This window comes from Shewanella sp. MF05960, assembly GCF_050849305.1.
Taxonomy (GTDB): Bacteria; Pseudomonadota; Gammaproteobacteria; order Enterobacterales; family Shewanellaceae; genus Shewanella.
In genome coordinates this window covers 1-57,671 of record NZ_JBOZPS010000007.1, presented here as the reverse complement: position 1 = coordinate 57,671, position 57,671 = coordinate 1, and the positions used below count along the sequence as shown (strand labels likewise).

The following is a 57,671-nucleotide window of genomic DNA, read 5'->3' as shown; positions in this document are numbered from 1 at the left end:
AACTCGATTAATGAAAAACCTTGTTGTCTTAATTTCATATTACCTCACTTTTTTAAATGTTCTTATAATAGATAAAAATGCTAATACGCCTATAACTTACATAATATTAGCAGCTTATTAAACTTTTTACGTCAGCGATAGCTTTTTTACTGTTCCGCCGATAAAAATATCACACGCCCAGTTTGTAACTGGTAACTTAAACTCGATTGATTAGGTGAGACGTAGCGACACACCTGCTCTGTTTTTTGATACACAACGGTTAACGATAATTCAGTGGTGCTTGTTGCCAGCAATTGCTGCCAAAGCTGTTTACAACCCTTATCATCATCGGTATCAACAATAGGCCAACCCTTAGGTGATATTTGAATCCAATTGTTTGTGCCGATTAAATCCGCTTCTGTAGAATCTAATTGCCCAAAAGCGCTAGTCTGTCCAGTTTTTGACGATTCAACGCCTGCATTGCCCTTCGTACCATTAAGCACATTTGGTGCCACATCGTACCAGGATAATAACATTTTTTTAGGCCGACCCGAAGCTAACCACTGACTTCGTACCATAGCTAAGACATTCAAAAGCCGATTATGTTCAAAAGCTAAACCTTGGCTGGTTAAATTGGGGGCAGTGTTAACATAACGCGCGCCCAGTATCACCAATACAATCAGTAACACTACGATGGCGACTATTTTACCATACACGCTGAGTAAATCATCATCGGCCTTTTGTTGACTTAACATAGTGTTATCCAATGAAGTGTGAACATGTTGAGTTTACCCACCTTTCACTACTTTTAGCATATCCCACATTGGTAAATAGATACCTAGCGCAAGGATCAGCACAATACCGGCAACAAAACCAATTAAAATAGGCTCTAATTTTGCGGTAAGGTTTTTTAAATCGTAATCAACTTCGCCCTCATAAAAATCTGCCGCATCGTTTAATAGCTGATCTATTTGGCCAGTTTCTTCACCCACCGCAACCATTTGCAATACTAATGGAGTAAACAGATGGCTGGAATTTGACACTCTTAACATCGACTCGCCAGATTCAATGCCACGGCGCATCCCGACAATTTTGTCATGCATGTAGGCGTTATCAACTGCATCGGCAACCAAACTTAGCGCTTGTGTCATTGGCACACCAGCGCTAAGCATCATTGAAAAACTTCGGCAATAGCGTGACAAAGTTGAGCGCTCAATAATTGAACCCACTATCGGAATGTGTAACTTCCACAAATCCCACTGTTTTTCGCCCTTTTCGGTATGATGCCAATAACGTATACCAATAAAGGTCCCGATTAATACCACCAACATCAATGGCCAATAATTCACAAACAGGTTTGAGGTGGCGATGAGTATTTTAGTGGCCCAGGGTAAATCCGCGCCAAAGCGCGAAAACATATCGGCAAATTTAGGGATAACCATAATATTAAGAATAACCATCGCAATCGTAATCGCTATCAGCACAAAAAGAGGATAACGCATCGCCGCTTTAATACGTCGACGTGTTTCTTGTTCGCGCTCGATGTAATGCGACAATTGAATAAAAGCATCTTCCAATTTACCGGTGTTTTCACCCACGTGGATCATCGATACAAATAAAGAATCAAATACATCAGGGTGCTGGTTCATCGATGACGATAACGGCCGACCTGATGTTAACTGCTCTGATATGTCACCTAGAGCATTTTTCATTCGCTGCGAGTGAGTGGTTTCAGACAACCCTGCAATCGCGCGTAAAATAGGAATGCCAGAACGCGTCAGCGAATACATTTGACGACTAAATATTTGTAATTCTTCTAACGATACCTTGCTCTGAAATAATGCCACAGAAAACGATTGCTTAGGCTTAACTTCAGTGAGTTCTAACGGGATAATGCCTCGAGACAGCAATATATCGGCTGCGGCACTTTCACTCGCTGACTCAAGCAAAGCTGTCACCGCTTTACCTTGTGCATCACGACCACGATATTGATAAGTAGGCATAATTACGCCCCAACGCCAGGCGGATTAACTAAATCTGCTGACAATGCCATGTTTGATTCAGTGACATCTTCGACTAACTTCGCCACCTCTTCTAATGTGGTCGTCCCTTGAAATAAATACTCCATTGCCGAATGGGCTAACGGAATAAAGTTCGGGCTACGCAAAGCAGCTCGAGCAAAATCTTGTGGATTACCGGTGCGCATAGCATCAATCATATTTTCATCGAGTTCTAAAATCTCAAAAATACCAATCCGACCTCGATACCCTGAGCCATTACACGTTTGACAACCACTACCCACTTTAAAGGTCGCACTGTTAATATCTTGCTTAGTCACACTCAACAACCAGCTGCGCTCTGCTGCCGTAGGTTGATAATCTACCGCACAGTTGTGGCACACTTTGCGCACTAATCGCTGCGCAATAATGACTCGTAAGGCACTTGCAACTAAGTAACTTGCCGCCCCCATATCAAGCAGTCGCAAAGCACTGGTTACCGCATCATTGGTGTGCAAGGTTGATAACACAAAGTGACCCGTTAATGCGCCTCGCAAACCGATTTCAACGGTTTCTTGGTCACGCATTTCGCCCACCATGATGATATCGGGATCTTGGCGCAAAGTGGTACGCAGTACATTCGAAAAATTTAAGCCGATTTTGTGGTTTACTTGCACCTGGTTAATACGCGGTAACTGATACTCTACCGGGTCTTCAACGGTAATGATTTTTCTATCTGGCGTGTTTAACTCACTTAAAATACCGTACAAGGTCGTGGTTTTACCGCTACCCGTTGGTCCGGTGACTAATAACATGCCGTGAGGACGTTTAATTTGTTTACGAATACGTGCCACAATGTGTGGTGGCATGCCGGTTTCGTCTAGAGTGCGAAGCCCCGTGGTTTGATCTAGCAAACGCATTACCACAGATTCACCATGATAAATGGGCATGGTAGACATACGCACATCGATTTTATGACCTTTAATTTCGATATGAAAGCGACCATCTTGTGGCATACGCTTTTCTGAAATATCTAGACCCGCCATTAGCTTAAGGCGAAGCACTAATGCCGAGGCAATATTCACTTCGCTTAGTGTATTCTCATGCAATTGGCCATCAATACGCTGACGAATACGCAACACTTTTTCGCCAGGTTCAATATGGATATCCGATGCCCGCATTTGCACTGCATCTTCAAAAATCGACTGCAATAACTTAACCACTGTAGTTTCGTTATCGGCATCGCCCTCAGTTAAACTACTAAGGTCGAACATGTCGTCGGCGGCATATTCTTCTTCAAGCTTGCCGGCAATTTCAGCAATTTGTCCTGTGCGGCGATATAAGTTATCGAATGCATCTAACAGCTGTTGCTCGGGGGCAACCGCCAGCATTAATTGCTTAGGTGCGACCAACAATTCTAAATTATCGATGGCTTGTAAATCGGCAGGATCGCTCATTGCAATCAATACATGATCAGCGCCGCTTTCAACCACTAGAGCACGATAACGACGAGCTTGTACCTCAGGCAGAATGTTAACCACTTCTGCGGCGATAGGCCTGCGGCTGATGTCTAAGTAAGGTAAATTCAACTGCTGCGACAAAAACTGCAATAATTGATCTTCACTAATACTCTTTAAATCAATTAGTGTGCGGCCGAGTTTTTTACCGCTATTACGCTGCTCTGTCAGTGCTTGTTGCAATTGTGCTTCGGTAATAATCAGCTCTTGCACCAGAAGATCACCTAAGCGCATCTTTAACTTTGGTTTCATCGGTTTTCTCCTAGCTGAGCTAATCGGGTTTCAATAAAGTTCATGGCTGACGTCGATAATCCTTCATAGCTTAATGCTGAACGATAAGCTTGAGCCGCTGGAATATATTTTGTTTGAGAGTCTAAAGCATAACCTAGCCCCATCCACCAGCGGGCCTGAGTAGATTCGGCTTGCAACAAATTCCGGTATGCTTGCTCTGCTAATATAAAATTTTGGCTACTTTGCGCTAACTCGGTTTGTGCCACCCATTTGTCGCGGGCCCAGCTTGAATTATCGGGGATTGCCGCCAAAGTAGTATTGGCACTATCAAAGGCTTTCACTTCAACTTGAATCCGCGCCAGAATCACATAAAACTCCCACTCTTGCGGGAACATACTAATCCCACTTTCTAATAAACGCATGGCGGTAGTGGTATTGTTTTGAGCGTAATAAATAGCCACCAGCTGCTTGCGGGCTTTATGTAAACTTGGCTGCAAAATAATGGCTTCTAAATAAAAACTGGCTGCGTCATCTACATTTTGCGATTTTTCAGCATCAACCGCCTTGCGATATTGTAATTGCGCCATTTGAGTTTTTGTTAACACAACCTCTTTAACCGTCATGTTATTTGAGGCCGCAGTGGAATCGACTGTAGCTTGCTTAGCACTTATATTGGCTTTTGCAACGACTGGCTTATCGCGAGATACAACATCTGAAGTCCTATTTTTTGCGACTACCAGTGATGATTCTTTAACCTCTTCATCTACATCTTTTGCGGTTAACTCTGAGGTACTGATTGCAGGCTCGTCGGCTTGCTTTAAAAGAGTCGGCTCATTTGAGGCTAACGCCACTGATGTGACAGGTGCAGTAACCACCGATTCGGAAGCTAGTGCAATAGGCTCGCTTTCACTCTCTGTTAACGCGGTGCCACTTACGATTTTGACTGCGTCATTATCAAGATGATTAACTACCGTAGCCGATACCGCAGTGCCACTGCTGGTTTGAGTGGAATCGGCAACGTCTGGTTGCTGTTCATTTGTCAGTTTAATAGACGCGTCTGCAGCGTTATCATCTGCATTATTAAGCCTTATGTCTGTTGTGCTTACCTCAGCCAATTGTGGCTCAACTGATGAGTCAGCTTGTTGGTACATTGACACACCAAACCATGCCGCAGGGATTAATAGCAGTAAACAAACACCCGCAGCGATTAATGGCGAGCGTGATTTTTCAGTTGGATAATATTGAACTTGCGGACGAACAAACTCCCCCTTCGGTTGGGAAGATGCTGAGTCTGATTGTGTTGAATCGGGTTTTTCACGCTGCTCTAAATCTCGCAGCATTTTTATTATCACACTCATTAATGCTCACTTATCCGTGTCAACCACTCACCGCCTATATCCATGAATCCCAGCATTAGCATCAACGCGAGTAATAACATAATCACTAGCATACTAGAGCGTGAAAAACCTGAGCGGTCGGTTAAATTAATATCTTCAGTGTCACGTATTGCGGCTCGGCAATGCTTGGTCGACACACGTTGACTCCCTTCACCATAACAAAGCAGTAAACTTTTATGGGTCAATATATTTACCAAGCGTGGGATGCCGCGAGCGGCTTTGGCTAACAATTTAATGTCGCTTACTGCAAATAAATCGGGGCCTTGATAACCTGCAATACTTAGCCGATATTGAATATAAGCGCGTATTTCATCCCAACTTAATGGTCGTAAATGGTAGCTAAATGTGATCCGCTGACGCAATTGTCTAAATTTAGCTTGTGCGAGCCGCTCATCTAACTCGGGCTGACCAAATAACACCACCTGCAGTAACTTACGACTTTCGGTTTCTAAGTTTGTAAATAACCGTAATGCTTCAATACTGTCGTCGGGTAAAGCCTGGGCTTCATCTAGCACGAGCACGACATGGAAGCCTTGATGATTTAATTCGAGTAATCGCTCATGGATCAAACGCGTTAATTGTTGCTGATCGAGTTTATTCGGTAGTGCTAATCCTAACTCTGCCGCCACCGCAAAACGTAATTCTTTTGGGGTTAGGTAAGGGTTAGGCAAATAAGCGCAGTGATATTGATCAGGCAAATCATTCAATAATTTCCGGCAAACTAATGTTTTCCCCGTTCCCACTTCACCGGTGACTTTGATAAATCCTTCACCGGTTTCTAACGCTGTTTGCAACACTTGCAAGGCTTCTACATGGGGAGCTAAACCAAAAAAGAATCCCGTATTGGGCGTCAGCGTAAAAGGCAGCTGCGCCATGCCAAAGTGTTGCAAATACATAACTATTTACGTTCCATCATTACTTAGAAGGATACCAACGTTCAATCAAATCTTGCGAACGCTTGAGTTCATCTTTCCAGGTGTCTAAACCCACCACTGTTGGCTTAAGTAAAATAATTAACTCGGTTTTTTGCTTTGATTTGCTACGACTCGTAAAGGCTTCGCCCAAAAATGGGATATCACCTAAAAATGGTACTTTCGATACGGTTTCGATGTTTTCACTCTTCATTAAGCCACCAATCACCACCACATCGCCTGATGCAGCTCTAATGACCGTATCCGACTCGCGGATCTCACTTTGCGCTAATGGTAGCTCTAACGTTGAATCGCTAATTTGAATAATTTTGGTTTGCTCTTGCACGTCAATAACCGACGGATGTACGTGTAATAGTACATTGCCATTTTCATCAATTTGCGGCGTTACATCTAAAGCAATACCAGAGAAAAAGGGTGTTAACTCAACCTCTGGCGTGGTCACGGTGGTGGTCGATGACACTGTTGTGGTCGACACGTCGGTAACAAAGTATTCGTCGTTACCCACTTTAATCACCGCTTTTTGGTTGTTGGTCGCGGTCACTCTTGGGCTTGATAGCACATCAACATCACCTTGAGTGTCGAGTAAACTAATCATGGTACTAAAATCAGTACCTGTAACGTTAAGTGAAGTTACACCACCGATCACTGAAGAAATGGTATCACTTAATCCTTGGCCCGCAGAGGTACTGAAATTAATGTTGGTACTATCCACATGCCCTAATAAATTTTCCCACTGAATACCTTGCTGATAACCATCAGACAATGTCACTTCTATTATTTTGGCTTCTAATATCACCTGGCGTTGTAAATGGCTTTCAGCTGTAGTCAAAAAAGCCCGCACTTGTCTTAACTCATTAGGAAAAGCGCGGATGGTCACTAAACCCGCCTGCGGAGTCACAACCACCTGACGCCCGCCACCGGTTTCACCAATAATTGACACTAATGTGGCTTGTAGCTCACCCCAAAAGTCAGTTTTAGTGGTGGAGCGGATAAAGGTACCGTTACTTTGTTCATTACTGCCCGAGCTGCTGTTGCTGTTAGAACTGCTAGAGCTACTAGAACTACTGTTGTTATTGCTACCGCTACTTGAGTTGTCATTATCATCTGAGATACGGCCTGAACTCACGGACGTTAACGATAAACCTTCACGTTGCATATACAGGTAATTTAATGGATATGTTTCTGTGCGCATTCCTGATGGGAAAACCCGTAAAATTCGGCCCTGGCGGCTCACTTCGTAACCGTAAATATCTTCAACGACTTGCAGAGCTTCAGACAAGGTGACCGCTTTTAGTGATAACGAAATGGTCCCTTGTACATCGGGATGCACTGCCACACTTAATGGCGTGTCTTTAACTAAGCTAGGGAAAAAAACTCGAGCATCAACATTATTTGCCGACACATCAAAGCGACGCTCTGCAGGGAGCACTTTTGCTGAGGTAAGCACATTGCTACCATTCAACTCGCGCTGCACTTCTGCAGGCATGGCGGCTGGCGGCGGAGTAACAGCTGCATTAGCTTGTGCTTGTTGCAATGACTCAGATAACGTTGACTTAACCGTTTCAGGATCCGGTCTATCTGTTGTTTGACAAGCAACCAAACACAGCGACATCAGAGGGGTAACATATTTAATTACTTTCATTTTTATTCTTATCCTATCGCTCTGTTATCGACTGAAATAGCTGAAGTTTTCTGCCATCTGACAAGGTAACGCTGTCTTGGCCTATCGAAGTTACACGTAGCCCTACACCACTAATCGTGTCACCCACTGAGAGAATATTGTTATTAATTACCGCATATGCACGCTGCCCATTGACGATACTGTTAAGCACCATGGTTTGCTGGGGAGCGATATTCGAACTCACAGCAACATAACCCTGGCCGGGCAAGGTTGGATCTCGTAACGATTGGGCTTCTGCGTGGGAAGCAAGCACTATTACGCTACTGACCATCACAGCCAGTGCGTTAACGCTAATTCTGTTTAGCAACACTGATAAAGTCCTTATTCACACTCAGTGTGTAAAGTTCTAATTGAACTAACGCATTAGGATGTGTCTCAACACGATAATCCAAGCGCTTCCAATATAATTTGTCTGGCATATTTTCCACCGCAGAGACAAACGCCAAAATGGCAAAATAATCACCTTGTAGGCTCAACTTAATACCGTGACTGTATAAATTAACGTTACTGCCCTCACCCATATTTAATAAAGGCGTGGGAGCAATGGAGGCGAACGATTTAAGGGTCACGCCTTTTACATTACCCAGTAAGTTGGCTAATACTGTCGGCATATAATCTGCTGGCACCATATCAACCATTTGTGCGTCTAACTCGGCATCAATGGCTAACATCTGCTCATTCACTAGCAATAAACGTTGCTGGTAATCTTGATTAGGATCTAGCTGCAAGCGCTCTTCATATAAAGTAATTTGTTGCCGTGATATATCATTTTCTTGGTTTAAAGTCGTCAATTGCCTTTGCATTAATTGCCGTTGTTTCCAAAGAGATTCCAAGGGTAAATACAACAACATGCCAATCACAACGACACTCGCAAGCGCAATTAAGACTCGCTCCCGTTGACTGAGCTGATTAAACTTTTCTGACCAGTGCGCCCATTGTTGCTTCATTGTGAGGGCTCCTTGTCAGCAGTTTGACTGGTTAATTTGAACATTAATGGTTGATCATCACCCCGGTCCATCGTCATCGCCGAAAAAGCATAACCCTTTAATGTCGAGGTATTTTTCAATCTATCAATCCATAATGGAATGCTTTGTGGATAGCGACCATAACCTTCAAACTCGATGCGCTGCGGAGCATTATCTTGCTGAGAAATACTGATATGGCTGAGCCATACGTTGGCATCTGCGACGGCGGCTAAATCAGTCAACATAGGCGAATAGCCTTGACTGATAAGGTTTTTACGCTGGCCGAGTTCATCTTTCAAACGTATTTTTAAATCTAGACGCTGCTCTTCCAACTCAACTTGCGCCACTAAGGCTGAATCAGGTTTTCTCGCGGCAATTTGCGCTTCTAACTGTGTTTTTTGTGCCGTTAACTGATCTTTATCATTACTCGCTTGCTGCTGAACAGCGTGTAACTGATTTTGCTGCCAAGATCCGACTCCATAAAAGGCAATGCATAGCCCAAACAAAAGCAATAAAGTCACCGCCAGGCGTGTGAAGGTTAATCGCTGCTGTTGCGGCAATAAGTCGGCAGTATATAAATTAACGCTGGTTTTTATCACGCATCACCTCGTGTTAATTCTTGTAATGCTAACTGAGCGAATAATCCACTCATACCATCATGGGTTTGTGCATGCACTTTTTGATTGAAATTGGCCCCAATTAAGTTGGCTAACGCGCTACTATCGCCATCTGCGGCAATGGTAATAGATGTTACAGGCGCTTGGCGAAGTTGGCTTTCGAAATAATCCATCGAACGTTGGATTTCAAGACTTAAGTTATCAGCAATACCTTGTTGTAATTCATCGTAAGTTGCTGAGCTGAGCTGATTAAAACCACGCACTCGACGTTGCATTAACACTTCACCCGCTTTCACTACCATGAGCAAAAGCTCTTGCTGGGGTAAATGTGCGACTAACATGTGCGCCATATTGTCGTTAGGCAGCATATGCCTTAGCACTAACTCCTCAATGCTAATACCTGCAATGGTTAAACTGCTTGCTTCACATGCCGACGCAAATTTCATGAGTAACTCACGGCTCGTCACCACGACACTGAGTTTGGCGCTTGGGATAATGCTAGACTCAAAATAGTCTAAATGAATGTTGCCTACCGGTTCTGACACCATGTCTTTAATCGCCCAAATTAATGCTTGGGCAATTTCAGTTGTTTCAACATTGGGCTTGTCGGCTTGTAAAAGTTGATAATGAGCATAAGACAAGACTAATTGCATTCGAACATGGCCAAATTGTACTTTTAGCTGTTCAAATGCCTGGTTCCAATTGTGTTTAACCACCGGAATTTTCGTAATGGTATTAGCAGATGTCCCTTTTTGAGTTTTACACACCCATAACGAGCTGTCAGAGATAAAAACACCGACCTCTCCCGTTATTTTGGATGACTTCCAAAAGGCTAATTTACTCAAAAAACCACTTTTCATTACGCGTCCCATACTCACTAACGTGATAATTATTCGAGATTATTGGTTTACTATACGATGAAAAAACTCAATAAAACCCATTCTACCCCAAAAATCCTGAACATAACGATGACTAAAACAATATCTCATTAGCGGGTTAGTGTTTTTTGCGTAATAGCTCATCTAAAATGATGAAAACTTCACCTCAAACACATTGTTAATGTTTTAATTTTGTTACATTAATAACAATATAGCATACCTAATTAAAGACCAATGAAAAAGTGAAGAAACTAAGCACTTATACTTTAATATTGAAGTATTAGCTTTTTTGACATTAGCTCTCAACTATTTGATCTAAATACTCACCCTGCGCCGCACTAACGCCTAAAATTTTCAATGTTTGCCACTCTTCAAAACATTCTACACCTTCAGCAATCACCTTTACCTCAGCACGGTATAGACCACCAATTAAGCTTCGAATAAACAGTTGATTTTCTGAACGTTGATGCACTTGCCTAACAATCGAACGGTGCAATTTTACTAAATCAAAATGGTGCTCTTGAATATAGTGCGTCCCTACGACATGTTGACCAACATGATCTACGGCTAATTTCGCCCCCATCTTTCTCAGCATGTCTAATGATTTAACGAGAGCAGGATTACTTTGATGTTTAACAATAATATCTTCTGACACCTCAAAAATAAGCCTTGAAGCCAAAGGTCGATGCTCAAGTAAGGTTGACTGAATCCAACGCACAAAAGCACGACTCACTAACGTATCGAGACTCAAATTTATACAGTAAGTCGCGGTGTTTTGAGGCATCAAATCAAACAATACTTGCGATAATATTTGCCGTTCGATTTGCGGCATTAGGCCACACTTATTAGCCATTGGAATAAACAAGGTCGCACGCACTTCATTACCCTGATTATCAAGGGCTCGGCTAAATACTTCGTAATGCAGGATACGGTTATCACTGTCGACGACCGCTTGTTGCAGGGTAAAGAAACGTTTTGCCACCAGTGCATTTTCAAGAAAGCTGCGCCACCGCACAGAACCTTTGGCAATTTCTTCATCAACAGCGCCTTTGTCATACATAAACCAGTTATTCACTCGTTGTAATTGCGCCGCGCGCAGTGCCATTTCGGCCTCTTCAACCAGCTGAACCTGCAAGTCGCCCGCTTTAAAAAATGCACTGCCTAAATGTAAAAAGTTATCCGGATTGCCTAAACCATAAAAAGGTAACGCTAAGCAGGTTTTTAGTACCCGCTGAGCCAATTGATCCGCTTCAGTAAGCGATAATTGTGGAACAACAATCACTAATTGCTGATAGCTTCTGCGGGCAAAAATACTGTCTTCGTATTGAGCTAATACCGCAGTTATGGCTTCTGTGGTTAAAGTAAACATAGCTTTAAGGCCACTTTCACCTAACTCTTCTTCCACTAAATCCATGTCGTCAAACTCAATCAACATCAATACCCCATGGGCAATCATTTTTTGATTATGACTTAATGCATCTAGGCGATTTTGAAAAAAGATGCCGTTACCGATTTGAGTTTGTTTGTCTAAAAAGGTGTCTTTGCGAATAAACTGGTCTAAACGTCCACGTTCTTTATGAGCATCATCCAGATCGCTCAATAATTTGCTGATCGCCCGATTAATCATTCGCGGCTTACCGTTTGTGGGCACTTGAGCTGCTTGAACTAAATCGCCTTCTAAAATTAATTTACTGCGTAAAGCAAGTTGTTCAATGCCGTCAAGTTCTCGAGAATACCAGCCATGCCCAAAACGAACAAAAATCCCGATGGCAATAAAACCGATAATAACAATAACCAATTCCGACCAACCAAGATTATATAAAGAAAATGGCGGTGGCATGGTGAGTGATAATCGCAAACCATTATCAAGTTGATTCTGATATAGAGTAAGGCTATTTTTGGCAACACTTAAGTTGTCGTGATGATATTCATACAATAATTTATCACCCTGACTTAAGCTGAAATCAACGGCATTATAAGCAGACAATAATGGTGGCAACCAAGTAGACAGCTGGCTATTATCTTGCCGATTACTGTGCTCAACCAGCATAATTTCGAGTTCAGTGACTTTTTGCTGCTGAAAAGTATAAGTGAGTTGTATAAAACTCATGATTGCGCACAGAAGAAACACAAAGGCGACTGCCGCTAATGAAAGTAACCAAAAACTGGTTAATTTTTTTGTAAGGATCTTGGTGAGTTTCATTTATCCGCTATCCTGCTGGATTTATTTTTATGGTCTAGCCCAATTAAATCTTTATCAGTATAACGATTGTGCTCTATAAGTTCACTAGTCGTTTAAGCGCATATAAAAAAGGGGCTTTCGCCCCTGAGTTTATCGTCGATATCGCTTAATACTTTAGACTTTATATTCACTCGGCAATGTAGTGATTTTAGCTACGCCAGAATCTATTGCCGCTTGCGACACTGCACGAGCAACAATAGGAAGTAATCTAGGATCCATGGGTTTGGGAAGTACATATTCTGCACCAAAACTTAATGAAGTCACTTTAGGGTAGGCCGCTAGCACTTCTGCAGGCACAGGCTCTTTGGCCAAATTAGCGATTGCATGCACTGCCGCTAACTTCATTTCATCGTTAATAACAGCAGCACGCACATCTAATGCGCCTCTAAAAATAAACGGGAAACACAACACGTTGTTAACTTGATTAGGGTAATCACTGCGTCCTGTCCCCATAATCAGGTCATTGCGAATAGCATGTGCTAATTCGGGTTGAATTTCAGGATCGGGATTTGAGCAAGCAAAAATTACTGGATTAGGTGCCATTAAGGCAATGTCTTCAGCCGCTAACAAATTGGCTCCTGATAACCCTAAAAACACGTCCGCATCTTTAATCACATCTTGCAGAGTACGTTTGTCAGTATTATTAGCAAACAGCGCTTTGTATTCGTTTAAATCTTCACGGCGAGTATGGATAACCCCTTGTCTGTCGAGCATATACACGTTTTCGCGCAGCGCACCACACTTAACAATCATGCTCATACAGGCAATGGCAGCAGCCCCAGCACCTAAACAAACAAATATCGCATCATCAATTTTTTTACCTTGAATTTCTAAGGCATTCAACATCCCTGCTGCGGTAACAATGGCCGTGCCATGCTGATCATCATGAAACACCGGAATACTACAACGCTTAATGAGTTCGCGTTCAATTTCAAAACACTCTGGTGCTTTGATGTCTTCTAAGTTGATGCCGCCAAACGTGTCTGCTATCGACTCAACAGTATTAATAAAGTCTTCGGTGGTCCGGTGTTTAACTTCAATATCGATAGAGTCAATATTGGCAAAACGCTTAAATAAAAGCGACTTACCTTCCATGACAGGCTTTGAGGCTAATGGGCCTAAATTGCCAAGGCCTAAAATCGCGGTACCGTTAGTAATGACCGCGACAGTGTTGCCTTTATTAGTATAGCGATAGGCATTTTCAGGGTCTGAGGCAATCTCACGTACGGGTTCGGCTACACCAGGGCTATACGCCAAAGCTAGGTCGTGACTAGATTGGGCTGGTTTCGTGAGACACACAGCCGTTTTGCCTGGAACGGGGAATTCATGATAATCGAGAGCTTGTTGACGAATATCTGACATTGTATACATCCTGAAATGCGCTATTTAGTATCATTAAAATTGTGACTAGCACTATGAACACATTGCTTATGCTAATCATCGAAAGTGTTTTAACGATACGCTATTACCGTGTTGATAGAAATCAAAAACTCAGTGACAGGATGAGTTGACCGGCCTAAACAAGCTTAGGTTTTGTTAATCAAACTAAACTAACATGAATATATATAAATCAAAGAGTTAAAAATGTAGGAAAATAACAAGATTTAGCAGAATAAACCGTTTTAACAGGCGTTATTTGTTATTTATTTTGCTTAAATAACAATAAAAAGAGTTTTAGGCATTTTTGCATTGTTTACAGCTTAAAAATAAGTTTCCACTACAGCACAATGTCATTATGCGAACGCTAAAAACAAAAAAGGCGCCAAAGGCGCCTTTATGAAGTTAATTGCAGGGCAATTACTTCTTAGCAAGCACGCTGAAACGCTTGTTGAACTTGTCAATACGACCACCAGTATCAACAACTTTCTGAGTACCAGTGTAGAATGGGTGACATGCGCCACATACGTCTAAGTGCAAGTTTTTACCAGCAGTAGAGTTTACTTTGATGATGTTACCACAAGTACAAGTTGCAGTGATTTCAGCGTAATTTGGGTGAATACCAGTTTTCATTTGGAGTACCTTAAATTGAAGGCCATGTCGCCATCACAACCCGAAGTTGGACACCACATGAAGTTAATAACAATATGTTTTAGGCGCGAGATAATACAGTGTCCGACAAGCTCAGACAAGTAGAATTTATAAACGCCCATGCTTTAGCAAACTAAGACTACCTCTGCTTACGCTCAAGCGCTTCATAGGCCAGTCGATCTTTAACTGCGTTTTGATATTGCTGTAGCACCTGGTTTGATGGGCAATCTAAGTGACTGTCGGCCATTAAGAGGTAAATTTTCTGTTTAAAGAATGCATTAGGGTTGGCATGGTATAACGCTAGCATTGCACCATAGACATTGGTGTGTAGCTGTTGATGATTACGCGTTGCCACACGCCATAAATTGTCGTCAGGGCGCTTATCAATTGAACATTGCTGCACACTTTGATTTTCTAGCACATCAGCTTTTACTACATCAACTACAACTTCAGTCACATCGGCGACATTAATACGATTACTCGTGGTGACCTCAGTGTCTATTTTGGTATGGTCGACTGAAGCGGCGGCTGCGTTCACCTGGATATGTTGTGATGCCGCTTCTGGCGCTTTTTTAGGAAGTGCGCGTGTTGGCGCTTGGGCTATCGCGCGAGTTTGGCCTTGTTGACTGGCCACTAAGTCGTCAAATGTCACTCTATCAACATCAACATTTTGGTACTTCACTAAAATATTAGCAGGCGGACAACGCAATGAGCTGTCTAGCTGCAACATACTAATTTTGTTTTGATAAAAAGCTTGTGGATTGGCCTCATACAAAGCCAGCATGGCCCCATAAATGTTAGACCCCCACTGTTTACGATATCTAACCGCAATTTTCCATAATGAGTCATCCTGCTGCTTAAGAATATTGCAGCCTTCTAATAACTCTTGAGTGGCTGCCAGCACAGGTGCTTTAGCCACAACGCGGGTGATTTCTGCAACCTGTTGTACAGACGAGGACGAAGTGGGTAACTTCATTTTTTTGATGGCAACAGGCTGGTGATTACTGGTTGGTAATACTTGATTAAATAACGGCACAGGTGAATATTGTTGCCATTTAGCATTGCGATACTCAGAGACAATTAATGCAGAGTCAGGATCACGTAGCTGTTCTTTACCCGACAAAATAAACACGTCGTTACCTTGGCGTTCTACATCGAGCTTTTCTAATACAATATTATCTTGATAAATCTGGCGTAAATAAAACGTTAGTCGAGACAAATCATGATGTTCAGTCACAACATTAACGGTTAATGTGGGTAATTGACCTTGTTCAAAGGCGGCGGTATCAATACTAATATGACTGACTTCTGCAATGGCTGCAGGAATATAACCCACAGCGAGTAATGCCATTATGGCTAGCACCTTTACGCCTTTCATCAAATCAATCCCTTACTTAAAACGGCTTCAAAACAACGCAACTGACGTTGTAAATTTACTTAATACAGTCTTTATTATTGTTTATCACTCTCGAGATAATATTGTTGAATTATTTGCACATGGGCTTATTTTTGCTTAAATAACCTGTATTAACGCAAACAACTATATAAATTAACACCCGCGGCTGCAACCAATTACTGACCAATAAGAGTAATTACTCAACACTTTGTGTACCTTAATCACAGTTACAGATTAAATAAGCTATCTCGCAGCATGTTTAGCTTCTATCACTTCAAATACTTTTTTATCGACCGCTTTATTATCGTATTGCGCCAATATTTCTGTCGACGGGCACACTAATAGCGCATCTTTAAGCAATAAATGAATTTTTTGTTTAGAAAAAGCCAACATGTTGGCCTCGAAAATCGCTAGCATTGCACCGTAAACACTGGTGTTCCATTGCTCTTTATAACGATCGGCAATACGCCACAATGTATCTGAATTATCTTTGACAATTTGGCAATTATCGGATGTTCTTGGCTGTAACACGGGTTCGCTAACAGTATTCGTCTTAACCGCTTTTACCGCATTGTTTTTAACCACAGTAACCGCGACGTGATTTGTCACATCTGCTTCTACTGGCCTAGGTGCTTTGGTTGGTTGATTACTCGAACTCGGTAACGGCTGAGCCTCAATAAATGCAGCACTCGTAAATGAAAGTGGCGCATCAAATAAAGCTAATACCGCTAATAATACCGCTTTGTTTTGCTGGTTTTCAGTAATCACTAATTGCGCATAACGGTCTGTGACGAGCTTTTTGCCATTGAGTTGCACTAAAAAACGATTAATCGGTTGTATCGATAACCTTTGTTGTTGCATGTCTCCATCAACTTGTTGGCGTATATAAAAACTAAGTTGTGATAAATCATCATTTTGTGCCACAACATTCAATTTTAATCGCGGTTGCTGGTTCAACTCTGACTGACGACTATTAATGCTAACATGATTGACTTGCGCTAACGCTTGTTGAGCATTAACACATAATCCGAATACTAAGAATAAGACCCTATAAAGTCTTTTACGCATAACACTTACCCTATCTCTTTGATGACACTTAGAGGTAAACTGATCCACAATCCCTAATAGAATTGAAAAATGTGAAACCCTATGCCCGTGTTTGTTGAAGTCGCCTTACCCGTCCCATTACGCCAAAATTTTAGTTACCGCGTAAAAGACGAACAGCAAACAACACTGCAAATTGGGTTGCGCGTTAAAGTGCCGTTTGGGCGCCAACAACTCATCGGGTTAATCACCGCAATCACCGACACTTGTGATTTAGCACCGCAACAAATTAAATCTGTTACAACAGTACTAGATGATGCCCCATTACTGCCCGACTCGCTATATAAATTAACACTTTGGGCGGCAAGGTATTACTTTACCTCGCAAGGTCAAATGCTCAGCCAGGCCCTTCCCGTCGCCCTGCGTAAAGGCCTCGATGCTACACCACAAGCCATGGTTGAATATCATTTAAGCGAACAAGGTCGCCAAGCAGACTCAAGTGTTCTTAAACGCGCTCCAGCACAAAAAAAGCTGTTCGATTTATTGCTGAAAAACCCGCTAACTCAAGATGAATTTACCACCCAACTATTAAGTAAATCTGCGCTTAAAGCATTGCAAGATAAGCAATGGATTGAACAAAAAAGTGCAGTCATTACTCACGACTTAAGCTGGCGTCAGCACCTCATCATGAACGAGTCGCCACACAAATTAAATAAACAGCAAGCCGTAGCGGTTTCTGTACTCACACAACAACAAGGGTTTCATTGCACTTTACTAGAAGGGATTACGGGATCAGGTAAAACCGAAGTCTATTTAACCTTACTCGAAACCATTTTAAAACAAGGCAAACAAGCGCTTATTTTAGTGCCCGAAATCGGCTTAACCCCACAAACTATCAATCGCTTTAAACGCCGGTTTGAAGTCAAAGTGGCGGTGATTCATTCAGGATTGACCGACAATCAACGGCTTGAAGCCTGGCGACAAGCACGCGTTGGTGAAGCGGCGATAATTATTGGCACTCGTTCGGCATTGTTCACCCCCATGGCGTTTCCTGGTCTTATTATTTTAGACGAAGAACACGACAGCAGCTTTAAGCAGCAAGAAGGTGTGCGCTACCACGCCCGAGATCTAGCCGTAATGCGCGGGCATTTAGAAGATATTCAAGTGGTGCTTGGTTCTGCTACACCCTCGCTTGAAACCTTACAAAATGCGTTGTCTGGCCGTTACCACCACCTTGAGTTAAGCGAACGCGCGGGGGCTGCACAAAAAGTCAAACAAGGCATTATCGACATTACCTCGCAGCCCTTAAAAGCCGGCATGTCAGCCTCGTTAATTAACGAGATGCGCATGCACCTTGATGCAGGCAACCAAGTATTACTGTTTTTAAACCGTCGCGGCTTTGCCCCTGCGTTGTTGTGCCACGAATGCGGCCATTTACATGAATGCGACCGTTGCGATGCTTTTTTTACTGTGCATCAAGGTTTAAACGAAATTTGCTGTCACCACTGCGGTAATCAATATGCTATCCCTAAACAATGTCACGAATGCGGTAGCACCATGTTAATGGGACATGGTTTGGGCACTGAACAACTCGAGCAAGAGTTAATTAAGCTTTTTCCTAAACATCCAGTTGTGCGTATTGATCGCGACACCACTCGGCGCAAAGGCTCCCTTGAGCAACAATTGCAAGGGATTTACATGGGAAAATATAAAATTCTTGTTGGCACCCAAATGCTGGCTAAAGGGCATCACTTTCCCGATGTAACTTTAGTGGGGTTATTGGATGTTGACGGTGCGTTATTCAGTGCCGATTTTCGGGCGCCTGAGCGTTTTGGTCAGCTATACACTCAAGTATCTGGCCGTGCTGGTCGCGCCGACAAGCCTGGCAAAGTCCTGCTGCAAACCCACCAAAGTGACAACCCTATTTTGCGCGATTTGCTGCAACGGGGTTACGGCGAATTTGCCCGAAGCCAGTTAACTGAGCGCCAACAAGCACTATTGCCACCCGCATGGCACATGGTGTTAATTAGAGCGGAAGCGCATTTAGCACAAGACGCGGACGCTTTTTTAGCTCAAATAAGTCAACTTATTCCGCAAGATAAAGATCTTGAAGTCATCGGCCCCATACCTGCACCATTAGATCGTAAAGCCGGAAAATATCGACGTCAGTTAATGTTACAAGCCAAAAGCAGGAATCGATTACAAATCGTATTTGAACATGTGTTAACTCAAATTGAACAACTACCTGAGGGTAAACGCTGCCGCTGGACCATAGATAGAGATCCGCAAGATTTAATGTAAACCACGTTATAACTGGCAATCGACTACACGAATATGGGTAATACACTTTAGATAAATTGCTATTCAAGTTTAATTAAACAAAAAAATCAATATTTCCGCTAAAGCAGATAGCAATTTCACCCCATAAACGGCTAAAATACGCGGTTCCGTCATGTCATTCATTTAACGAATTAGTGCAAGCAAACGCCCATGAAATCACATATTGAATCTTTACTAGAACAAACCCTCGAATCTTTTAAACAGCAAGGTATTGTGCCTGCTGATTTTCAAGCGCGCATTCAGGTCGATCGCACTAAAGATAAAAGTCATGGTGACTTAGCGACTAACCTTGCAATGATGCTGACCAAAGTCGCGAAGAAAAACCCACGCGAATTAGCCCAATTGATTATCGACACCTTACCTGCATCATCTCACGTTGCTAAAGTCGAAATTGCTGGCCCAGGGTTTATTAACTTTTTTATCGACGACAATGCATTAGCAAATCAGCTACAACAAGCATTAAACGATAACCACTTAGGCGTGACCTTACCGGCTAAGCAAACTATTGTTGTCGATTATTCATCACCAAACTTAGCCAAAGAAATGCACGTAGGTCACTTACGCTCAACCATTATTGGTGACAGCGTGGTCCGTGCACTTGAGTTTTTAGGCCATCACGTGATCCGTCAAAATCACGTTGGCGACTGGGGCACGCAATTCGGTATGTTATTGGCATACATGGAAGAGTTACGCGCAGCCAATGGCGAACAAGCCAAAATGGAATTGTCTGACCTAGAAAGTTTTTACCGTGCAGCCAAAGTACGCTTTGACGAATCGACAGAATTTGCCACCCGTTCACGTCAGTTAGTGGTTGCCTTGCAATCGGGCGATGAATACTGCAATAAGCTTTGGCGTGAGTTTAACGATATTTCACTCAACCACTGTCATGATGTCTATAAGCGTTTAGGTGTGAGTCTAACTCGCGCTGATGTTCACGGCGAAAGTGCTTATAACGCAGACCTTGCACAAGTGGTTAAAGATTTAGATGCCCAAGGTTTATTAAGCGAAAGTAACGGCGCTAAAGTGGTATTCCAGGAAGAGTTTCGCACCAAAGAAGGCGAGCCATTACCGGTTATCATCCAAAAAGCAGACGGCGGCTACTTATATGCCACCTCTGATTTAGCCGCCATGCGTTACCGCTCAAACGTACTTAAAGCCGACCGCGCGCTGTACTTTGTCGACTTACGCCAGGCGCTGCATTTCCAGCAAGTATTTAATCTTGCCAAACTCGCTAAATTTGTACGCGCAGACATGTCACTAGAGCACACTGGCTTTGGCACTATGAACGGCGAAGATGGTCGTCCATTTAAAACCCGCTCAGGCGGTGTCGTTAAACTAGTCGACTTATTAGATGAAGCTAACGTGCGTGCACTTGAACTGGTTCGCAGCAAAAATCCAGACATGGACGAAGCTACACTCACTGAAATCGCCCGAGTAGTCGGGATCAGCGCAGTTAAATACGCTGATTTATCTAAAAACCGCACCAGCGATTACATTTTCAGCTTTGAGCAAATGCTAAGCTTTGAAGGCAATACAGCCCCATACTTACTGTATGCCTATACTCGCGTAGCCGGTATTTTTAAACGTGCTGAAGACATCGATTTAAGCCAGGCTAAAATCGTTCTTGAACACGAAAAAGAAAAAGATTTAGGCACCAAGTTAGCCCAGTTTGGTGAAGTGCTTACCCGCATGACAGACAAAGGCTTGCCACATGTACTGTGTGGTTACCTGTATGAACTTGCGAGCGAGTTTTCAAGCTTTTACGAAGCCTGCCCAGTTTTAGCGGCAGACACGGAAGCGCAAAAACAAAGCCGTTTATTGTTATCGCAATTAACCGCTAATACGCTAAAAACCGGCTTGTCATTGCTTGGCATTGAAACTTTAGAGCGGATGTAATCATGAGTCGCGACTACGCAAACCGCAAACCCAGAGCAAGTAAACCGAACAAAAGCCGTGCGCCAAAGCGTAAAAAAGCACCTGCGCGTAGCTTTCCGTATTTGCCTGTATTTGTTGTGTTAGCGCTTGTTGCCGGCTTTGGCTATTTTTTATGGTCGATAAATGGCAGCTCAGAAACTCAAGTCACTGAGCCTGCACAGCAACCAAAAAAGAAAACCGTACAAGCTGAAACTAAAACTGAAACTAAAGCTGCGCCAACACCGGTAGCCAAAAAAGTGGTTAAGCCAGATCCAAATGCATTACCGCCTAAGCCACAAGAGAAATGGACCTACCTTGAAGAGCTAGAAAACAAAGAAGTTGAAATTGATCTGCCCTCAACCGGTGTGGTGTCCAGTGGTATTTATCAAATGCAGTGCGGCTCGTTTAGACAAGAGTCACAGGCCAATCAAATGAAAGCCCGTATTGCCTTTCAAGGTATGGAAGCACAAGTTCGTCGCAGTGAAGGCACTAATGGTATTTGGTACCGCGTAGTATTAGGTCCGTTCCCGAACAAACGCGAAGCTGAAACCAACCGCCATAAAATGCAAAAGTCAGGCATTAACACCTGCCAAATTTGGTTATGGCAATAGCACTAATCAGGCTCTAAACGCGATAAACATTCATCAGCCCTGTTCACTCGAACGGGGCTTTTTTTATACTGTCCTTGATATCTATCATTTTGACCCCATATCCAATTTAATCATGAATCAACAATTGCATTCGTTGATGCATTTAAAGAGGATTTACCGTGACTACTATCGTATCCGTACGCCGCAACAATCAAGTTGTCATCGCTGGTGATGGCCAAGTTTCTTTAGGCAATACCGTCATGAAAGGCAACGCGCGTAAAGTGCGTCGTTTGTATCATAATAAAGTATTAGCCGGTTTTGCTGGCGGTACTGCCGATGCATTTACTCTTTTTGAGCGCTTTGAAGCCAAGCTCGAAATGCATCAAGGCCATTTATTAAAATCAGCCGTAGAGCTTGCCAAAGATTGGCGCAGTGACAAAATGCTCCGCAAACTCGAAGCGATGTTGGTGGTAGCAGACACTGAATCATCATTAATTATTACCGGTAACGGTGATGTGGTTCAGCCAGAACATGACCTCATTGCCATTGGCTCTGGCGGAAACTATGCCCATGCAGCAGCCTTAGCATTGCTGCAAAATACCGAGTTAAGTGCAGAAGATATTGCCGAAAAATCGTTAACGATTGCTGGCGATATATGTGTGTTTACCAACCAATTTAAAACCATCGAAAAGTTAGACTACTAATTCGAGCGTAAATAAAGGAACCGTTATGTCTGAGATGACACCTCGTGAAATTGTTCACGAACTAGATGCACATATTATCGGCCAACAAAATGCTAAACGCTCGGTTGCAGTCGCACTTCGTAATAGATGGCGTCGTATGCAATTAGAACCTGCACTTCGCCAAGAAGTCACCCCAAAAAATATTTTAATGATTGGCCCAACCGGTGTCGGTAAAACCGAAATTGCCCGTCGTTTAGCTAAGCTAGCGAACGCGCCTTTCATTAAAGTCGAAGCGACTAAATTTACCGAAGTGGGCTATGTCGGTAAAGAAGTTGAGCAAATCATCCGTGATTTAACAGACTCTGCGGTTAAAATGACCCGCGAGCTGCAAATGAAAAAATGCCGTCATCGTGCAGAAGAAATGGCCGAAGAGCGCATTTTAGATGCCTTATTGCCTAAGGTAAAAGATGACTGGGAAACAGAGAAAAAAGATGAGTCGAACACCCGCCAAATTTTCCGTAAAAAACTACGTGAAGGTCAGCTAGACGACAAAGAAATCGAAATTGATATTGCGGCACCGCAAATTGGCGTTGAAATCATGGCCCCTCCAGGCATGGAAGAAATGACCAATCAGCTACAAGGGTTATTCCAAAATTTAGGCCAAAGCACGTCTAAACGCAAAAAGCTTAAAATTAAAGATGCCTACAAGCAGTTAGTTGAAGACGAAGCCGCAAAGCTGGTCAATCAAGAAGACCTAAAAGAGCAAGCTATCGAATTGGTTGAACAAAATGGCATTGTGTTTTTAGACGAAATCGACAAAATCTGTAAGCGCGGCGAAAGCTCAGGCCCAGATGTGTCACGTGAAGGTGTACAACGTGATTTACTGCCTTTAGTTGAAGGTTGTACTGTCACCACTAAACACGGCATGGTAAAAACTGACCATATTTTGTTTATTGCCTCTGGTGCATTCCAGATGTCTAAACCGTCTGATTTAATCCCCGAGCTTCAAGGTCGTTTACCGATCCGTGTTGAATTAGACGCCCTTACAGCAGCCGACTTTAAGCGTATTCTAACAGAGCCATTTGCATCACTCACTGAACAGAGTATTGCATTAATGAACACTGAAGGCGTGACCATAGAGTTTACAGAATCTGGCATTGATCGCATTGCAGAAGCCGCATGGCAGGTTAACGAGCGCACTGAAAACATCGGTGCACGTCGTTTACATACTGTGATGGAAAAGCTGATGGAAGAGATTTCTTATGATGCCTCTGAAAAATCAGGCTCTACCTTTGTCATTGACGCACAATACGTTAACGACCATCTTGATACCTTGGTACAAGATGAAGATTTAAGCCGCTTTATTTTATAAGCACGCGGTAAACGGGTTACCCTTGTCGGTTTGTTACCAACGAGGACAACGAGAATGTGTTGATACGAATCAACATCACGAATGCAGGTTCAAACAATAGGATTAACAGCAAAGTCGCGTATGATGATAATCTGCGATTTAGCGTTAATCCTTTTTTTTATAGGTATTCCCATGACCCAATCAACGCCTACTGTTAGCGGCATTAAACTGAAGCGTCAATCTAAGTTATTAGAAGTCACTTTTGATAACGGCCAAACCTACAACATCAGTTGTGAAATGCTCCGCGTATTCTCCCCGTCTGCTGAAGTACAGCGTCATGGTGACCCAATATTGGTCACTCATAAGAAAGCCGTTAATATCAAGGCTCTTGAACCTGTTGGACATTATGCGGTAAAAATCACTTTTGATGATGGCCATGATACAGGTTTATATTCTTGGCAGGTGCTATATAACTTATGCAGTAATCAAACTGAATTATGGCAACAGTATTTAGCCAGATTGCGGGCAGAGAAAGGTTCACGAGAACCACTGATTGATATGAATATTAAGTATTCATAAACTTTTTATTGCCAAACTTCGTTTGAATTAAGATCGCAAGGTTCCACCCTGCACAGGCCAAAAGGGGATCAACAGCAATCCCCTCTTGGATCACCCCTGCCGTTCCGGCAACATTTTCGCTATTTAACCAAACAACAGCAGCGAAAAATTGCGACGGAAATTGCTCTAGCTTTTGGCCTCTTTTGAATCGTACTTCGGCCTTATTCGAAAATGCTAACGCTTCCGATGGTACATCCTGTACCGCGAAAGCTAGCGGGCCATCCATGGCCAGCTCACGCTATTTTCTTCAACGGCCTCAAGTTCAGAGTTGAATTTGTCCCTTTTAGCTTCAATATACCAACACGTTTATGCTCCTTTGCGATTTACAGGCGATAAGCAGCACAGAGAAATAACAAACAAGTTGACCTACTTTTACTAACCAATAAATGGTAGCTACTGATTACGTTCATTAAGGCATCAATATCAATGCTCACTTCTCAATTCCCTATGCTCGTTTGTTCTGCATGACTCTGGTAGAGTGCTTATTATTCAAATAGCTGAGGTTCCCAAAATGAATGCATACTTGGTTTCGGATAAGCCTATTATTTATGCTGACATGAACGTATTTAGATATTTGGCTTGCGGAGACATTTCAATTGCGGAACCAGAACGATTCAAGTGGGTTTACTCACATGTTCACCTTGACGAAATTCATAGGAATGGAAACCAAGATGCTCTCGAAGGAATGAAAATACTGAAAGCCGTTGAGATTTCTGATGTTCTGAATCAAGACCTTCAATCTGAAGGTAATATTGTAATACGAGATTTCATAGATCCTTATTTAAGGTATGAGCAACACTTAGAAGCAATTGCTGGACATGAGGGAATTGCAGATCATATGGTAGAACACCTTATACGTTCTTTTGGAGCTGACAACTTTAAAGAGTTAAGTGAAACACCAGAGCAAATGCGAAATGAGATAGAAAGAATAACTAGTATTATTCCTGATGATAGGCGCGTAAATTTAATCGATAAAGCGTCAATTGTGTCGAATGATATGAAAGACACTATTGAGAAACACCTCAAAAATAAGATGCCGATTAATAAAACAAGAAGTGCTTTGGGGATTACAAGTGAAAAGAGGAAAGGTATTGAAAAGTCTAAATCCGCAATAGATGACGTATGGGATTTAATTTCACCTTCAATACCAAATATCACAAAAAATCAATTCTTTGGCTTTGAGAAAATTCAAGGTATTGAGGGAGTTCAGCATACTCAGCATGGTGCAATATCTGGAGCATATATTGTACTCAATATGATAGGCATAAGCCCTGATAGATTCTTAGCGAATAGAGACAAAATCAAAAATGTATTGTCTGATGGGCAGCACGCTGGAATGGCTTCTTATTGTAATGCCTTAGTTTCTGCTGATAGAGGAATAATTAATAAATCATCATGCATATTTTCATACTTGAATAATATAACGAATGCGTTGCATTTTGAATTCCAAAAAGGGTTTCAGCTTAGTCTTTGTGTAAGTGAAACATAACAAGTAGCGGCAACGGACTTGCCATACTTTCCTTAATGCCAATCGTCATTTTCAGAACTTAAGCTCTAAAACGTTTCTGTCCAAAAACGAGCTAGTCTTAGCTTTTAAACGCCCAAATTCAACTCTGAACTTGAAGCCGTTGAAGAAAATGACGTGAGCTGGCCATGGATGGCCCGCTAGCTTACGCGGTACAGGATGTACCATCGGAAGCGTTAGCATTTTCGAGTAAGGCTGAAGCTGCATACAAATGAAGTTAAAAGCTAGATCAATCCCCATGGCGACCTTTTCGCTGTTTGAAAATGTTGCAGGGCGGCTGGGAGTTCCAAGAGGGAACAGCCGTTGGTTTCCTCTTGGTCTGGTGTGGGTGAAGCGCCACGACGTTAGTGGCCGCAGGCCATAAGTTATAAAATTGCGGACCAGAGAAAACCTTATCAAAAAATTCAAAACTTATACTATCAAACCAAACAAAAATGCCAGCATTTCTGCTGGCATTTTTAATTCAACGATTAACTAGTTCAAGCTTATAGCGCGGTTTGGAAAATCACGCTGTCGGCTTTCTTAGTGTAAGAGTCGATTTGATCGAAGTTCAAGTAACGGTAAGTGTCAGCCGCAGTTGCATCTAACTCTTTAGCGTAGTTTTGATACTCTTCAACTGAAGGTAAACGACCTAACAAGGCTGCTACCGCGGCTAGCTCAGCTGATGCTAAGTAGACGTTTGCGCCAGTACCTAAACGGTTAGGGAAGTTACGTGTTGAAGTAGAAACAACCGTAGCACCTTCAGCAACACGTGCTTGGTTACCCATACATAGAGAACAACCAGGGATCTCGATACGAGCACCGACACGGCCAAAGATTGAGTAGTAACCTTCTTCCGTTAACTGGTCGCGGTCCATCTTAGTTGGAGGCGCAATCCATAAACGTGTTGGCAGTGTTTTAGCAAACTTGTCTAACATTTTACCGGTAGCACGGAAGTGACCGATGTTTGTCATACAAGAACCCACGAACACTTCGTCAATCTTAGTTTGAGCAACGCTTGATAACAGTACTGCATCATCAGGATCGTTTGGTGCACAAAGAATTGGCTCTTTAATGTCGTTTAAGTCAATTTCGATAATTTCAGCATATTCTGCATCTTTATCGGCTTCCATCAACTCAGGGTTAGCAATCCACTCTTGCATAGCGGTAATACGACGCTCAATAGTGCGACGATCGCCATAACCTTCACTGATCATCCACTTTAACATTACGATGTTAGAGTTTAAGTATTCAATGATAGGCTCTTTGTCTAGCTTAATAGTACAGCCAGCTGCGCTACGTTCTGCTGATGCGTCAGACAGTTCGAATGCTTGCTCAACTTTAAGTTTTTCAAGACCTTCGATTTCTAATACACGACCAGAGAAAGCATTAATTTTGCCTTTTTTCTCAACGGTCAATAAGCCAAGTTCGATAGCTTTAAGCGGAATAGCATGTACAAGATCACGCAAGGTGATACCTGGCTGCATGGTGCCTTTAAAGCGAACCAAAATTGACTCTGGCATATCAAGAGGCATTACACCTGTTGCTGCAGCAAATGCCACTAGGCCAGAACCCGCTGGGAACGAAATACCAATTGGGAAACGAGTATGCGAATCACCACCAGTACCTACGGTATCAGGCAGTAGCATACGGTTTAACCAAGAGTGAATAACACCATCACCTGGACGTAATGCTACGCCGCCACGGTTCATGATGAAGTCTGGTAATGTGTGGTGCGTGTCAACGTCAACTGGCTTTGGATAAGCCGCTGTGTGACAGAATGACTGCATGGTTAAATCAGCACTAAACCCTAAACAGGCTAAGTCTTTTAACTCATCACGTGTCATTGGGCCGGTAGTATCTTGTGAGCCCACAGAGGTCATCTTAGGTTCGCAGTATTGCCCTGGACGAATACCTTTCACGCCACATGCTTTACCCACCATTTTCTGTGCAAGGGTAAAGCCCTTGTTAGTCACAACAACATCTTGTGGACGTACGAATACGTCTGACGCTGGTAACCCTAAGGTTTCACGTGCACGGTCAGTTAAGCCACGACCGATGATCAATGGAATACGACCACCAGCACGAACTTCGTCTAACAGTACGTCAGTTTTTAGTTCGAACGTAGAGATAACTTCGTCAGTACCGCCACGCTTAACTTCGCCAGTGTATGGATAAATGTCAATGACATCGCCCATTTCCATTTTATCAACGTTTAGCTCAATCGGTAATGCACCCGCATCTTCCATAGTGTTGAAGAAAATCGGTGCAATTTTATTACCTAAACAGAAACCACCCGCACGCTTGTTAGGCACATTAGGGATATCATCGCCCATGAACCACAATACTGAGTTAGTTGCTGATTTACGTGAAGAACCGGTACCAACAACGTCGCCCACGTAAACTAATGGATGACCTTTAGTTTTAAGCGCTTCGATTTCTTTAATTGGACCCACTTCGCCAGACACGTCAGGTACGATACCGTCACGGGCGTTTTTCAGCATAGCAAGTGCATGCAATGGGATATCTGGACGAGACCATGCATCTGGTGCAGGTGACAGGTCATCAGTGTTGGTTTCGCCAGCCACTTTAAATACCGTTAACGTCACTTTGTCAGCAAGCTTTGGACGGTTTAAGAACCAATCTGCATTTGCCCAAGCTTCAACAACTTGTTTAGCCGACTCATTGCCAGCTTGCATTTTCTCAACCACGTCGTGGTAAGAATCAAACATCAACAACGTGTTTGATAATGCTTTTACTGATAAGGCTGCTAATGCTGGGTTGTCTAACTGAGCGATTAACGGCTCGATGTTATAACCGCCCTGCATAGTACCGAGTAATTCAACGGCACGTTCAGCTGATAATATAGGTGATTTTACAGTGCCTTTGGCCACTGCATCTAAGAATGCCGCTTTCACGTAGGCAGCTTCATCAACACCTGGTGGAATACGGTTTTCTAATAAGTCGAGGATTAACGCCTCTTCACCCGCAGGTGGAGTCTCAACTAATTTTACTAATTCAGCCACTTGTTGTGCATCTAATGGCTTAGGGACTACGCCCTCTGCAGCACGCTCTGCGACGTGTTTACGATATGCTTCTAGCACGGCAACATTCCTCTTTGTTTGACGCCTGACGGCGAAACTCAGCGCACACACTGTTACGCTGATAATTCCACAGGTTCGGGCTTGAAATCCGACATTCAGTATACTACAGCTTTATAAAAGTATGAATCAGCTCACACTGTTAGAGGCATGAAATCAACTCGATTTATCTAGCTAATAATCAATTTAATCGATTCGTGAATAAATTTAAATTAGACAATAGTTTGAAACGAGCTAAAAAACATTTTAATACATCATGTTATGCCACACCCACCGATTAAACTGTGAGCAAAAAAATATCGACTTCTTATGATGAAATATTTTTTAAAAAATCATTTTTGATTGTACCTAAACACTAACATCGCGATAATTAGCCGCAAAGTGAATACCTTTAAGGAGTCAATGCAGTGTCTACCCAAATAAAAGCGGTTATTTTTGATATGGATGGAATTTTAATCGATTCTGAACCCGCTTGGCAGTTAGCCGAACAAACGGTATTAAACAGCTTTGGACTTAACTTGACCCTTGAAGAGGTTGAGCAAACCACAGGGCTGCGTATTGACCAGGTTGTAAGTTATTGGTACCAGCGTTTTCCGTGGCCAAATTATGATAATACTGCCACAGCAAATAAAATTGTTAATGAAGTCATTGTGCAGATCAATGCTACAGGTAAACCAATGCAAGGCGTGATTGAGTCACTCGAAGCGTGCAAACGACTTGGCCTTAAAATCGGTTTAGCAACATCGTCGTCATCGCGAATTATTCACTCAGTGCTCGATAAGCTCGCCATTGGCCATTATTTTGAAGCACTCGAATCTGCTGAAAATTTAGCTTACGGTAAGCCGCATCCTGAAGTGTATTTAAATTGTGCTAACGCGCTCGGTATTGCGCCAAGCCAATGCATTGCCATTGAAGACTCGTTTAATGGCTTAATTGCAGCCCGAGCAGCAACGATGCAAACCGTTGCTATTCCGGCGCCACATACAGTTAACCAAGCAAAATGGGTAATTGCCCATCATAAGCTAGCTCACGCAGGATTATTACCCGCACTGCTAGGGGCCTAGGCCGCTTCGAGGATAGTGCGCTTCGCTGCTAAGATTTTATAGCCTCTAGCAGCGAAGCGCTCTAGCCACTAGGCTTTTTAGCTCGTAAGCCTCTAGGCTTTTGGCTTAGATAGACTGCTTAAAAATTTTTACCTAAAAACAGATAAAATGCGGTATCACCTCGGTCTGACACCCCTAAACCAAGTGCTGCCGGGCCCCAATCAGTATCCGTTCCTAAATACAGACTGCTGGCATAAATAAGATCGTTTATATTCATTTCACTGCGTTCAAACCACACATTACCGCCTTCTAAACTGGCACCTAAATACAAAGGTAAATCGGTAATCAGTACATCACGGCCTAGGTCATATTGGTAAATAACGGCACTGAATATTTTATGCGCGCCCACCAGCGTGTCTTTACGGTAACCCGATAAATTTAAAAAACCACCGAGTTCAGCAACGTGTAGAGTGAAGTTACCGTCATTTTGGGTGGTTGCCAGCTCAATTTTACCCACAATGGCATGATTACCCAGCTTTAACGCGCCTTTCCAGTCGGCTTCAAATTGCCAGGCCAAATCGTCACTAAAAGTATTATCTGAACTTGTAGCGCCACTATACGACTCATCCCTTAGGTAACTGGTAAAGGTAAAGCGATTACCATCTGTAGGGAAACTAATACTGTTTAACGTATCATAAGTGACTTTTAAGTAGGCACCGGTTGAATGGTAATTGATTGAGTTTTGCGCGCCAACTTCACTTTTTACCTGACCATTTTCACCGACAAAACCTAACTCTATCACGCCATCAGAATCATAATTATAACCAATACCCAGCTCTAATTGAGCCACGTTATTTTCCAGTAATAAATAGCTGCTGTCTTGATCCACTAAGTCCCAGTCACGCATTTGATATTGTAAACGTGACAGGCTATAAAATGTTTGGTCACGATCCAGAGGTTGATAAAACTCCGTCGCTACAAGCTTGCGATAACCTAGCTCAATTTCATTACGCCATTCGCCACCCATTTGGGTTAAATCGGTCATGGTGTAAGCTAAACTCAGAGTAATGGCGGAATCTAAACTAAAGTCATCTTCCCAGTTAAAACCGGCTTGAAAATAATTAGGCCCCCACGACTTGGCGCGAGTAGTAATGGTGATAATCCGGCCTTTTTCAACGTCCTCAAATTCTGCATCAACACGTTCAAATTTATTTAAGGCATAGACTCGATTTAGGGCGGCAGTTAAATCATCTTTAGTCAGTACATCGCCTTTTTTAATGTCTAGACGCTCACGCAATAGTTTTTCACTGACTTTAGATTGGTTATCAAAAGCAATTTTATAAATCGGCTTTTTAAGCGGGTCACGCCACAATAAACTTTGTTGCTGTTTATTGGCTTGATAAGCTAAATATGCGGGTTCTTTTATGCCCAGCTTTTTGAGTTTTTCAAGTTGAATATTGGCAGCATCTTCACCCAACTTTAATGCCAATGGCATAATTGAAAAATCAGTAGTACTTAATACATCAATAGCTGGACGAATTAAAATATCACGCTCTGTTAATAAGGTTTTTTGGCGGGCAGTGCTGGCTTGAGTCAAAATGGTCGAGAGTTGTTCTAATACCGCAACGGTACTGTCTAATCTATCTTGGCCAACTAAGGGTGAACCAATATCAACAGCAATGACAATATCAGCGCCCATGGCTTTGACCACATCAACCGGCATGTTGTTTGCGATGCCACCATCAACCAATAAACGACCATCAATAATGGCCGGTTGAAGCGCACCTGGTACGGTTGCCGAGGCTTGCATCGCTTGCACCACACTGCCACTGGATAACACTACGGCCTCGCTTGTAGCTAAGTCGGTTGCCACTGCACGATAGGGAATAGCGAGATCGTCAAAGTCACCAAATTGTTCCACTAAGTCAGTTGAATGCCTTAACAATAACGACATACTTTGGCCACGCAATAAGCCGCTTGGCGAGGTTAAGCTGTTGTCGTTATAACCCACCGTTAATGGAATATTGAATTGGTCGCGTTGTTGCTTATCGCGGTAGCTTAAACTCTCTCGAGGAATGGTGTCAGAATAGCCTTTTGACCATTCGCCGTTAAGCATGATTTCTTCTATTTGATCTGCGCTATAGCCTAATGCATACATGCCGGCAACATAGGCACCAATACTGGTTCCAGCAATGTAGTCGACAGGGATGTGGTGCTTTTCAAGCACCTTTAACACACCAATATGCGCGGTTCCTTTTGCGCCACCACCACTGAGCACGAGGCCAATAGTGGGTCTTTCTTTTGCTGTTTTAGGTGCTGCGATTGCGGGTTGTAATACCACGCTAAAGCAGAGGACACTCAGCAAAAACCAGCTTAGCTGATTAAGGCGCAAAATTGTTTGCATAAATCATTCCGCAATTAAGTAAAAACAACGCATTCTAACAACATTTAACCAATACCCAAACTAATTGACTCTGGCTAAGTCATTAATATGACTTATTGAAATAGGCATTATTCAATGGCTATTGATATTGCTTCATATGTTGTTCAAGTTCGGCTTTGGGCATAGGTTTCGCAAAGTAATACCCCTGAATAATATGGCAGCCACGTTGAACGACTTGAGCGAGTTGCTCAGGCGTTTCAACACCTTCTGCAATAACCTCTAACGATAAGTTGCGAGCCAATTCAATGATACTGCTCACAATCGCCTGGTCGGCCTGATTGTGGTCTATGTGGATTAAAAATGAGCGATCAATTTTAAGTGTGTTGACTTTAAATGAGCGTAAATATGCCAATGACGAATAACCTGTACCAAAATCGTCAATGGCGACATCGATACCGAGTTGTTTTAATGCCAATAAGTGCTGGGTGGCTATGTCGATTTCTTTCATTAACACCCCTTCAGTAATTTCGACCGACAAGCATTTGGCTGGCATACCCGTTTGATGGAGTGTTGCGGTTAAAAAATCAATAAAATCAGGTTGTCTAAAATGCATGGCAGACACGTTAACCGACACCAGCAAATCTTGCTGCACATCACGACACCAGCGCGCACCATCAATACAGGCTTGAGTTAATACCCAGCGGTCAATTTCAACGATTAACCCACACGACTCAGCAATGCCGATAAACACATCAGGACGCACCAAACCATCTACTGGGTGATGCCAACGAATTAACGCCTCTACCCCAGCAAGACGGTTCTGCTCAACATTAACTTGTGGTTGGTAGTGGATTTCAAACTCGTTACACGCAATGGCTTTATGTAAGTCAGCCTCTAAGCGTAAATGGTAGAGTGCTTCTGCATTTCGCTCAGCCGAGTAATATTGGAAATTACCGCGTCCTTCATCTTTGGCGTGATACATCGCCAAATCAGCATTTTTTATCAGTGTTTCAGGCGTTTGATCATCACCAGACCAAATACTAATGCCAATACTGGTCGAGATAAAAAACTCTCGGCCATAAAGTTTAAACGGCATTTCTATTTGCTGTAGTAGCTGTTTAGCAATGTGGTTTATGGTGTCGATATCTTTAGCATCACGCAGTAAAATCACAAACTCATCGCCACCAAAACGGCACAATAAATGCTCTTCAGATAAACACCCTTGCAACCTGTTAGCCGCCTCTACCAGTAACGCATCGCCCATACTATGGCCATAGGAGTCATTCACATGTTTGAAGCGGTCGAGATCTAAAAACAATAATGCCAGTGTTTCGCTATGCTGTTTTGCGGTGTCAATCACTTGCCCTAGGCGACGAGAGAACATCGACCGATTAGCAAGCCCGGTGAGCATGTCATTATTTGCTAAACGACGAAGATGCTGCTCATTGTGTTTACGCTCTGTAATATCAGAAAACACCACCACATAATGTAATGATTGAGCATTGGTCATGGTGGATACATTCATCCACACAGGACAACGGCTACCGTCAATACAGTAAAACTCACTTTCACCGGTCCAGAAACGTTCTTTATCAAACACATCTTCCATGTCGAAAGGTTCAACGGTTGTTGCGACCAAATCGACAAAGGGTTTACCGGCTAAATCTCGTTTATGCGCCGCCAAAATTAAGTTTGCCGCCGCATTACTGATTTTAATGTCCTTATTGGCATCTAAAATCAACATACCCTCAGATGTATTTTCAAATGCTTGAGCGAGTAAATTCGCTTCACTTTCAAGCATTTTCTGCTGGGTAATGTCTGTGTACATACCTGCTGCATGGATTAACTGTTGCCCATTAGAGGAAACCTCGAGTGACCGACCTTTAATGCGTAACCAGTGCCATTGTTTATCCTGTGAGTGTTGATAACGATATTCGACATCGAGCATGTCGGTTTTACCTGTGACTAAATCACTCCAGGCCTCTTTGAGGTGAGTCATATCGTCGTGATGCACTGGAATATCTTGCAACTGAATTTTTAAAAACTGCATCGGACCCAGTACACCACCACGATTATCGAGTGACAATATTTGGGTATTGCTATGCCACTCCCACAGATCAGAATCACTGCCTTTTAAGGCTTGCTGTAAACGCTCGTCACTTTGCACTAATGCAGCATTGATTTGCTTAAAACGGTTAACTTGTCGCTGCCTAATGAGCAACAGCATCACGGCTAGCAATAATGCGACAAACAACAGCGCGCCTTTAAATTGTTGAGACTTCCACCAAAACTGTTTTACCGAAAAAACATACTGAAACGGTTCACTTGACCATACACCGTTGCGTTTGTATAAAAGTTCTAAGGTGTAATCGCCCGCACTCAAACCGGTCACGTTGATCTGTGATTGTCCCTCCAGCAATACATAATTGCCCGCTTCAGCCCCCTCTTTGACTAATCGATACTGTAATGTCATTGGGGTATCGTCTAAATAATCCGAAATAGAGATATGAAAACTAATCAAGCTAGCGCCAGGGTCGACTTGACGTAACTGACTAGGGATTAAATACACTGCGGTGGTGTCATCGTAAAAAACTGACACCGATTCAAGAATAACTTTGTCGTTAATTGTTCGAGAGGTTAATTTATCTAGGTCGACCAGCATCATGCCATCTGGCGTACCAATAAAAAAACCTTTACTAGGATCGTAAAACTTGGCAGCTTCATTAAACTCATCAGAAATAAAACCATCTTTGTGGCTAAACGAACTCACTTTTCCGGTTTCTCTATTGATTTTAATCAGCGCGCTCGCACAACCTACAATATTATCAGTTGCGGACTGCTGTAAAAAATACACCACTTTACAATCAATTTTCCATTGTTGATCAAGTGACTTAATCGCGTTAGTGCGAGTATTGAACTCAATAATGCCTTGTTGCGACGATCCCAACCACAGTATGTCGGGTGAGACTTGCAATAAAGAATTCACCATTGGATCATGCACAAAATCGCTAAATAGATCCATTTTAGAATGGTAGCCACCAGCGACATCAACATAACCAAAATGCTGACCACCACTAATCCATAATCGATCTTCACTGTCACGTAAAAAGCTACGGAATGACGTTTTTGTCAGCGATTTTTCGCCGTCACTCAATGGCTCTAGCACTAAATCATCATTGCCCTCTTGCCAATAATACAAGCCTTTACCTGTACCGAACCATACACGTTGGGGAATGAGAGCATCATTATAAATACTAAACACCAAGTTATCCTCTAAAGACTTTACTCCCCCACTCCAAGTGGCAAAATTACTGCTTTCATTGGTGTTTTTATTTACGACATAAAGGCCCGTGGTCGTGCCTAATACGATATGGTCTTTATCTAACGATGCTATTGCATATATGCTGTCACTTATTTTCAAACCTGGCGGAATAACCGTTGTCGACGCCTGGTTGCCCTCGATAACAGATAAACTACCATCTGTACCAAGCCATATTGTTTCGCCTTCAACATAAATAGACCATGTCATTTCATTACGAAGCTTATAAGGCGCTTTTTTGGAGTATCGTTCAATTAAAAATGATGGTTTACCCGCAATAACAGCCAAGCCATCACCAGAACCGCCAACCCATATTAACCCGTCGCTATCGACTGCAAGGTCGTGAATATAGTCAATGTTCGCGAGTTGTTTTAGCTCATCCCGATAGAGGGTTAACTCATTACTTTGTTGTTCCCAAAAAATTAACCCACTTCGACTCGAAATCCACAAATCACCATTAAGATCCTCAGCCATTTGGTCAACGTAATAAGGGATTTTTTTGATGGCTTTTACTGTTAATGATTGCGTAAAGACCTGATACAAACCTTTAGATGTGAGCAACCAAACACGCTGTTGCTTGTCTTGAAATATTTTTCTTATTGAACCGTTTTTATCGGTCCATGGAAATTGCCCTATAAAGCGGCCATCTGCTTGATGAATTTGCAGTTGATCCTTGGTGGAAAACAGATACTGACCGTCATGCAGTTGCAAGGCATTTAGCCAGACTAAATCACGGTTTAGATTATGTTTTGTAGATAACGTTAACGATTGTGTGTCATCATCAAAATAATAAACCTGGCCAGAAAAGCCGAGCAGTAACAACTTATTATCTAATTGACGTTGGTAGGCCACCACTCGTAGACTTTTATTGATATTGGCAATATCATCGTCTTTGGGCCTAAGCAGCAAACTAAATTGATTGTCGAGAATACTGTATAAATACAGCGAAGATTGGGTGCCAATTAATAAGTGGTCAGTGCCAGAGTTTATCACTGAGGTGATCAGTTCATCGTCTAATACCGAGTCAAAACCAACCTTATCAATACGTCTCACTTTACTGTTGCTAACCCGGTAAAGCCCTTCTTGAGTCGCAAGCCACACATATCCATAACTATCAAAACTAATATCTTGAATTCTGGCGTTAGCTAAGCCATCTTTAGCGTTAAATACCCGCTGAACAATGTCAGCTCCGTGCGCTGGCACAAGCGCTAAAAGAAGTAGCGTCAAACAACTTAAATAATAAGTGACCGCTCTGATCATAAGTTCCGTCTTACCTTAAATGATAACCACAGGCATTAACGCCCTAAAAATATACCCACACTCACTGAGAAACATAATCCAGCGAGAGCGAATAATAAATCATGCAATAATATTATTTTTATTCCTATCTTATTAATGTTTTATCATTAATAGCTTAGCAAAGTCACCTGTTAAATTGCTTAAATACCTATCTCACTGACTTGTCGCTGATACAGAAAAAACCTTATAGATATTAGTGTTACGTACGGTATTTAAGTAACCAGTTATATTCATTGGGTTATCACTGTACTAAACACTTCCCAAGGTGCAAATGGATATGATTAGCTTGCCTTTATCACATCAAGCTTATACAGCTAACAATGACATCTCATCAGCGATGTAACCTCTAGGGGATTTACAATACCATTGTAAAAGCCTAGACCAACCAAGCTTGGATTAACAATAAAATGAATGCCGCTTAATCGGAGTGATTACCCTATGGCATATGTGTCCATATTGTCATTCATACTTATAAGCCTAGTCTAAAACCTAAAAAAAAATCAAAAAAAAGCACCCCATTTATGGAGTGCCTTAATTCGCTTATGATAACGCGATATTACTTCTTCTTAACCGCTTTAGGGTTAGGTAAGTCAGTAATAGAACCTTCATATAATTCAGCGGCTAAACCAACTGATTCATGTAAAGTTGGGTGAGCATGAATCGTTAATGCTAAATCTTCAGCATCACAACCCATTTCAATAGCTAGGCCAATTTCACCGAGTAATTCACCACCGTTAACGCCAACAATAGCACCACCAATAACACGGTGAGTTTCTTTGTCGAAAATTAACTTGGTCATACCTTCGCTACAATCAGATGCGATTGCGCGGCCACTTGCTGCCCATGGGAAAGTCGCAGTTTCGTAAGCAACACCTTGCTCTTTTGCTTCTTTCTCAGTTAAACCAACCCATGCTACTTCTGGGTCTGTATAAGCAATCGAAGGGATCACTTTTGGATCGAAGTAGTGCTTCATGCCTGCAATCACTTCAGCCGCTACGTGGCCTTCATGCACACCTTTGTGAGCCAACATTGGTTGACCAACGATGTCGCCGATAGCATAAATGTGCGGTACGTTAGTGCGTAATTGCTTGTCTACATTGATAAAGCCACGCTCATCAACATTAACACCTGCTTTTTCAGCAGAAATTAACTTACCGTTTGGTGAACGGCCAATAGCGACTAATACTGCATCGTAACGTACTGGTTCAGCAGGAGCGTTCTTGCCTTCCATTGTCACATAGATGCCGTCTTCTTTGGCTTCAACTGCAGTCACTTTCGTTTCAAGAATAAGGTTAAACTTCTTCTTGATTTGCTTAGTGAATACACGAACGATATCTTTGTCAGCTGCTGGAATAACTTGGTCAAACATTTCAACCACGTCAATCTCACTGCCAAGAGACGAGTACACCGTACCCATTTCTAGACCAATGATACCACCGCCCATTACCAATAACTTACCAGGCACTTCTTTCAATTCTAGTGCGTCAGTCGAATCCCAAATACGTGGATCTTCATGCGGAATAAATGGCAGCTTAATTGGACGAGAACCGGCAGCAATAATAGCTTGTTCAAACTGAACAACGGTCACTGTACCGTCTTCAGCGGTGACTTCAAGGCTGTTAGGGCCAGTGAACTTACCAAAGCCGTTAACCACATTAACTTTACGCATTTTAGACATTCCGCCTAATCCGCCCGTTAACTGACTAACCACTTTTTCTTTAAAGCCACGTAATTTTTCTAAATCGATTGTTGGCTCACCAAATACCACACCGTGACTTGCAGCTGATTTAGCTTCTTCAATCACTTTAGCAATGTGTAGCAATGCTTTAGATGGGATACAACCTACGTTCAAACATACACCACCTAGGGTGCTAAAACGTTCAACGATAATGGTATCTAAACCTAAATCAGCGGCACGGAATGCTGCTGAATAGCCTGCAGGGCCAGATCCTAATACAACTACCTGAGTTTTAATTTCGTTACTCATGTTTTCCTCTATTCTTTTGCATATGTTGGCGGACAAAACCGATTCAACAATCAATGTGGCCAGATTGTGATAGCTGACCGCATTTTACCCTTTGTTTGATGACAATCACAATCAAACATTGGTGATAATCATCGACATAAAAAAGGCCACTCTATTAGAGCGGCCAGATTTGTTTACAAAATGATGGTGCGTATGTCAGATAAAATGCCTGACAAGGTCACACTAAAGCGTGCAGCCATGGCGCCATCAATCACACGATGGTCGTATGACAATGACAACGGCAACATCAATTTAGGCTCAAACTCTTTACCGTTCCATTTAGGCTTAATTTCAGATTTAGACACACCTAAAATGGCCACGTCAGGATAGTTAACAATCGGCGTAAACGCCGTACCGCCAATGCCACCTAAGCTTGAAATAGTAAAACAGCTACCTTGCATGTCAGCAGACTTAAGTTTGCCGTCACGAGCACGGATAGAAATGTCAGTTAACTCACGCGACAATTCTATAATGCCTTTCTTATCAACATCACGTACAACCGGAACCATTAGGCCGTTTGGTGTATCAACCGCAACACCAATATGGAAGTACTTCTTCTGAATAAGCGACTCACCATCGGCACTTAAGCTTGAGTTAAACACTGGGAATTCAGCCAATGTTTTTGCCACGGCTTTCATCATAAACACAAGTGGAGTGATTTTGTAATCTGCCTTTTTCTTGGCAGCAATATCATTCTGTTGCTTACGGAACGCTTCCATCTCGCTAATGTCAGCTTCATCGAACTGAGTCACGTGTGGAATAGTCACCCAGTTGCGGTGTAAGTTAGGACCAGAAATTTTCTGGATACGGCTTAATGGCACTTCTTCCACTTCACCAAACTTACTGAAATCAACTTTAGGCGCAGCAATCACGTTTAAGCCACCCGCACCACCAGCAACAGACGTTGCAGCAGTTGCTTTAGGACGTGATAACTCATATTTCACAAATGCCTGTACGTCTTCTTTCAAAATACGTGCTTTGCGACCAGTACCTGTAACCTTAGTTAAATCAACACCAAACTCTCGCGCCAAGCGACGTACCGCAGGCGATGCATGCACTACGCCTGTTGATGCTGTCACGCCTGCACTTGGGTGATGCGGCACTGGCGGAGTTGATGGACGGCTCGCAGCCATTGCCGGTGTTGGTACTGCTGGAGCGGCTTCTGCTTGAGCAGGAGCAGCCTGTGCAACAGGTGCTGAGCTTGTGGTTTCAATAGTGGCAATTAAGCTACCTTGAGACACTTTGTCGCCCACTTTAACCGTTAACGACACTAGTTTACCGGCAAACGGTGCTGGCACTTCCATGGTAGCTTTGTCAGTTTCAAGAGTAATTAACCCTTGATCTGCAGTGATTTCATCACCCACTGAAACCAGTACTTCAATAATATCAACGTCATTAGCGTCGCCAATATCAGGTACATGAATTTCTTGCACTTGAGTTGTCACGGCGGCAGGTGCAGCTTGTGCCACTGGCGCAGCAGTTTGAGCAACAGGAGCTGTTGCCTGTGGCGCTGGGGCTGCAGATGCAGAACCCGCAACTTCTAACGTGATAACCAATGAACCTTCAGACACTTTGTCGCCAACGGCCACAGTCACAGATTTAACCACACCGGCTTTCGGTGATGGTACATCCATGGTTGCTTTGTCAGTTTCTAAGGTAATTAACCCTGTATCAACGTCAATGCTATCGCCAACGGCGACTAACACTTCGATGACAGACACATCAGTATCGCCGCCAATATCTGGCACCTTAACGTCAATCACTTGTGAACCACCAGCAGGTGCAGCCACTGGGGCTACTGGAGCCGGAGCTGCAGCCTGAGCAACCGGCGCTTCAGCTTTAGGTGCTGGCGCTTCGGCCTGTGCTGGTGCAGCACTTGCTGCCGTCATCATTGCGATTAACGTACCTTCAGAAACGGTATCGCCTACTGCGATTTTCAGTTCTGTTAACGTACCAGCAAAAGGTGCTGGAATGTCCATGGTCGCTTTATCGCTTTCAACGGTAATGATTGATGCTTCTTTTTCAAGAAAATCACCCACTGCGGCACAAATTTCAATAACTTGTACTGCGTCAGTGTCGATATTAGGAACCAAAACTTCCTTTAAATCAGCCATTTTGTATCCCCTTACGCGAACTGTGGGTTGATCTTGTCAGCGTCAATGCCATATTCAGCGATGGTTTTAGTTAACACATCAACAGGCATTTCATTACGCTCAACAAGTGACTTCAGTGCCGCAATAACAATAAACTTAGCATCGACTTCAAAGTGATGACGTAAGTTTGCGCGGCTGTCGCTGCGACCAAAACCATCAGTACCTAATACTTTATAATCCGTCGGTACGAAAGCACGTAATTGCTCACCGTAAATCTTCATGTAGTCAGTAGCCACAATCGCAGGTGCATCAGCAGATAATACCTGGCTAATGTACGCTTGCTTAGGCGTCGCTTCTGGGTGCAACATGTTCCAACGCTCAGCCGCTTGGCCGTCACGCGTTAGCTCGTTAAAGCTGGTAACACTGAACACATCTGAACTCACACCAAAGTCTTTCGCAAGGGCTTGAGCCGCTTTACGCACTTCTTCTAAAATAGTGCCACAGCCCATGAGCTGTACTTTACCTTTTCCACTACCGGCAACAGTTTCAAGCTTGTAAATACCTTTTACGATACCTTCTTCGGCACCGGCTGGCATTTCTGGCTGAACGTAGTTTTCGTTCATGGTGGTTAAGTAGTAGAAGATATCTTCCTGGTTTTCGCCATACATACGACGGATACCGTCCTGTACCACTACCGCAATTTCATAACCGTAAGTTGGGTCGTAAGAAATACAGTTTGGAATCGTGTTAGCCAATACGTGGCTGTGACCATCTTGATGCTGTAAACCTTCGCCGTTCAATGTTGTACGGCCAGAAGTACCACCGACCAAGAAACCACGTGCGCGCATGTCGCCAGCAGCCCATGCCATGTCGCCAATACGTTGGAAACCGAACATTGAGTAGTAGATGTAAAACGGAATCGTTGGCATGTCATTCACTGAGTAGCTGGTTGCAGCTGAAACCCAAGATGACATAGCGCCTAATTCGTTAATCCCTTCTTGTAAAACCTGACCGGTTTTATCTTCACGGTAGTACGCCACTTGATCAGAATCTTGTGGAATATATTTTTGGCCTTCGTGAGCATAAATACCCACTTGACGGAATAAACCTTCCATACCAAAAGTACGCGCTTCGTCAGGAATAATTGGCACAATACGCTTGCCAATGCCTTTGTCTTTTAACAACGCTGTTAACACGCGAACAAATGCCATCGTTGACGAGATTTCACGGCCGTTAGAGCCTTTTAAAATCGAATCAAAAATTTTCAATGAAGGAATTTCTAACTCTTCAGTGAATTTTTCACGACGTTGCGGTAAATAACCTAATAACGCTTCACGACGACTCTTTAAGTATTTAACTTCTTCAGAGTCTGGACCTGGATGATAGAAAGGTAATTCTTCTAACTTATCGTCAGGGATTGGGATATTGAAACGATCGCGGAAGTAACGGATTGACTCAGCGCCCATCTTCTTCACGTTGTGAGCGATGTTTTTACCTTCGCCAGCATCACCTAAACCATAACCTTTAACAGTTTTAGCTAAAATAACCGTTGGGCGACCTTTAGTTTTCTGTGCATGTTCTAGTGCAGCGTAAACTTTAACAGGGTCGTGACCACCACGGTTTAAGCGCCAAATGTCATCATCTGACATGTTAGCAACCATTTCCGCAGTTTCAGGATACTTACCAAAGAAATGCTCACGCGTGTACGCGCCGCCTTTGGCTTTACAGTTTTGGTATTCACCGTCTACGGTTTCTTCCATTAACTGTAATAATTTACCGCTAGTGTCACGGGCCAATAATGGATCCCAATAACGTCCCCAAATCACTTTAACCACTTCCCAGCCTGCGCCGCGGAATTCGCCTTCAAGTTCTTGGATAATTTTACCGTTACCACGCACAGGGCCATCAAGACGCTGTAAGTTACAGTTAACAATAAACACTAAGTTGTCTAATTCTTCACGTGCAGCCAAACCAATAGCACCTAATGCTTCTGGCTCATCACACTCACCGTCACCTAAGAAACAGTAAACAGTTTGCTTAGAACAATCTTTTAAGCCGCGGTCAGTCAAATACTTTAAATAACGCGCTTGATAAATAGCCTGAATAGGACCTAGACCCATCGATACCGTCGGGAACTGCCAGTAAGTAGGCATTAACTTAGGATGTGGGTACGAAGATAGACCTTTACCATCAACTTCTTGACGGAAGTTAGCCATTTGATCTTCGGTAATACGACCTTCAAGGAACGAACGCGCATAAATACCAGGTGCGATATGGCCTTGGAAGTAAACTAAGTCACCACCATCTTGCTCATTTGGCGCACGGAAGAAGTGGTTAAAACACACATCGTAAATCGTTGCGCTAGACGCGAAACTTGAAATATGACCACCAAGCTCTAAATCTTTCTTAGAACCACGTAACACCATCGCCAAGGCATTCCAACGGATAATCGCACGAATACGACGCTCCATTTCCTGGTTACCAGGCATGTTTGGCTCTTGGCCTGCTGGAATGGTATTCAAATATGCAGTAGTGGCATTGTAAGGTAAGTGAGTACCGTTACGACGCGCTTTATCGATTAGTTTTTCAAGTAAAAAGTGTGCACGTTCAGGCCCTTCTTGCTCTAACACAGCTTGTAGAGCATCAACCCACTCTTGGGTTTCTGATGGGTCTAAATCTTGAAGCATATCTTCAGACATCTCGCAGTCCTTCTCTATATACGGATTATATTTCGGCTTTTTGCTGCTTGTTGACACAGCAAAAGTGTATTCTCATTCAAAGTAACAAGTACTACACGCCGCTCTTTAAACGGCGCAAACTACGTTGCAACCGACTGTCTTCTTCTCTTACTGACAACATGACTTCTTCGATATAGCTTAAATGCTCGTTCGAAGCTTCACGCGCAGCGTCTGGGTCCCGGCGTATAATCGCAGCCAATAATGCCCGTCTGTGATCATTTGCCTTGGTGGAAGCTTCTTTGCGAATGCTTAAAAGCTCCAGGTTTTGTGCCACATTTTTGTGCAGCACAGGGGTTAAACTTAATACTAGATGCAACATAGCCACATTGTGTGACGCCTCAGCAACCGCGCGATAAAAGCGCACAATAGCTGCCGCTTTCGCCTCAAAATCCGTTGCAGCCTCTACGTCAGTAATTTTAGTTTGAATATTTTGCATATCGGCATCAGTGCCACGCAGCGCAGCATAATACGCCATCATGCCTTCAGTGGCGTGACGGAACTCAAGCAAGTCATACTGACTTTCAGAGTCGTTATGCATTAATTCAACGATAGGATCGGCAAGACTTTGCCACAGCTGTTCTTTTACATAGGTGCCACCGCCTTGACGACGCATCAGCAACCCTTTGGCTTCTAACTTTTGAATGGCTTCGCGTAATGAAGGACGAGACACTTCAAATTGCACCGCAAGTTCGCGTTCGGGAGGCAGTTTCTGACCCGGCTGCAAACTGCCTTCAAGGATCATGCGCTCTAATTGCTCCATGATCACATCGGAAATTTTTGGCTGGGTAATCTTACTATAAGCCATCTGGCGCCCTGCTCCCTAAATAAGAGATTGTCAATTGGTCTTACCAATTAATATGAGAGAGCGCACTTTATCAAATCATACAGGCCGTGTCTAGTTATCAGCTTATTGACAACCAAGCACAAGTTTGTTTAAAACGCTCAATCCATGAGCATAACCGATATTTGAATTAAAGGGGTCAGACCATTTACCCTAAAGCGCTAAAAACGAAGAGCTAGGAAGCTAGCAACTAGAGCGCTACGCTGCTAGACGGCTATAAAATCTCAGCTAAGCTATCCTAGCAGGACGAAGTCCGCCCTAAGATCTAGTAGCAAAAAGCCTAGAAACTAGAGCGCTACGCTGCTAGAAGGCTATAAAATCTCAGCAGCTAAGCTATCCTAGCAGGATGAAGTCCGCCCTAGTATCTCAGCAGCGAAGCTGTCCTAGCAGGACGCAGTCCGCCCTAGTACCTAGTACCTAGCACCTCGCTCCCAACTAATTCACAAATCCAAAAATAGTTAATACCGACACTAAAGTCAGTAACAATAAAAAGTTACGCTTACTTAATGCCAGTAGCGCTAAAGTAGACTGCACACTAATAGGTGCATTACCCGCCTCGGGCAACGACTCTGCGGCAACGGCCGTTTGCGTGACAATAGTTTTAGCATCACAACGAATTCTTAACCCATGCTGGCGCCACGCTCTCAAACCACTGCTAAATTGACCACTCAATACGTAACCAAAACTAAACAACCGGCTTGGTAACCAATCAAGCAAGGTTTGCAAATCATCAACCAGCGGCATTTTAGTTTGGTTTTTAACATTAAAGTCACTGTAAAAACGCACGGTGCAATACAACACCGCACCAACAGGGCCTAAAAAGATTAAAAACAACGCCACTGCGCCGTAATAACGATAGTTAATCCACGCAACCGTTTGCCCCACTTTTTCACCTAAATCTTGTTCATCAACCACATCAAGGCATTCGGTACAATCAAGCTGCCCAGCATATCGGTAACATGCCTGCACATCACCACGGCAAGCCGCCTGAATATACTGTTTAAACACAGCACGTAAATGTTGGTGACTAAAACAAATCATCGACACCACAACCCAAAACAACAAACTGAGTAAATCGAACAACATACCCTGCAATAAATGGCTCACAACAAACACCACTAACGCCGGCAATATCAGCGCCATTGCCACGCCAAATTCAGTCGCTAACGACTCAGCATCCCAAAATTGTTTATGGTAACGCGTCATTAAGCGATCAAACTGCAACCCACTGGGCAGTAATTTAAGTCGCTCGACTAAAATCGCGACTAATAATGAAAATAACGCCATGAATATCCTTTTAATCGATGATCTACGGTATCAAGAACTATTGTGTAAAACAGTGAACGCACGATAATGAATCTTATAAAGTATTCAAGTTGTTGCCGTTAAAATGGCTTGTTTGTATCGTGGCCAATCAAAGCTATCACCAGGATCGGTTTTACGTCCCGGAGCAATATCACAATGACCAACAATATTGTCTAAGGTAATCATAGGATACTGCGCCATTAAGGCCAATGTTAACAGCGTTAATTGTTGATATTGCTCATCGGTATAACCGCTAACGTCGGTACCTTCCATCTCAATGCCAATGGCAAAGTCATTACAACCACTGCGATCATTAAAACTTGATACGCCAGCATGCCAGGCACGATCATCACAACTGACATATTGCACTACCTCACCATCACGGCGAATTAAAAAATGTGCCGATACCTGTAACCCCGCCAACTCAGCAAAGCTGTCATCCGCGTTAATGTCTAAACAGCCCTGAAACAACCCATCAATGTGCGGCAAACCAAAACAGCCAGCCGGCAAACTGATGTTATGTACTACCAACAAGCTCACTTCGCCCTCAGGCCGCTGATTAAAATAAGGCGACACACACTGACGCGCGCTGTCTAACCAACCGCTGTCTAATACTCCAATAGCCATAGCAACCTTAATTCAATGTCGATACTGTAATTTAGCAGTTATACCCAAGCGACCTCAAGACGCGTATTGCGCGAAAATAGGATGGCTTTCTGCCGTGTTGCTGATTTGATACATCGTTATTCTACCTTGCTAATCAGCAACAAAGCATAAAACCCAACCAAACTAACCCTAATGAGGCCGCGCATTACGTCCATTTTTTGTTAAAAAACCGAGAAAGAGACAGCCATTAGGTCGACTTTTGCCTCAAACAGAATGTAATGACAGGCTTTGAAACCGGTATCTTGAAGTAGCTCGAGTATATAAACCCTAACTACCAATGTTAAAAATTGCCCATGAGTGAGTGTCAGACAGTCGTGTAAATATGATAATCTTGTGCAAATGCTTTTCGGTAAACGACCATCCCAATAATCGGTTATCGTTTTGCCCTATCACGCTCTTTTGCAAGGACTTTGCTTATGTTAGAAAATGACATCCGCCACGCAGTAAAAACAGCACTCGATGAAGATCTAGGTCACAGCGCACATAACACTATCGAACAGATGCTAACGGCAGACATTACTGCACAACTCATTCCTGCTGACAAACATGTTTCAGGCAGTTTAATCACTAGAGAAGACGGTGTATTTTGCGGTAAAGCCTGGGCCGAGCAAGTATTTAACCAGCTAGGTGGCGAAGTCGTGCTGCATTGGCATGTCGACGATGGCGACTTAGTAGTACCTAATCAAGTCTTATGCGAACTATCGGGTCCTGCACGCGCCATTTTAACCGGCGAGCGCACCGCAATGAACTTTATTCAAACCTTGTCTGGCACTGCCACACTCACCAAACATTATGTCGACAAACTGTCGGGCACCCATACTCGCTTACTCGACACCCGCAAAACCATCCCAGGGTTACGTACGGCACAAAAATATGCGGTAACCTGCGGCGGCGGCAAAAATCATCGCATTGGCTTGTTTGATGCTTTTTTAATCAAAGAAAATCACATCATGGCCTGTGGCGGCATTTCACAAGCTATTACCGCAGCTCGCGCATTAGACGATCGCAAGCCGGTAGAAGTAGAAGTAGAATCACTTGACGAGCTAACTCAGGCACTCGAAGGCGGCGCAGACATTATTATGCTTGATAACTTCGACGTCACCATGATGGTCGACGCAGTCAGCATTAATAACCGCTATAAAGATAAAGGACAGGGCGCTAAACTAGAAGTATCGGGCAATGTAACCTTAGATACCCTCGCGACATTTGCACAAACTGGCGTTGACTATATTTCGGTAGGCGCACTGACTAAGCACGTTAAAGCGCTAGATTTATCGTTAAGATTGAAGGCGTGATAGTTCTAGATCCTAGGTGCTAGGGCGGACTTCGTCCTGCTAGGTCGCTGCGCTTCTAGGACAGCTTCGCTGCTAGATACGAGATCCTAGATTCTAGGGCGGACTACGTCCTGCTAGGTCGCTGCGCTTCTAGGACAGCTTCGCTGCTGAGATTTTATAGCTTCTAGCAGCGTAGCGCTCTAGCCTCTAGGCTTTTTGCTACTGGTCCTAGATTCTAGGGCGGACTTCGTCCTGCTAGGGTCGCTGCGCTGCTAGAACAGCTTCGCTGCTGAGATTGAGATACTAGGGCAACTTTGCAGCTGAGCTTTTATAGCTTCTAGCAGCGTAGCGCTCTAGAACCTAGAAGCAAAGCGCCAACAAAACGACATTGTTACATTTATGTCAAAAAAATAACGCATAAAGCTAGCGTGTCAAAAAAAACTTATCGTATAATGTGCGGGAAATGTGAATTTACAACAATTTTAGATATTTATTTTTTATTTGTACGGTAAAACTATTCCATTTTGTAACAGTTTATACTAACGTTTACCGTAGGCGAGTTGGCCTTTCGGCCATCCACAGTAACCGCCAAAGTGTAAATGCGTGCAAAGATATTAACATTTAGTCTACATTTGTGACGGTCTGTAATAGACTCATTACTCAAATATACATGGTCTGCATGTTAACATTAGCGTATTTACTCTAGGTTTACTGCTCAGCCGAAATGTCATTAAGTAAATAATCTGCTAACATTTTTTGAGGTAAACGTGCATATCAATACGCTCACAGCGTATCAACACACACCAAAACATAAAATGTTGGCTAAACTAAAACGTGGTTATGTCGATATAACATCTACACCACACAATGTGCTTAAGGTTTTCGGCAAATGGAATGCCAGCGGACTCACTTCATACTAGAAAATGAGTGCTTCGCCATCGAGGATTGATACAACCCGGCCTAATTTTACGGAGAGAAAAATGAAAGGTATCAACCAAATCAAAAACGCTAAAGGTTTTACTCTTATTGAATTAATGATCGTAGTGGCGATCATCGGTATTCTTGCTGCAATCGCATTGCCTGCTTATCAAGACTTTACAAAGCGTGGGCATGTATCTGAAGGTATGGGCCTTGCTGCTGGGGCAAAAACTGCAGTCGTTGAATATTATGCTGCAACAGGTGATGTAACGGCCATGTCAAATGCAAAAGTAGGTATGTCAGATACTATAACTGGTAATGCTGTAAAAAGTGTTGTTGTTGGCCTTACTGGTGCCATTACAGTAACTTTCAATGAAAAAGTAAAGGATGATGCAACTCTGATTGTAGCACCAACGTTTAATGATGCTAATGGCAGTGTCACTTGGACTTGTAATACTGGCGATGTTGACGATAAGTACCTACCTTCAAACTGTCGCCTATAAATATAGTTAGTGACAAAAGGCAGCATTCCGCTGCCTTTTTACTTTACATCATTAGAGATGTAGAATTATTATATTTGAGTAGGTAATTTACATGTCATCATCTGCAATTCATTTAGGCCTATCAACTTTATTTATTCGTAAAGGTCTCTTAAGTGAAGAGCAAATATCAACTGCAATTTCCGAATCTCGAAAGCATAAACAGTCCTTAGTCGCAACGCTTATAAGCTCCAAACTACTATCAGCTCGTGAAATAGCTGAACTATGCTATGAAGAGTATGGTACGCCACTACTCGATTTAAATGAATTTGATATATCTAGCATTAATGAAGACTTACTTAATAAAAAACTCATTGAGAAGCATAAGTGCTTACCGCTTTTCAAACGCGGAAATCGCCTTTATATTGCAACTTCAGATCCTACCAATATTGCAGCCCTTGAAGACTTCCAATTTAGTTTAGGTTTGCATGCTGAAGCGATCTTAGTAGAAGATGATAAGTTGCTTAAGGCACTAGAAAAAGTTATTGAAGATGATATTTCTGGCCTTGATCTAGCTGGAGCTGATGAAGAAGCGCTTGCCTCTATAGAGATAACTGATACTAGCCGCCAAGATGAACCAAGTGGTGACAGCAGTGATGATGCGCCTATCGTTATTTATATCAATAAAATTCTTACCGATGCGATTCGTAAAGGCGCCTCAGATTTACACTTTGAACCGTATGAAAAACGCTACCGCATTCGTTTTCGTATTGACGGTATTTTACATGAAGTGTCTGAGCCTCCAGTTAATTTATCAAACCGCATTTCAGCGCGCTTAAAAGTCATGTCCAAGCTCGACATTGCCGAGCGAAGGGTTCCGCAAGATGGCCGCATTAAAATGAAGCTGTCGCGCACCAAATCAATCGATTTTCGTGTCAGTACTCTGCCCACAATTTGGGGCGAAAAGATTGTAATGCGTATTTTGGACTCGTCTTCAGCCCAGCTAGGGATTGAAAAGCTCGGCTATGAAGATGATCAACGCTTATTGTACGAAGAAATGCTTGCCAAGCCTCAAGGGATGATTTTAGTCACAGGGCCGACAGGTTCCGGTAAAACCGTATCCTTGTACACTGGGCTTAATATTCTCAATACCGAAGAGCGTAATATCTCTACCGCAGAAGATCCAGTCGAGATTAACCTTGAAGGTGTTAACCAGGTTCACATTAATTTAAAAGCCGGTTTAACTTTTGCGTCAGCACTGCGCTCATTTTTACGTCAAGACCCTGATGTGGTCATGGTCGGTGAAATCCGCGACCTAGAAACCGCAGAAATTGCCATTAAAGCGGCACAAACCGGTCACCTAGTATTATCAACCTTGCATACTAATTCCGCGGCAGAAACTTTAACCCGTCTAATTAACATGGGCGTACCCGGTTATAACATTGCCAGCTCGGTAAACTTAATTATTGCTCAACGCTTGGCCAGACGTTTATGCCCCGCCTGCAAACAAGTAGAAGATGTGCCTATAGCCGAATTACAACGCCTAGGTTTTCAAGAGGCTGACATTAGCAAAGGTATCAGCGTATTTAAGCCCATAGGCTGTGAATTATGCTCAGGCGGTTATAAAGGCCGTGTCGGTATTTATGAAGTGATGAAAATGAGCGATGAGATTGCTCGCACAATCATGGAAGGCGGCAACTCTTTACAAATTGCCACTATTGCCAAACAACAAGGCATGCGCGATCTACGTCAATCTGGCTTGCTTAAAGTGATTCATGGCGTGACCAGTATTGCCGAAATAAACCGTGTCACTAGCTTTTAATTAGTCTAGAGTAACAAAATTAACGACATAAATTTATTCAACTTTGCAACATCGCTCTGAAATGCTTCTATTATGGATAAGAGCTCGCTAAAAAAGGATTGGCTCCATGGCCACTGCAGCAGCAAAAAGAAAACCTAAAACCAGAAAACAAACTCAAAAACACCAACCCAAGGTGTTTACATTTGAGTGGAAAGGGGTCAATCGTGATGGTGCGCGAACCTCGGGAGAACTACGCGGCTCAAGCATAGCTGAAATCCGAGCCGTTTTGAAAAAGCAAGGAGTAACACCTAAAGGGGTTCGCAAAAAGTCTGCTCCATTATGGAAGTCCGAGAAAAAGATCACCGCAATGGACATTGCGATGATCACTCGCCAAATAGCCACAATGCTAGCTGCCGGTGTACCGCTAGTAACGACAATTGAATTATTAGGCCGCGGCCATGAAAAAGCTAAAGTAAGAGAATTACTAGGCACTATTTTATCAGATGTTCAATCAGGTATTCCTTTATCTGATTCATTAAGACCGCATCGTGTATATTTTGATGATTTGTACGTCGACTTAGTGGCTGCGGGTGAGCATTCTGGTTCACTTGACGCAGTATTTGATCGAATTGCTATTTACCGAGAAAAAGCTGAACAATTAAAATCTAAAATTAAAAAAGCAATGTTTTACCCTGCTGCAGTTGTGGTTGTTGCACTCTTAGTTACATCACTCTTGTTGCTATTCGTAGTACCACAATTTGAGGATATCTTTAACGGCTTTGGTGCTGAACTACCTGCCTTTACGCAAATAATCATTAATATTTCACGCTGGCTACAGAGCTCTTGGTATTACTTTGCTATTGCGATTATTGCTGGCATTTGGCTATTTAAAAGAACTCATAGAACCTCGCAAAATTTTCGAGACAGAATAGATCAAATGGTACTCAAGATTCCTGCCATCGGTGATATTCTGCATAAGGCTGCAATGGCACGATTTGCTCGTACATTAGCCACCACGTTTGCCGCTGGTGTGCCATTAATTGATGGTTTAGAGTCCGCAGCTGGCGCTTCTGGTAATTATGTATATCGCAAGGCATTACTTAAAGTCCGTCAAGAAGTGATGTCGGGGATGCAAATGAACGTCGCAATGCGAACAACTGGTCTGTTTCCAGACATGTTGATTCAGATGGTGATGATTGGTGAAGAATCTGGCGGCCTGGATGAAATGCTCAACAAAGTCTCCAACATCTATGAAATGCAGGTAGATGATGCCGTTGATGGTCTGTCTAGCCTGATTGAACCTATCATGATGGTGGTGATTGGTACCGTTGTTGGCGGACTGATTGTCGGCATGTATTTACCTATTTTTGAAATGGGTAACGTTGTTTAATTTTTACGATAAGAAAAATGACTGAATTTATCTCAACGTTTGTCACAACGATGCATCAATATCCTTGGGTGTTTGTTGTTATTAGCTTTATCTTTGCTGCCACCATTGGCAGTTTTCTTAACGTGGTGATTCATCGCTTACCAGTGATGATGAAACGTGAGTGGCAAAGTGAATGTAATTTTTACTTAAATGAATATCATCCCGATATTGTTAAACAAGTCGGTAATGAACGTTTAAATAAGCCCATTGATGCGTTTCCGGCAAAGTACAATATCGTGGTGCCAGGATCTGCCTGCCCTAAATGCAAAAGCGACATTAAGCCATGGCATAACCTACCCATTCTGGGTTGGTTATCGTTAAAAGGAAAATGCGCCAATTGCAAAACTGCGATTTCTGCACGCTATCCTATTATTGAGCTGCTAACAGGTTTACTCATCGCCACGCTGGCGTTCTATTTTGGTCCGACATGGCAGTTTGTCTATGCCAGTATATTAACCTTTGTGTTAGTGGCGTTAACCGGTATCGATTTAGATGAAATGCTCTTGCCAGACCAACTGACCTTACCGATATTATGGTTAGGACTAGTCATCAATCTAAAAGGCATTTATGCCAGCCCACAAGATGCCATTATTGGCGCGGCTGCCGGTTATTTAAGCCTCTGGTCTGTATTCTGGCTATTTAAACTCGTTACTGGCAAGGAAGGTATGGGCTACGGTGACTTTAAGCTGTTAGCCGTATTTGGTGCCTGGCTAGGCTGGCAAATGCTGCCACTGATCATCTTATTGTCATCGCTTGTCGGTGCGGTGGTCGGCATCATGATGATTATCACTAAAAAGCTTAATAAAGGTAACCCTATCCCTTTTGGACCTTATATTGCCGCCGCCGGTTGGATAGCGCTGGTCTGGGGGCAAGATATTCTTAATTGGTATCTGAGCACCTTATGACCCATAAAAAGTTTATCGTTGGCCTCACAGGTGGTATCGCCAGCGGAAAAACTACCGTGGCTAATCTATTTGCCGAAAATGGCATCGAGGTTGTCGATGCCGATATAATTGCCAGAGAAGTGGTTGAGCCCGGCTCAAAAGGACTACAAGAAATAGGTGAGCATTTTGGTAATGAGATACTGTTACCAAACGGAGAACTCGATAGAGCAGCCTTGCGCAGTCAAGTCTTCGATAATCAACAGCAAAGACTCTGGCTTAATAATCTCTTGCACCCCATGATCCGTCAAACCATGCTTGAGCAAGTTAATGCGTCGACTTCTGCATATGTGATTATGGTTGTGCCCTTGCTATTTGAAAACCAATTAGATAGTTTAGTGACTACAACTTTGGTGGTAGACATTTCGCCAGAATTGCAAATTTCAAGGACGATACAACGTGATGGTGTCAGCCAACAGCAAGTAGAGCATATACTCGCAAGCCAAATGAGCAGACAGCAACGACTCGATAAAGCCGACCACATTATCGATAATCAAGGAGACATTAACCTGTTGCGCAGCCAAGTAAGTCGCCTGCATCAACTCTTTTTACAACAAGCAGCCGAGTTATTAACTAAGCCCAATGACTGATTTAATTTACGAACAACCTTTAAATGAAAAAATACGCAGTTATTTACGCTTAGAAAACCTTGCTCAGCAGTTACAAAGCAATATCCTCCAAGATCAACAAAGCCAATGCTTTTACCCCTTATTTGCGCTAGCAGAGCTAACAGAACGCTGTGATTACCGCTCTGAAGTGCTCAAAGACATTGAAAAACAGATACAACAGCTTAGCCAAATCAATTTGTTGCAACTGAGTGATAGCGAACAAATTAATCCTCTCATTCAACAGTTATCTGCATGTAAAGCCTCATTACAAACCCCAGAAAGAATTGGTTGTAGCATTAAACAAGATAAGTTTATTACCGCATTACGACAGCGTTTTAATATGGCTGGGGCATACTGCAATTTTGATTTACCACAGTTACATTTTTGGTTAGGTAAAAGTTGGCCACAACGACAGCAAGACATCGAGCATTGGTTACTTCAGTATCAACCGTTATTAGCCCCTATAGCGTTTTTATTACAACTGTATAGACAGACCGCTGAGTTTAATCAGCTACGTGCTGCTGCAGGCTTTTACCAAGGTGAATCCTCACAACCGCTTTCACTGATCCGTGTCAGAGTGAATGCCGCTCAAAATTGTTATCCAACCATCAGCGGTCATAAAAACCGTTACGCGATTCATTTTGTCGACTTCAATTTACACCGCCACACAAATACACAGATTGAGTTCTCACTAGCAACCTGCAGCTAAACCCTTTAACATCACATCATAATCACAACTAACACTGACTTGCTTTAACAGCATTAAGTGGAGTAAGAGATAACAATATGCCATTAACAGTAAAATGCCCCATTTGCAGCACATCAGTGCTATGGAGTGCGGAAGCATTATTTAAGCCCTTTTGTAGCGAAAGATGCAAACTCATCGATTTAGGTGACTGGGCAAGCGAGAAGCACAGCATTCCGGTTAAAGACAATATCGACCCAGATATGATCGACGATATTGGTTACGATGAAGAAGACTTCTTTAAACAATAATGGCGATATCATAAGAGCTAACATGCAAAAGAGAATACATGTCGCCGTTGGCGTAATTATAAATAAACAAAAAAAAGTCCTATTGGCTAAACGTCATGATCATCTTCATCAAGGTGGCAAATGGGAGTTTCCCGGTGGTAAGGTAGAGCTGGGCGAATCAGTAACACAAGCATTGATCCGTGAGCTAAAAGAGGAAGTGAGCCTGGACGTAAATCACACCAGTGAATTTATAGATATTAGCCACGATTACCCAGACAAGCATGTGCTGTTAGACATTCATTTAGTCACAGACTTCACAGGAAACGCTATTGGTGTAGAAGGCCAGCAAGTAAAATGGGTAGATATTGATGCACTCAACGACTATGAGTTCCCAGAAGCCAATAAACCTATCCTCGATAAGTTGTTAACCTTATATTGAGAGATACCAAAGCCATCAAGATAGATGGCTTTTTAATGTCCGGAATATTACCCAGGCAATTGTTATACCATTTACATTAATTAACTGGTCAGTTTTGCCCAGTTTCTAGAACATAATTTAATTACCCTTTCAGGCTCTGCAATAAAGTGATTCCATGCAATTGAGCACTGTTCAACAATATCGTCATATCACTAAAACAACGATTGGCAAGTTCATTTTGACGAAGCCATTGCCACACTTGTTCTACAGGATTGAGTTCTGGGGGATAAGGGGGAAGTTTAAGGATACTTAAGTTATCAAAGCCCTCCGTCAGTTTTTGTTGATGCCAACCTGCGCCGTCCATAATGATCAGGGCATAGCGTCCAAATTCAGTCGCTTCTGAAATTAATTTCAAATGTTCTAACATATATTCACTACTGGCATACGGGGCAATAATACCAATTCCACTAATTATCTGGTCATTCAGCGGGAGTTCTGTGCCTTCTAGGCAAGTAATAGGATTGTAGGCATAGTTGCTCTACGTCAAAGTGCTATTAAGCAGTATAGAAGGCACAGAAACCCGCCTTGCAGGAGGCGCTCAGACTGTCCATTTCTTTGTTGCATAGTCTTAAAAAGGGAATAACCATTATTTTCAACAATGCGCCTCAAACTGGACAGTCTGAGTGACTCTGATTGGTCACATAATTAATGGAAATGGTATAATTGCCTCTGTCGCACCTGTAGCAGGACACACCGCACCATATAAATAGGCGGATTCAAACTGTTGTTGCCTTACTGACCGTGGTCGGCTTCCTTTCAATGCCCAAATATGGGTTGTGGTATTTTGCTGGCCGAACCGGGCTTCATCTTGAAACCACACATCAATGCGATCTAACGATACATGACCAGGGGTGTTAAGGATCGTTGACAGTTGGAAGTTTTTTAAAAGCGTCCTGAACATCTTGAGACTGTTTTGGGTAACGAGAGCGAGTTGTTATCCATGAAAAGCCTAATTGATGGAGTATTCTGTAGATGTTGGCCTGCTTAAAGGTCACTTTAAATTCAGATTGAATAAAAAGACAGACATCTCTTGCCATTAATCTACCGCCACTCTCAGATAAGCTTTGAGCTTGTATAAACTCTTTCAGACTTGCCTGTTGTTTCGCTGACAATTGTGCAGGTCTACCTGGATTATGTTTATCATCCAGGCCGTTGATACCATGAGTTAAATAGTTTGTAACCCAGGCATTTACACTTGTTCTACTAACCTTCAACATGTTGGCAATCGCGGTGCGAGAATGACCTTCGGTAAAGTGGAGTAAGGCGAGGTAACGCATACGTTTACGAGCGCTTTTTTCAGATTTAGCTAATGCAGCAAGATTGATATTATTCATAAATATAGCAATAAGAGAATGACGGTTAATTAGATCATATATTTAATGTAATTGTATTAGAGTGAATAAGCGGACATAACTTAAAATAAGTACAAAAGTTTGATCATTCTCTGCTATGCATTCGAGCACTGAATATTTCAATCACAATACTATTTGCTCAAATTCAAGACGTAAAAAAGCCCGTTGCGTTAGCAACGGGCTTATCACTATTCTTTCGAGTAAATTAGGCGCCTGGAAATGACCTACTCTCGCATGGGGAGACCCCACACTACCATCGGCGATACTGTGTTTCACTTCTGAGTTCGGAATGGGATCAGGTGGTGCCACAGCTCTATGGTTTCCAGACAAATTTGTTATCTAAAGACTGGTTAATTGTCCGTCTAACGGCATTGTCACCTCGCTCTAGTGCTCATGTAGTGAACTACACTCCGCGCTTCGCTCGTCACGGCTTTGTTAGCCTAACAATTTCCTGCGTCTTAATTACCAATATTTAGTTAATTCGAAAAGCTGATTTGCTTTATTAAAGCTTACTTGATTTCTCGCACTGCTTAAGCGCTCTATTCTAATACTAAGTCGTATCAGTAAAACTCATCTGGGTTGTATGGTTAAGCCTCACGGGTCATTAGTACAAGTTAGCTCAACGCCTCACAACGCTTACACACCTTGCCTATCAACGTAGTAGTCTCCTACGGCCCTTTAGAGAGCTTAAAGCTCTA

44 protein-coding genes, 2 rRNA genes and 1 pseudogene (1 of these 47 running past the window's edge) are annotated in these 57,671 nt (G+C 42.8%); 17 read left to right on the top strand and 30 right to left on the bottom strand.

Features of this window, described 5'->3' with window-relative positions:
* From ACROAE_RS08845 to ACROAE_RS08770, 16 genes are all read right to left on the bottom strand, one after another.
* Window positions 1-38 carry the 5' end (the start) of a pilin gene (locus ACROAE_RS08845; RefSeq protein WP_432400851.1) on the bottom strand. Its footprint begins 568 nt before the window's first position, so only the first 38 of its 606 coding nucleotides appear in the window; its start codon is at window positions 36-38; its stop codon lies off the left edge, out of view.
* Between the two features lie 108 nt (window positions 39-146).
* The gene (locus ACROAE_RS08840) at window positions 147-734 is read right to left on the bottom strand and encodes a hypothetical protein (RefSeq protein ID WP_432400849.1); all 588 of its coding nucleotides are present in this window, start codon (window positions 732-734) and stop codon (window positions 147-149) included.
* Between the two features lie 33 nt (window positions 735-767).
* The gene (locus ACROAE_RS08835; protein WP_432400847.1) at window positions 768-1,982 is read right to left on the bottom strand and encodes a type II secretion system F family protein; all 1,215 of its coding nucleotides are present in this window, start codon (window positions 1,980-1,982) and stop codon (window positions 768-770) included.
* A 2-nt stretch (window positions 1,983-1,984) separates the two neighbouring features.
* Window positions 1,985-3,745 carry a GspE/PulE family protein gene (locus tag ACROAE_RS08830; protein WP_432400845.1) on the bottom strand — a complete coding sequence of 587 codons (1,761 nt, stop codon included), beginning with the start codon at window positions 3,743-3,745 and terminating at the stop codon, window positions 1,985-1,987.
* Window positions 3,742-5,082, bottom strand: coding sequence for a tetratricopeptide repeat protein (locus ACROAE_RS08825; RefSeq protein WP_432400843.1), 1,341 nt, complete (start codon window positions 5,080-5,082; stop codon window positions 3,742-3,744). The genes ACROAE_RS08830 and ACROAE_RS08825 overlap by 4 nt, the downstream gene beginning before the upstream one ends.
* Window positions 5,082-6,017, bottom strand: coding sequence for an ExeA family protein (locus ACROAE_RS08820; protein WP_432400841.1), 936 nt, complete (start codon window positions 6,015-6,017; stop codon window positions 5,082-5,084). The genes ACROAE_RS08825 and ACROAE_RS08820 overlap by 1 nt, the downstream gene beginning before the upstream one ends.
* Before the next feature lie 19 nt (window positions 6,018-6,036).
* Complete coding sequence (mshL, locus tag ACROAE_RS08815; RefSeq protein WP_432400839.1) at window positions 6,037-7,695, bottom strand: pilus (MSHA type) biogenesis protein MshL; 1,659 nt, start codon at window positions 7,693-7,695, stop codon at window positions 6,037-6,039.
* Between the two features lie 13 nt (window positions 7,696-7,708).
* Window positions 7,709-8,044 carry an MSHA biogenesis protein MshK gene (locus tag ACROAE_RS08810; protein WP_432400837.1) on the bottom strand — a complete coding sequence of 112 codons (336 nt, stop codon included), beginning with the start codon at window positions 8,042-8,044 and terminating at the stop codon, window positions 7,709-7,711.
* The gene (locus tag ACROAE_RS08805) at window positions 8,025-8,681 is read right to left on the bottom strand and encodes an MSHA biogenesis protein MshJ (RefSeq protein ID WP_432400835.1); all 657 of its coding nucleotides are present in this window, start codon (window positions 8,679-8,681) and stop codon (window positions 8,025-8,027) included. The genes ACROAE_RS08810 and ACROAE_RS08805 overlap by 20 nt, the downstream gene beginning before the upstream one ends.
* The gene (locus tag ACROAE_RS08800; protein ID WP_432400833.1) at window positions 8,678-9,298 is read right to left on the bottom strand and encodes a PilN domain-containing protein; all 621 of its coding nucleotides are present in this window, start codon (window positions 9,296-9,298) and stop codon (window positions 8,678-8,680) included. Before ACROAE_RS08800 ends, ACROAE_RS08805 begins: the two co-directional genes overlap by 4 nt.
* Window positions 9,295-10,176, bottom strand: coding sequence for a biogenesis protein MshI (locus tag ACROAE_RS08795; RefSeq protein WP_432400831.1), 882 nt, complete (start codon window positions 10,174-10,176; stop codon window positions 9,295-9,297). Before ACROAE_RS08795 ends, ACROAE_RS08800 begins: the two co-directional genes overlap by 4 nt.
* A 313-nt stretch (window positions 10,177-10,489) precedes the next feature.
* On the bottom strand, window positions 10,490-12,397 hold the full coding sequence (gene csrD / locus ACROAE_RS08790) for an RNase E specificity factor CsrD (RefSeq protein WP_432400829.1): 1,908 nt from the start codon (window positions 12,395-12,397) through the stop codon (window positions 10,490-10,492).
* Window positions 12,398-12,550: 153 nt separating this feature from the next.
* Entirely contained in the window at window positions 12,551-13,798 is a 1,248-nt protein-coding gene (locus ACROAE_RS08785; RefSeq protein WP_432400827.1) for a malic enzyme-like NAD(P)-binding protein, read from the bottom strand.
* 435 nt (window positions 13,799-14,233) lie between these two features.
* On the bottom strand, window positions 14,234-14,446 hold the full coding sequence (rpmE, locus tag ACROAE_RS08780) for a 50S ribosomal protein L31 (protein WP_432400825.1): 213 nt from the start codon (window positions 14,444-14,446) through the stop codon (window positions 14,234-14,236).
* 157 nt (window positions 14,447-14,603) lie between these two features.
* Window positions 14,604-15,842 carry a hypothetical protein gene (locus ACROAE_RS08775; protein WP_432400823.1) on the bottom strand — a complete coding sequence of 413 codons (1,239 nt, stop codon included), beginning with the start codon at window positions 15,840-15,842 and terminating at the stop codon, window positions 14,604-14,606.
* Between the two features lie 261 nt (window positions 15,843-16,103).
* Window positions 16,104-16,928 (bottom strand): FimV/HubP family polar landmark protein, encoded by an 825-nt coding sequence (locus ACROAE_RS08770; protein ID WP_432400821.1) that lies wholly within the window; start codon window positions 16,926-16,928, stop codon window positions 16,104-16,106.
* Between the two features lie 81 nt (window positions 16,929-17,009).
* Here ACROAE_RS08770 and priA point away from each other — a divergent pair, with 81 nt between their 5' ends.
* From priA to ACROAE_RS08740, 6 genes are all read left to right on the top strand, one after another.
* Window positions 17,010-19,205, top strand: a complete 2,196-nt coding sequence (priA, locus tag ACROAE_RS08765; protein ID WP_432400819.1) for a primosomal protein N' — start codon at window positions 17,010-17,012, stop codon at window positions 19,203-19,205.
* A 189-nt stretch (window positions 19,206-19,394) separates the two neighbouring features.
* Window positions 19,395-21,140: an arginine--tRNA ligase gene (gene argS / locus ACROAE_RS08760; protein WP_432400817.1), complete on the top strand. Its 1,746-nt coding sequence runs from the start codon at window positions 19,395-19,397 to the stop codon at window positions 21,138-21,140.
* Window positions 21,141-21,142: 2 nt separating this feature from the next.
* Complete coding sequence (locus ACROAE_RS08755; RefSeq protein ID WP_432400815.1) at window positions 21,143-21,769, top strand: SPOR domain-containing protein; 627 nt, start codon at window positions 21,143-21,145, stop codon at window positions 21,767-21,769.
* 158 nt (window positions 21,770-21,927) lie between these two features.
* Window positions 21,928-22,452 (top strand): ATP-dependent protease subunit HslV, encoded by a 525-nt coding sequence (gene hslV, locus ACROAE_RS08750; RefSeq protein WP_432400813.1) that lies wholly within the window; start codon window positions 21,928-21,930, stop codon window positions 22,450-22,452.
* 25 nt (window positions 22,453-22,477) lie between these two features.
* Window positions 22,478-23,803: an HslU--HslV peptidase ATPase subunit gene (gene hslU, locus ACROAE_RS08745; protein WP_432400811.1), complete on the top strand. Its 1,326-nt coding sequence runs from the start codon at window positions 22,478-22,480 to the stop codon at window positions 23,801-23,803.
* Window positions 23,804-23,974: 171 nt separating this feature from the next.
* Complete coding sequence (locus ACROAE_RS08740; protein ID WP_432400809.1) at window positions 23,975-24,361, top strand: gamma-butyrobetaine hydroxylase-like domain-containing protein; 387 nt, start codon at window positions 23,975-23,977, stop codon at window positions 24,359-24,361.
* On the opposite strand, the gene ACROAE_RS08735 is transcribed toward ACROAE_RS08740, so the two are convergent.
* Entirely contained in the window at window positions 24,348-24,626 is a 279-nt protein-coding gene (locus ACROAE_RS08735; protein ID WP_432400807.1) for a hypothetical protein, read from the bottom strand. The genes ACROAE_RS08740 and ACROAE_RS08735 overlap by 14 nt on opposite strands.
* Before the next feature lie 285 nt (window positions 24,627-24,911).
* Here ACROAE_RS08735 and ACROAE_RS08730 point away from each other — a divergent pair, with 285 nt between their 5' ends.
* Entirely contained in the window at window positions 24,912-25,889 is a 978-nt protein-coding gene (locus tag ACROAE_RS08730) for a hypothetical protein (RefSeq protein ID WP_432400805.1), read from the top strand.
* 521 nt (window positions 25,890-26,410) lie between these two features.
* Here ACROAE_RS08730 and acnB read toward each other — a convergent pair.
* Window positions 26,411-29,008, bottom strand: a complete 2,598-nt coding sequence (acnB, locus tag ACROAE_RS08725) for a bifunctional aconitate hydratase 2/2-methylisocitrate dehydratase (RefSeq protein ID WP_432400803.1) — start codon at window positions 29,006-29,008, stop codon at window positions 26,411-26,413.
* Between the two features lie 404 nt (window positions 29,009-29,412).
* On the opposite strand from acnB, the gene hxpB reads away from it, so the two are divergent.
* Complete coding sequence (gene hxpB, locus ACROAE_RS08720; protein WP_432400801.1) at window positions 29,413-30,069, top strand: hexitol phosphatase HxpB; 657 nt, start codon at window positions 29,413-29,415, stop codon at window positions 30,067-30,069.
* Window positions 30,070-30,187: 118 nt separating this feature from the next.
* On the opposite strand, the gene ACROAE_RS08715 is transcribed toward hxpB, so the two are convergent.
* From ACROAE_RS08715 to ampD, 8 genes are all read right to left on the bottom strand, one after another.
* Window positions 30,188-32,452, bottom strand: coding sequence for a patatin-like phospholipase family protein (locus ACROAE_RS08715; protein ID WP_432400799.1), 2,265 nt, complete (start codon window positions 32,450-32,452; stop codon window positions 30,188-30,190).
* 118 nt (window positions 32,453-32,570) lie between these two features.
* Window positions 32,571-37,010 carry an EAL domain-containing protein gene (locus tag ACROAE_RS08710; protein WP_432400797.1) on the bottom strand — a complete coding sequence of 1,480 codons (4,440 nt, stop codon included), beginning with the start codon at window positions 37,008-37,010 and terminating at the stop codon, window positions 32,571-32,573.
* Window positions 37,011-37,605: 595 nt separating this feature from the next.
* The gene (gene lpdA / locus ACROAE_RS08705) at window positions 37,606-39,036 is read right to left on the bottom strand and encodes a dihydrolipoyl dehydrogenase (RefSeq protein WP_432400795.1); all 1,431 of its coding nucleotides are present in this window, start codon (window positions 39,034-39,036) and stop codon (window positions 37,606-37,608) included.
* Between the two features lie 173 nt (window positions 39,037-39,209).
* On the bottom strand, window positions 39,210-41,189 hold the full coding sequence (aceF, locus tag ACROAE_RS08700; protein WP_432400793.1) for a dihydrolipoyllysine-residue acetyltransferase: 1,980 nt from the start codon (window positions 41,187-41,189) through the stop codon (window positions 39,210-39,212).
* Between the two features lie 11 nt (window positions 41,190-41,200).
* Window positions 41,201-43,867: a pyruvate dehydrogenase (acetyl-transferring), homodimeric type gene (aceE, locus tag ACROAE_RS08695; protein WP_432400791.1), complete on the bottom strand. Its 2,667-nt coding sequence runs from the start codon at window positions 43,865-43,867 to the stop codon at window positions 41,201-41,203.
* A 91-nt stretch (window positions 43,868-43,958) separates the two neighbouring features.
* Entirely contained in the window at window positions 43,959-44,711 is a 753-nt protein-coding gene (gene pdhR, locus ACROAE_RS08690; protein WP_432400789.1) for a pyruvate dehydrogenase complex transcriptional repressor PdhR, read from the bottom strand.
* Between the two features lie 471 nt (window positions 44,712-45,182).
* A complete protein-coding gene (gene ampE, locus ACROAE_RS08685) occupies window positions 45,183-46,034 on the bottom strand; it encodes a beta-lactamase regulator AmpE (protein WP_432400787.1) in 852 nt (283 codons plus the stop codon).
* Window positions 46,035-46,118: 84 nt separating this feature from the next.
* Window positions 46,119-46,679 (bottom strand): 1,6-anhydro-N-acetylmuramyl-L-alanine amidase AmpD, encoded by a 561-nt coding sequence (gene ampD, locus ACROAE_RS08680; protein ID WP_432400784.1) that lies wholly within the window; start codon window positions 46,677-46,679, stop codon window positions 46,119-46,121.
* Between the two features lie 455 nt (window positions 46,680-47,134).
* On the opposite strand from ampD, the gene nadC reads away from it, so the two are divergent.
* The 9 genes from nadC (at window position 47,135) to mutT (ending at window position 55,582) form a co-directional block, all read left to right on the top strand.
* A complete protein-coding gene (gene nadC / locus ACROAE_RS08675; protein WP_432400782.1) occupies window positions 47,135-48,013 on the top strand; it encodes a carboxylating nicotinate-nucleotide diphosphorylase in 879 nt (292 codons plus the stop codon).
* Between the two features lie 977 nt (window positions 48,014-48,990).
* Window positions 48,991-49,413, top strand: coding sequence for a pilin (locus tag ACROAE_RS08670; protein WP_432401169.1), 423 nt, complete (start codon window positions 48,991-48,993; stop codon window positions 49,411-49,413).
* A 91-nt stretch (window positions 49,414-49,504) separates the two neighbouring features.
* Entirely contained in the window at window positions 49,505-51,211 is a 1,707-nt protein-coding gene (gene pilB / locus ACROAE_RS08665; protein WP_432400780.1) for a type IV-A pilus assembly ATPase PilB, read from the top strand.
* Window positions 51,212-51,317: 106 nt separating this feature from the next.
* A complete protein-coding gene (locus tag ACROAE_RS08660; RefSeq protein ID WP_432400778.1) occupies window positions 51,318-52,580 on the top strand; it encodes a type II secretion system F family protein in 1,263 nt (420 codons plus the stop codon).
* Between the two features lie 17 nt (window positions 52,581-52,597).
* Window positions 52,598-53,524 carry a prepilin peptidase gene (locus ACROAE_RS08655; RefSeq protein ID WP_432400776.1) on the top strand — a complete coding sequence of 309 codons (927 nt, stop codon included), beginning with the start codon at window positions 52,598-52,600 and terminating at the stop codon, window positions 53,522-53,524.
* Window positions 53,521-54,150, top strand: coding sequence for a dephospho-CoA kinase (coaE, locus tag ACROAE_RS08650; protein ID WP_432400774.1), 630 nt, complete (start codon window positions 53,521-53,523; stop codon window positions 54,148-54,150). Before ACROAE_RS08655 ends, coaE begins: the two co-directional genes overlap by 4 nt.
* A complete protein-coding gene (gene zapD / locus ACROAE_RS08645; RefSeq protein WP_432400772.1) occupies window positions 54,143-54,877 on the top strand; it encodes a cell division protein ZapD in 735 nt (244 codons plus the stop codon). Before coaE ends, zapD begins: the two co-directional genes overlap by 8 nt.
* Window positions 54,878-54,954: 77 nt before the next feature.
* On the top strand, window positions 54,955-55,164 hold the full coding sequence (gene yacG, locus ACROAE_RS08640; protein WP_432400770.1) for a DNA gyrase inhibitor YacG: 210 nt from the start codon (window positions 54,955-54,957) through the stop codon (window positions 55,162-55,164).
* Window positions 55,165-55,186: 22 nt separating this feature from the next.
* A complete protein-coding gene (gene mutT / locus ACROAE_RS08635) occupies window positions 55,187-55,582 on the top strand; it encodes an 8-oxo-dGTP diphosphatase MutT (protein WP_432400768.1) in 396 nt (131 codons plus the stop codon).
* A gap of 121 nt (window positions 55,583-55,703) precedes the next feature.
* Here the strand turns inward: mutT and ACROAE_RS08630 are convergent, their stop codons facing one another.
* The 4 genes and pseudogenes from ACROAE_RS08630 to ACROAE_RS08615 form a co-directional block, all read right to left on the bottom strand.
* Complete coding sequence (locus tag ACROAE_RS08630; RefSeq protein WP_432401167.1) at window positions 55,704-56,015, bottom strand: transposase; 312 nt, start codon at window positions 56,013-56,015, stop codon at window positions 55,704-55,706.
* A gap of 264 nt (window positions 56,016-56,279) precedes the next feature.
* Window positions 56,280-56,955 (bottom strand): annotated as a pseudogene (locus ACROAE_RS08625) (IS630 family transposase); the annotation flags it as partial.
* 229 nt (window positions 56,956-57,184) lie between these two features.
* Window positions 57,185-57,300 (bottom strand): 5S ribosomal RNA (rrf, locus tag ACROAE_RS08620).
* Window positions 57,301-57,556: 256 nt separating this feature from the next.
* Window positions 57,557-57,671 (bottom strand): 23S ribosomal RNA (locus tag ACROAE_RS08615); the annotation flags it as partial.

Excerpts from the sequence above, each read along its gene's own strand:
- ACROAE_RS08785 (WP_432400827.1), bottom strand. The coding sequence starts at position 13,798 with ATGTCAGATATTCGTCAACAAGCTCTCGATTATCATGAATTCCCCGTT.
- priA (WP_432400819.1), top strand. The coding sequence starts at position 17,010 with ATGCCCGTGTTTGTTGAAGTCGCCTTACCCGTCCCATTACGCCAAAAT.
- nadC (WP_432400782.1), top strand. The coding sequence starts at position 47,135 with ATGTTAGAAAATGACATCCGCCACGCAGTAAAAACAGCACTCGATGAA.
- pilB (WP_432400780.1), top strand. The coding sequence starts at position 49,505 with ATGTCATCATCTGCAATTCATTTAGGCCTATCAACTTTATTTATTCGT.
- ACROAE_RS08830 (WP_432400845.1), bottom strand. The coding sequence starts at position 3,745 with ATGAAACCAAAGTTAAAGATGCGCTTAGGTGATCTTCTGGTGCAAGAG.
- hslU (WP_432400811.1), top strand. The coding sequence starts at position 22,478 with ATGTCTGAGATGACACCTCGTGAAATTGTTCACGAACTAGATGCACAT.
- ACROAE_RS08715 (WP_432400799.1), bottom strand. The coding sequence starts at position 32,452 with ATGCAAACAATTTTGCGCCTTAATCAGCTAAGCTGGTTTTTGCTGAGT.
- ampE (WP_432400787.1), bottom strand. The coding sequence starts at position 46,034 with ATGGCGTTATTTTCATTATTAGTCGCGATTTTAGTCGAGCGACTTAAA.
- ACROAE_RS08775 (WP_432400823.1), bottom strand. The coding sequence starts at position 15,842 with ATGAAAGGCGTAAAGGTGCTAGCCATAATGGCATTACTCGCTGTGGGT.
- ACROAE_RS08740 (WP_432400809.1), top strand. The coding sequence starts at position 23,975 with ATGACCCAATCAACGCCTACTGTTAGCGGCATTAAACTGAAGCGTCAA.
- lpdA (WP_432400795.1), bottom strand. The coding sequence starts at position 39,036 with ATGAGTAACGAAATTAAAACTCAGGTAGTTGTATTAGGATCTGGCCCT.
- mshL (WP_432400839.1), bottom strand. The coding sequence starts at position 7,695 with ATGAAAGTAATTAAATATGTTACCCCTCTGATGTCGCTGTGTTTGGTT.
- pdhR (WP_432400789.1), bottom strand. The coding sequence starts at position 44,711 with ATGGCTTATAGTAAGATTACCCAGCCAAAAATTTCCGATGTGATCATG.
- ACROAE_RS08710 (WP_432400797.1), bottom strand. The coding sequence starts at position 37,010 with ATGATCAGAGCGGTCACTTATTATTTAAGTTGTTTGACGCTACTTCTT.
- ACROAE_RS08660 (WP_432400778.1), top strand. The coding sequence starts at position 51,318 with ATGGCCACTGCAGCAGCAAAAAGAAAACCTAAAACCAGAAAACAAACT.
- ACROAE_RS08835 (WP_432400847.1), bottom strand. The coding sequence starts at position 1,982 with ATGCCTACTTATCAATATCGTGGTCGTGATGCACAAGGTAAAGCGGTG.
- ACROAE_RS08730 (WP_432400805.1), top strand. The coding sequence starts at position 24,912 with ATGAATGCATACTTGGTTTCGGATAAGCCTATTATTTATGCTGACATG.
- ACROAE_RS08655 (WP_432400776.1), top strand. The coding sequence starts at position 52,598 with ATGACTGAATTTATCTCAACGTTTGTCACAACGATGCATCAATATCCT.
- ACROAE_RS08840 (WP_432400849.1), bottom strand. The coding sequence starts at position 734 with ATGTTAAGTCAACAAAAGGCCGATGATGATTTACTCAGCGTGTATGGT.
- ampD (WP_432400784.1), bottom strand. The coding sequence starts at position 46,679 with ATGGCTATTGGAGTATTAGACAGCGGTTGGTTAGACAGCGCGCGTCAG.
- ACROAE_RS08795 (WP_432400831.1), bottom strand. The coding sequence starts at position 10,176 with ATGAAAAGTGGTTTTTTGAGTAAATTAGCCTTTTGGAAGTCATCCAAA.
- zapD (WP_432400772.1), top strand. The coding sequence starts at position 54,143 with ATGACTGATTTAATTTACGAACAACCTTTAAATGAAAAAATACGCAGT.
- argS (WP_432400817.1), top strand. The coding sequence starts at position 19,395 with ATGAAATCACATATTGAATCTTTACTAGAACAAACCCTCGAATCTTTT.
- rpmE (WP_432400825.1), bottom strand. The coding sequence starts at position 14,446 with ATGAAAACTGGTATTCACCCAAATTACGCTGAAATCACTGCAACTTGT.
- ACROAE_RS08825 (WP_432400843.1), bottom strand. The coding sequence starts at position 5,082 with ATGAGTGTGATAATAAAAATGCTGCGAGATTTAGAGCAGCGTGAAAAA.
- ACROAE_RS08820 (WP_432400841.1), bottom strand. The coding sequence starts at position 6,017 with ATGTATTTGCAACACTTTGGCATGGCGCAGCTGCCTTTTACGCTGACG.
- ACROAE_RS08755 (WP_432400815.1), top strand. The coding sequence starts at position 21,143 with ATGAGTCGCGACTACGCAAACCGCAAACCCAGAGCAAGTAAACCGAAC.
- ACROAE_RS08770 (WP_432400821.1), bottom strand. The coding sequence starts at position 16,928 with ATGCGTAAAAGACTTTATAGGGTCTTATTCTTAGTATTCGGATTATGT.
- ACROAE_RS08735 (WP_432400807.1), bottom strand. The coding sequence starts at position 24,626 with ATGGATGGCCCGCTAGCTTTCGCGGTACAGGATGTACCATCGGAAGCG.
- yacG (WP_432400770.1), top strand. The coding sequence starts at position 54,955 with ATGCCATTAACAGTAAAATGCCCCATTTGCAGCACATCAGTGCTATGG.
- coaE (WP_432400774.1), top strand. The coding sequence starts at position 53,521 with ATGACCCATAAAAAGTTTATCGTTGGCCTCACAGGTGGTATCGCCAGC.
- csrD (WP_432400829.1), bottom strand. The coding sequence starts at position 12,397 with ATGAAACTCACCAAGATCCTTACAAAAAAATTAACCAGTTTTTGGTTA.
- mutT (WP_432400768.1), top strand. The coding sequence starts at position 55,187 with ATGCAAAAGAGAATACATGTCGCCGTTGGCGTAATTATAAATAAACAA.
- ACROAE_RS08805 (WP_432400835.1), bottom strand. The coding sequence starts at position 8,681 with ATGAAGCAACAATGGGCGCACTGGTCAGAAAAGTTTAATCAGCTCAGT.
- aceE (WP_432400791.1), bottom strand. The coding sequence starts at position 43,867 with ATGTCTGAAGATATGCTTCAAGATTTAGACCCATCAGAAACCCAAGAG.
- aceF (WP_432400793.1), bottom strand. The coding sequence starts at position 41,189 with ATGGCTGATTTAAAGGAAGTTTTGGTTCCTAATATCGACACTGACGCA.